Origin of the sequence: Vibrio sp. V38_P2S17PM301 (assembly GCF_009904845.1) — a bacterium.
Classification (GTDB): Bacteria; Pseudomonadota; Gammaproteobacteria; order Enterobacterales; family Vibrionaceae; genus Vibrio; species Vibrio proteolyticus.
In genome coordinates this window covers 1-50,936 of record NZ_WXWO01000023.1, presented here as the reverse complement: position 1 = coordinate 50,936, position 50,936 = coordinate 1, and the positions used below count along the sequence as shown (strand labels likewise).

The 50,936-nt window shown below is 52.6% G+C and carries 53 protein-coding genes, 1 tRNA gene and 1 riboswitch; of the genes, 36 read left to right on the top strand and 18 right to left on the bottom strand.

Annotated features, from left to right (window positions below):
- The first annotated feature begins 14 nt into the window (after positions 1–14).
- Positions 15–91 (top strand) — tRNA-Asp (locus CAG64_RS04870).
- Between the two features lie 683 nt (positions 92–774).
- Here the strand turns inward: CAG64_RS04870 and CAG64_RS04865 are convergent.
- From CAG64_RS04865 to hemC, 4 genes are read right to left on the bottom strand one after another with little or no spacing between them, the layout of a single operon-like run.
- On the bottom strand, positions 775–1,956 hold the full coding sequence (locus CAG64_RS04865; protein WP_161457824.1) for a heme biosynthesis protein HemY: 1,182 nt from the start codon (positions 1,954–1,956) through the stop codon (positions 775–777).
- Positions 1,956–3,182 (bottom strand): uroporphyrinogen-III C-methyltransferase, encoded by a 1,227-nt coding sequence (locus tag CAG64_RS04860; RefSeq protein ID WP_161457823.1) that lies wholly within the window; start codon positions 3,180–3,182, stop codon positions 1,956–1,958. The genes CAG64_RS04865 and CAG64_RS04860 overlap by 1 nt, the downstream gene beginning before the upstream one ends.
- Positions 3,183–3,195: 13 nt before the next feature.
- Entirely contained in the window at positions 3,196–3,927 is a 732-nt protein-coding gene (locus CAG64_RS04855) for a uroporphyrinogen-III synthase (protein ID WP_161454401.1), read from the bottom strand.
- A gap of 3 nt (positions 3,928–3,930) precedes the next feature.
- On the bottom strand, positions 3,931–4,869 hold the full coding sequence (hemC, locus tag CAG64_RS04850; protein WP_161457822.1) for a hydroxymethylbilane synthase: 939 nt from the start codon (positions 4,867–4,869) through the stop codon (positions 3,931–3,933).
- 348 nt (positions 4,870–5,217) lie between these two features.
- Between hemC and CAG64_RS04845 the strand changes: the two genes are divergently transcribed.
- Positions 5,218–7,746, top strand: coding sequence for a class I adenylate cyclase (locus CAG64_RS04845; RefSeq protein ID WP_161457821.1), 2,529 nt, complete (start codon positions 5,218–5,220; stop codon positions 7,744–7,746).
- A 45-nt stretch (positions 7,747–7,791) separates the two neighbouring features.
- On the opposite strand, the gene cyaY is transcribed toward CAG64_RS04845, so the two are convergent.
- Positions 7,792–8,103, bottom strand: a complete 312-nt coding sequence (gene cyaY, locus CAG64_RS04840) for an iron donor protein CyaY (protein WP_021707131.1) — start codon at positions 8,101–8,103, stop codon at positions 7,792–7,794.
- Positions 8,104–8,178: 75 nt separating this feature from the next.
- Here cyaY and lptM point away from each other — a divergent pair, with 75 nt between their 5' ends.
- Genes lptM through yigB form a run of 6 tightly spaced genes read left to right on the top strand, consistent with a single transcriptional unit; the run spans position 8,179 to position 12,761 of the window.
- The gene (gene lptM, locus CAG64_RS24060) at positions 8,179–8,307 is read left to right on the top strand and encodes an LPS translocon maturation chaperone LptM (RefSeq protein WP_040903185.1); all 129 of its coding nucleotides are present in this window, start codon (positions 8,179–8,181) and stop codon (positions 8,305–8,307) included.
- A 34-nt stretch (positions 8,308–8,341) separates the two neighbouring features.
- On the top strand, positions 8,342–9,595 hold the full coding sequence (gene lysA, locus CAG64_RS04830) for a diaminopimelate decarboxylase (RefSeq protein WP_161457820.1): 1,254 nt from the start codon (positions 8,342–8,344) through the stop codon (positions 9,593–9,595).
- 10 nt (positions 9,596–9,605) lie between these two features.
- Positions 9,606–10,436, top strand: coding sequence for a diaminopimelate epimerase (dapF, locus tag CAG64_RS04825; protein WP_021707134.1), 831 nt, complete (start codon positions 9,606–9,608; stop codon positions 10,434–10,436).
- Positions 10,437–10,445: 9 nt separating this feature from the next.
- The gene (locus tag CAG64_RS04820; protein ID WP_161454397.1) at positions 10,446–11,147 is read left to right on the top strand and encodes a DUF484 family protein; all 702 of its coding nucleotides are present in this window, start codon (positions 10,446–10,448) and stop codon (positions 11,145–11,147) included.
- Positions 11,119–12,048: a tyrosine recombinase XerC gene (xerC, locus tag CAG64_RS04815; RefSeq protein WP_161454396.1), complete on the top strand. Its 930-nt coding sequence runs from the start codon at positions 11,119–11,121 to the stop codon at positions 12,046–12,048. The genes CAG64_RS04820 and xerC overlap by 29 nt, the downstream gene beginning before the upstream one ends.
- Positions 12,048–12,761, top strand: a complete 714-nt coding sequence (gene yigB / locus CAG64_RS04810) for a 5-amino-6-(5-phospho-D-ribitylamino)uracil phosphatase YigB (RefSeq protein WP_161454395.1) — start codon at positions 12,048–12,050, stop codon at positions 12,759–12,761. The genes xerC and yigB overlap by 1 nt, the downstream gene beginning before the upstream one ends.
- On the opposite strand, the gene CAG64_RS04805 is transcribed toward yigB, so the two are convergent.
- Both CAG64_RS04805 and CAG64_RS04800 read right to left on the bottom strand, forming a co-directional pair.
- A complete protein-coding gene (locus tag CAG64_RS04805) occupies positions 12,747–13,343 on the bottom strand; it encodes a tRNA-uridine aminocarboxypropyltransferase (protein ID WP_161454394.1) in 597 nt (198 codons plus the stop codon). The two genes, yigB and CAG64_RS04805, sit on opposite strands and share 15 nt — an antisense overlap.
- The gene (locus tag CAG64_RS04800; protein WP_161457819.1) at positions 13,343–14,845 is read right to left on the bottom strand and encodes a COG3650 family protein; all 1,503 of its coding nucleotides are present in this window, start codon (positions 14,843–14,845) and stop codon (positions 13,343–13,345) included. Before CAG64_RS04800 ends, CAG64_RS04805 begins: the two co-directional genes overlap by 1 nt.
- A gap of 40 nt (positions 14,846–14,885) precedes the next feature.
- Between CAG64_RS04800 and CAG64_RS04795 the strand changes: the two genes are divergently transcribed.
- A complete protein-coding gene (locus CAG64_RS04795; RefSeq protein WP_161454392.1) occupies positions 14,886–15,350 on the top strand; it encodes an EVE domain-containing protein in 465 nt (154 codons plus the stop codon).
- 44 nt (positions 15,351–15,394) lie between these two features.
- On the opposite strand, the gene CAG64_RS04790 is transcribed toward CAG64_RS04795, so the two are convergent.
- Together CAG64_RS04790 and CAG64_RS04785 are read right to left on the bottom strand one after the other, a co-directional pair.
- Entirely contained in the window at positions 15,395–16,225 is an 831-nt protein-coding gene (locus tag CAG64_RS04790; RefSeq protein WP_161454391.1) for a Cof-type HAD-IIB family hydrolase, read from the bottom strand.
- 113 nt (positions 16,226–16,338) lie between these two features.
- Positions 16,339–17,346 (bottom strand): alpha/beta fold hydrolase, encoded by a 1,008-nt coding sequence (locus CAG64_RS04785; protein ID WP_021707142.1) that lies wholly within the window; start codon positions 17,344–17,346, stop codon positions 16,339–16,341.
- A gap of 75 nt (positions 17,347–17,421) precedes the next feature.
- On the opposite strand from CAG64_RS04785, the gene rhtB reads away from it, so the two are divergent.
- From rhtB to arsJ, 6 genes are all read left to right on the top strand, one after another.
- Positions 17,422–18,039, top strand: a complete 618-nt coding sequence (gene rhtB / locus CAG64_RS04780; RefSeq protein ID WP_021707143.1) for a homoserine/homoserine lactone efflux protein — start codon at positions 17,422–17,424, stop codon at positions 18,037–18,039.
- Positions 18,040–18,054: 15 nt separating this feature from the next.
- Positions 18,055–19,281 (top strand): EAL and HDOD domain-containing protein, encoded by a 1,227-nt coding sequence (locus CAG64_RS04775; protein WP_161454390.1) that lies wholly within the window; start codon positions 18,055–18,057, stop codon positions 19,279–19,281.
- 98 nt (positions 19,282–19,379) lie between these two features.
- Positions 19,380–19,721, top strand: coding sequence for a metalloregulator ArsR/SmtB family transcription factor (locus CAG64_RS04770; protein WP_161454389.1), 342 nt, complete (start codon positions 19,380–19,382; stop codon positions 19,719–19,721).
- A gap of 24 nt (positions 19,722–19,745) precedes the next feature.
- Positions 19,746–20,762 (top strand): ArsJ-associated glyceraldehyde-3-phosphate dehydrogenase, encoded by a 1,017-nt coding sequence (locus tag CAG64_RS04765; protein ID WP_161457818.1) that lies wholly within the window; start codon positions 19,746–19,748, stop codon positions 20,760–20,762.
- On the top strand, positions 20,759–21,250 hold the full coding sequence (locus CAG64_RS04760) for a cyclin-dependent kinase inhibitor 3 family protein (RefSeq protein ID WP_161457817.1): 492 nt from the start codon (positions 20,759–20,761) through the stop codon (positions 21,248–21,250). The genes CAG64_RS04765 and CAG64_RS04760 overlap by 4 nt, the downstream gene beginning before the upstream one ends.
- A 78-nt stretch (positions 21,251–21,328) precedes the next feature.
- Positions 21,329–22,549 carry an organoarsenical effux MFS transporter ArsJ gene (gene arsJ, locus CAG64_RS04755; RefSeq protein ID WP_161454386.1) on the top strand — a complete coding sequence of 407 codons (1,221 nt, stop codon included), beginning with the start codon at positions 21,329–21,331 and terminating at the stop codon, positions 22,547–22,549.
- 93 nt (positions 22,550–22,642) lie between these two features.
- Here the strand turns inward: arsJ and CAG64_RS04750 are convergent, their stop codons facing one another.
- A complete protein-coding gene (locus tag CAG64_RS04750; RefSeq protein ID WP_021707149.1) occupies positions 22,643–23,020 on the bottom strand; it encodes a cystatin domain-containing protein in 378 nt (125 codons plus the stop codon).
- A 231-nt stretch (positions 23,021–23,251) separates the two neighbouring features.
- On the opposite strand from CAG64_RS04750, the gene CAG64_RS04745 reads away from it, so the two are divergent.
- On the top strand, positions 23,252–24,265 hold the full coding sequence (locus tag CAG64_RS04745) for an acyltransferase (RefSeq protein ID WP_161454385.1): 1,014 nt from the start codon (positions 23,252–23,254) through the stop codon (positions 24,263–24,265).
- Here the strand turns inward: CAG64_RS04745 and CAG64_RS04740 are convergent.
- Entirely contained in the window at positions 24,262–24,591 is a 330-nt protein-coding gene (locus CAG64_RS04740; RefSeq protein ID WP_161457816.1) for a DUF2500 domain-containing protein, read from the bottom strand. The genes CAG64_RS04745 and CAG64_RS04740 overlap by 4 nt on opposite strands.
- 282 nt (positions 24,592–24,873) lie before the next feature.
- Here CAG64_RS04740 and CAG64_RS04735 point away from each other — a divergent pair, with 282 nt between their 5' ends.
- From CAG64_RS04735 to CAG64_RS04725, 3 genes are all read left to right on the top strand, one after another.
- Positions 24,874–25,242, top strand: a complete 369-nt coding sequence (locus CAG64_RS04735; protein WP_021707152.1) for a hypothetical protein — start codon at positions 24,874–24,876, stop codon at positions 25,240–25,242.
- An 895-nt stretch (positions 25,243–26,137) separates the two neighbouring features.
- Positions 26,138–26,761, top strand: coding sequence for a lysoplasmalogenase (locus tag CAG64_RS04730; RefSeq protein ID WP_161457815.1), 624 nt, complete (start codon positions 26,138–26,140; stop codon positions 26,759–26,761).
- A 162-nt stretch (positions 26,762–26,923) separates the two neighbouring features.
- Positions 26,924–27,508, top strand: a complete 585-nt coding sequence (locus CAG64_RS04725) for a YhgN family NAAT transporter (RefSeq protein ID WP_161457825.1) — start codon at positions 26,924–26,926, stop codon at positions 27,506–27,508.
- 65 nt (positions 27,509–27,573) lie between these two features.
- Here the strand turns inward: CAG64_RS04725 and CAG64_RS04720 are convergent, their stop codons facing one another.
- Together CAG64_RS04720 and rsmD are read right to left on the bottom strand one after the other, a co-directional pair.
- Complete coding sequence (locus CAG64_RS04720) at positions 27,574–27,840, bottom strand: DUF1145 domain-containing protein (RefSeq protein ID WP_021707155.1); 267 nt, start codon at positions 27,838–27,840, stop codon at positions 27,574–27,576.
- Positions 27,837–28,436, bottom strand: a complete 600-nt coding sequence (rsmD, locus tag CAG64_RS04715; protein WP_161457814.1) for a 16S rRNA (guanine(966)-N(2))-methyltransferase RsmD — start codon at positions 28,434–28,436, stop codon at positions 27,837–27,839. The genes CAG64_RS04720 and rsmD overlap by 4 nt, the downstream gene beginning before the upstream one ends.
- Positions 28,437–28,652: 216 nt before the next feature.
- On the opposite strand from rsmD, the gene ftsY reads away from it, so the two are divergent.
- From ftsY to glpG, 6 genes are all read left to right on the top strand, one after another.
- The gene (gene ftsY / locus CAG64_RS04710) at positions 28,653–29,855 is read left to right on the top strand and encodes a signal recognition particle-docking protein FtsY (RefSeq protein WP_161457813.1); all 1,203 of its coding nucleotides are present in this window, start codon (positions 28,653–28,655) and stop codon (positions 29,853–29,855) included.
- 64 nt (positions 29,856–29,919) lie between these two features.
- Positions 29,920–30,594, top strand: a complete 675-nt coding sequence (gene ftsE / locus CAG64_RS04705; RefSeq protein ID WP_021707158.1) for a cell division ATP-binding protein FtsE — start codon at positions 29,920–29,922, stop codon at positions 30,592–30,594.
- Positions 30,584–31,549 (top strand): permease-like cell division protein FtsX, encoded by a 966-nt coding sequence (ftsX, locus tag CAG64_RS04700; protein WP_161457812.1) that lies wholly within the window; start codon positions 30,584–30,586, stop codon positions 31,547–31,549. The genes ftsE and ftsX overlap by 11 nt, the downstream gene beginning before the upstream one ends.
- Positions 31,550–31,718: 169 nt before the next feature.
- Positions 31,719–32,576 (top strand): RNA polymerase sigma factor RpoH, encoded by an 858-nt coding sequence (rpoH, locus tag CAG64_RS04695; protein WP_021707160.1) that lies wholly within the window; start codon positions 31,719–31,721, stop codon positions 32,574–32,576.
- Positions 32,577–32,979: 403 nt separating this feature from the next.
- A complete protein-coding gene (gene glpE / locus CAG64_RS04690) occupies positions 32,980–33,300 on the top strand; it encodes a thiosulfate sulfurtransferase GlpE (protein WP_021707161.1) in 321 nt (106 codons plus the stop codon).
- Positions 33,301–33,308: 8 nt separating this feature from the next.
- Entirely contained in the window at positions 33,309–34,142 is an 834-nt protein-coding gene (glpG, locus tag CAG64_RS04685) for a rhomboid family intramembrane serine protease GlpG (protein ID WP_161457811.1), read from the top strand.
- A gap of 36 nt (positions 34,143–34,178) precedes the next feature.
- On the opposite strand, the gene CAG64_RS04680 is transcribed toward glpG, so the two are convergent.
- A complete protein-coding gene (locus tag CAG64_RS04680) occupies positions 34,179–34,586 on the bottom strand; it encodes a flagellar basal body-associated protein FliL (protein WP_021707163.1) in 408 nt (135 codons plus the stop codon).
- Positions 34,587–34,743: 157 nt separating this feature from the next.
- On the opposite strand from CAG64_RS04680, the gene CAG64_RS04675 reads away from it, so the two are divergent.
- Entirely contained in the window at positions 34,744–35,283 is a 540-nt protein-coding gene (locus tag CAG64_RS04675; protein WP_021707164.1) for a chorismate lyase, read from the top strand.
- Entirely contained in the window at positions 35,284–36,138 is an 855-nt protein-coding gene (gene ubiA / locus CAG64_RS04670; protein WP_021707165.1) for a 4-hydroxybenzoate octaprenyltransferase, read from the top strand.
- Between the two features lie 45 nt (positions 36,139–36,183).
- On the opposite strand, the gene plsB is transcribed toward ubiA, so the two are convergent.
- On the bottom strand, positions 36,184–38,607 hold the full coding sequence (gene plsB / locus CAG64_RS04665; protein ID WP_161457810.1) for a glycerol-3-phosphate 1-O-acyltransferase PlsB: 2,424 nt from the start codon (positions 38,605–38,607) through the stop codon (positions 36,184–36,186).
- 208 nt (positions 38,608–38,815) lie between these two features.
- Here plsB and CAG64_RS04660 point away from each other — a divergent pair, with 208 nt between their 5' ends.
- From CAG64_RS04660 to dinF, 4 genes are all read left to right on the top strand, one after another.
- Positions 38,816–39,178: a diacylglycerol kinase gene (locus CAG64_RS04660; RefSeq protein ID WP_161454378.1), complete on the top strand. Its 363-nt coding sequence runs from the start codon at positions 38,816–38,818 to the stop codon at positions 39,176–39,178.
- A 153-nt stretch (positions 39,179–39,331) separates the two neighbouring features.
- The gene (lexA, locus tag CAG64_RS04655; RefSeq protein WP_161454377.1) at positions 39,332–39,949 is read left to right on the top strand and encodes a transcriptional repressor LexA; all 618 of its coding nucleotides are present in this window, start codon (positions 39,332–39,334) and stop codon (positions 39,947–39,949) included.
- 89 nt (positions 39,950–40,038) lie between these two features.
- Positions 40,039–40,851 (top strand): class I SAM-dependent methyltransferase, encoded by an 813-nt coding sequence (locus tag CAG64_RS04650; RefSeq protein ID WP_021707169.1) that lies wholly within the window; start codon positions 40,039–40,041, stop codon positions 40,849–40,851.
- 57 nt (positions 40,852–40,908) lie between these two features.
- The gene (gene dinF, locus CAG64_RS04645) at positions 40,909–42,228 is read left to right on the top strand and encodes an MATE family efflux transporter DinF (protein WP_202599439.1); all 1,320 of its coding nucleotides are present in this window, start codon (positions 40,909–40,911) and stop codon (positions 42,226–42,228) included.
- Positions 42,229–42,264: 36 nt separating this feature from the next.
- Here the strand turns inward: dinF and sthA are convergent, their stop codons facing one another.
- On the bottom strand, positions 42,265–43,665 hold the full coding sequence (gene sthA / locus CAG64_RS04640; protein ID WP_161454375.1) for a Si-specific NAD(P)(+) transhydrogenase: 1,401 nt from the start codon (positions 43,663–43,665) through the stop codon (positions 42,265–42,267).
- 283 nt (positions 43,666–43,948) lie between these two features.
- Between sthA and fabR the strand changes: the two genes are divergently transcribed.
- Both fabR and CAG64_RS04630 read left to right on the top strand, forming a co-directional pair.
- The gene (gene fabR, locus CAG64_RS04635) at positions 43,949–44,590 is read left to right on the top strand and encodes an HTH-type transcriptional repressor FabR (protein ID WP_161457809.1); all 642 of its coding nucleotides are present in this window, start codon (positions 43,949–43,951) and stop codon (positions 44,588–44,590) included.
- Entirely contained in the window at positions 44,590–44,961 is a 372-nt protein-coding gene (locus tag CAG64_RS04630; protein ID WP_161454374.1) for a YijD family membrane protein, read from the top strand. The genes fabR and CAG64_RS04630 overlap by 1 nt, the downstream gene beginning before the upstream one ends.
- A gap of 57 nt (positions 44,962–45,018) precedes the next feature.
- On the opposite strand, the gene trmA is transcribed toward CAG64_RS04630, so the two are convergent.
- Positions 45,019–46,125 (bottom strand): tRNA (uridine(54)-C5)-methyltransferase TrmA, encoded by a 1,107-nt coding sequence (trmA, locus tag CAG64_RS04625; RefSeq protein WP_161457808.1) that lies wholly within the window; start codon positions 46,123–46,125, stop codon positions 45,019–45,021.
- A gap of 152 nt (positions 46,126–46,277) precedes the next feature.
- Positions 46,278–46,481: riboswitch (cobalamin riboswitch) on the top strand.
- A 45-nt stretch (positions 46,482–46,526) separates the two neighbouring features.
- Between trmA and btuB the strand changes: the two genes are divergently transcribed.
- Genes btuB through murI form a run of 3 tightly spaced genes read left to right on the top strand, consistent with a single transcriptional unit; the run spans position 46,527 to position 49,925 of the window.
- The gene (btuB, locus tag CAG64_RS04620) at positions 46,527–48,365 is read left to right on the top strand and encodes a TonB-dependent vitamin B12 receptor (protein ID WP_161457807.1); all 1,839 of its coding nucleotides are present in this window, start codon (positions 46,527–46,529) and stop codon (positions 48,363–48,365) included.
- A gap of 42 nt (positions 48,366–48,407) precedes the next feature.
- Positions 48,408–49,094, top strand: a complete 687-nt coding sequence (locus CAG64_RS04615; protein WP_161457806.1) for an adenine nucleotide alpha hydrolase — start codon at positions 48,408–48,410, stop codon at positions 49,092–49,094.
- A gap of 30 nt (positions 49,095–49,124) precedes the next feature.
- On the top strand, positions 49,125–49,925 hold the full coding sequence (gene murI, locus CAG64_RS04610; RefSeq protein ID WP_443084069.1) for a glutamate racemase: 801 nt from the start codon (positions 49,125–49,127) through the stop codon (positions 49,923–49,925).
- Here the strand turns inward: murI and CAG64_RS04605 are convergent.
- A complete protein-coding gene (locus tag CAG64_RS04605; protein WP_021707205.1) occupies positions 49,888–50,343 on the bottom strand; it encodes an RNA recognition motif domain-containing protein in 456 nt (151 codons plus the stop codon). The genes murI and CAG64_RS04605 overlap by 38 nt on opposite strands.
- Positions 50,344–50,936: the final 593 nt, after the last annotated feature.

Here is a 50,936-nt window from a genome sequence, read left to right as displayed (position 1 = left end):
AGTCTAACCAGTGCGGAGCGGTAGTTCAGTTGGTTAGAATACCGGCCTGTCACGCCGGGGGTCGCGGGTTCGAGTCCCGTCCGCTCCGCCATTTATTTCGAAAGCCTCGCTATCAGCGAGGCTTTTTTCGTTTTTCCCCGTTATTCTGGTCTTCGAGCAAACGAGTCCCGGTTGCTTGAAATCCCTACGGCTTTGGTTGCTTGAAATCCCTACGGCTTTGCCACCTCTTTCAGACCCTAGCAGAAATGCTGGGGTCTTTTTGTTGGTGGGTAAGCCCGCTCCCTGTGATGAATGTGACGCCCGAGTCGCTCTCACGCGTTTCGAGCTGGAATCCTTCGAAAACCCCAGTGGTGAAGGTTGAGCTTGATTGTGTATCGATGATTATTTTTTCTTTGTTAGCCCCCATTCTTGAAAGAGCTCTATTAGCCTAATCTCTGTGTTGTTCCTGTCGGCTCCGAAACCTTAGCCACTGTCATACTGGAGGGCTTGACTCGAGTGTCCGTGACTCTTTGACGTATGAGTCTGGGGTTACTCCAAGACGAGTCAGACATACCCAGAATTTACATACGGAAGGCGTTCGGGATCGATAAGACTTATGTTTGGCGGACCAAGTGTGTGGAGACTGGTGAGCTAGCAAAGCACCTTCTCTAATAGGAAAGAACGCTCGCTGTATACTAGGCCGTGTGAGGAGGAAAGAGAACAAGCAGCTGTACAGGAGAATGAGTAAAGAAAAAGCCGCGACAGGGTCAGCGGCTTTTTGCGTCAGAGTACCGGTTAAGTGTCTTTCGCTAGCGTCAGTGCTTTGCGGGTGACTTCATGAGCGGCTTTGTTCAGGCTTTGCTTTTCAAGAGCATCAGCCAGATACGCATAATCCGAGACATTAGAGCGATGTGATAACGCGGCTTCCAAATGAGTCTGGGCCTCTTTCCATTTTTGATCTCGCAGATACAACTGTCCGAGCGCACTGTGCGCTTCCGCGTTGGTGGCCTCCCTACGTAAAGCATCTTGCAAGAATACTTCGACTGGGTGGCGATCGGTCAGGTTCATTTCTGGGATCAGGGCATACAGTTCAGGTATCGATTGTTTCTTCAATGCTTCTTTGACCACAGTGAATGCTTCGTAATCGGCTTTGCGTGCGATTAACTGACGGGCAAAACAATGCACTAAGTGGGTATCGTTTTTCAGTTTTCGGGACAAACTGTTCCAGTGCTGAATGAGTCCCTCACTGCCTTTTTGCTCGGCGATATCACGCAACAGGCCGCATTGGGCTTTCTGACTCAATTCATCATGCTCTGATTGTGTGATCAGTTTGGCTTTGACCAGGCTAGGCAGAAGCTCAATCAACGGCTGCCATAACTTGAGTTCTAAATAGACTCCCTTTAACAGGTCGATAATCACGCTGTTGGTTGGGTACTGACCTTTGAGCGTCGACAGCGTGTCGAATGCTTCTGCATATTGCTTGGTGCGGATTTGCTGTTTCGCTTTAGTCAGTTCAACCGCCAGTTTTGCGTCTTCTTGTTGCCCGGCCAGTGCCAGATACTCATCCCGCTTTTGGGTATCGCCTTGGCCCAGAGCGGCTTCCGAGGCGACCAGGTAGCACAGCAGCGGCATGTCGTGATGATTGGCCCAGCGCGTCACTTTTTTCTCGGCGGCTTTAAAGTCCCCTTCCAGAAGTTTGATGATGCCCTCATTGGTGTAACGGCGGGAGCGACGCTGCTTACGTACATTAAACCAGTTCCAGGTGACGGAGCTGGCGTACAAGGCTTTCTTGATCGTGTACTCAAGTGCAAAAAGTGCGGCCAGTGCCGCGATGATAAAGATCACCAGTGTGGTCACGCTCATTTCTATGGTTTTGTCGGCGATGGAGATGAGGACGTATCCCTGCTGACCGGAGTATTGAGTGCCGACGAACAGGCCCGCTCCCAAAACAACAAAGAGAAATATTATCCGGAACATTATTTCTCCTCCGTGATCAATGTGGTTACTTCACGACGCAGTCGCTCTGTGATTACACGGTTCAGAATATCTTGAGTTTCCAGCTCGACTGGATACTCGACCTGGATCTCTTGTTTACCCAGCTGTTCCAGCACAGCGTTAAAATCCCGGACGCCTTTATCTTTTTGGTTCAGGTAGTTGCCGGACCACTCCAGGGCAGTGGACAAAGCGGAGGTGTACACTGGCTGTTGTTCCTGATACACCGCGCGGATCGCGGTTTCCAGTTTGGCTTTGATGTTTTCTTTGAGGTAAAAATCTTGCTCAGGCGTCAGCAACGGAACGACATTACCATCGCGGGTACGGAAAGTGATGAAGTTTTCACTGAAGTCTTTCAGCGAGGTCATCAGATTGGTCTGCCAATCATTGATGTCATCCGAAACTGGCTGTTCGTCTGCGTGGGCTTCTTTCGGCAAAAGCGCGTTCGCCAGGGGCAGGCGGTCAACTTTTTGTTGCAGTGCCGTGATGCGCAACACCAGTCCGTCACGATCGACCAGCGGAATCGATTTAAGATCCGTGATGTCGTTGGCCATGGCTTTGCGTAGCGGTACCAGGCTTGGATCGTTGAGCGCCGCAATACGTTGATCGGCACTTTCCATCAAGCGAGTTGCGGTCTCCGCATCGTGCTCAAGAAACAGTTTACGACCGGCCAGTTTGACCAAGTAATTGGCTTCCGCCAGCAGCCAGTCATTCGGGCGGCGACCTTTCACATCGGCAATCGCCAGTTGCAGGCTTTCAATGCTTTTTTGTTGCTGGGTCAATACGGTTTCCGCACGATGGGTGATTTCGGTTGCCTTTTTAACCGTTTGTTGCTCCATGCTGTCCAGATCGGATTGCATTGCTGTTTGGGCTTGAGCTAACTGGGTCTTCAGGGCTGAAATCTGTGCCTGATATGCTGCGTCTTTCTGGCTGGCGTGGTACGCCAGACCACCGCTGAGGGCAATGGAAATCACAATCGCAACAATGCCAAGTTTCACGCCGCGTTTGGCTTGTTTTTCCGCATTAGACGTTGATTTGCCCGGTTCTGACGCGGCGTCAGAGCGGGAGGATTGTGATGCTTGAGCGGGTTTGGCTGGCTGAGCATTGTCCTTATTCTCGGCCTTGCTTTCAGGCGATGTGGTGTCAGCGCCTGAAGTCGGGGATGTTTTCTCTTCAGGGTCAATGTGCTCATTGTTATTTTTGCTTGTCATTGCGTATGTCCTGTTATGTGAGCTGGAGAGCTTTCATTATTTCATTGTTTGATGCGCCACCGACATTGACGACGTGGCGAAAGCCAAGCTGATGTGCTTGTGTGCAGATCCTTGCACTCGGCACCAGCAAGCGTTGTTTCTGCACCCACGGCTGTATCGCCGCGGGAAGTTGCGCAAATAGAAAACGGAGTTGTTCGGCACTGGTCACGACCAGCGTATCTACCTGTTGCGCTTGCCAGTCGGCGACGCTGCGTTTGGCGTCGAAGACCAGGTTGTGTCGCTGGTATGCTTCCAGGTAGTGCACATGGGCCCCTCTGGCGGTGAGGGTATCGTAAATTAACTCACGTCCCCCGTTGCCGCGCAAAATCAGTATTTTCTTATCCTGCACTTGTTGCAACTGCGGCAGTTGCAATAAGTGCTCACTGTCACTGATGTCCGGGTAGTGTACTTTTTGTTGCGTGGCTTTGCTTAAAACGTGCGCAGTTTTTTGACCAACGGCAAGGTATAGGGTGTTGGTCGGCCAGGGGTGTTGGTTTTGAGACAGTGTCAGGTCGGCAAAATGCGCGGCGTGTTGGCTCACCGCAATGAGGATGTCGCTGTGAGGAAGACGCGTCAGCAATTCACTCAGTTCACGTCCGGGGTCAATGCTGATTAAAGGATGATAAATCGCTGGCTGGCCGACCTGAGCCAGTTGTTGGCAGAGCTGTTGCCCCGCTGGCGCGGGGCGGGTGACCAACACCGTCATGGTTTACTCGTGATCCTCATACAAGCGGGTCAGAATGGCTTTCGCTCCCTGATCAAGCAACTGCTGCGCCAGTGTGACGCCGAGTTGTTCCGCCTGCTGGCGATGCCCGCGTATTTCACCGCGTACAATTTGGGAGCCGTCTGGCTCACCCACCAGAGCGCGGAGCCAGAGCTCATCGCCATCGAGCAGCGCATAGCTGCCGATCGGTACCTGACATCCGCCTTCCAGCGTCAGGTTCATGGCCCGTTCGCACTTGACCCGGTCAGCGGTGTCTGGGTGGTTGAGCGGTGCCAGAAGGGTCAGCAGACGCTCGTCATCCAGACGGCATTCGATACCAACGGCGCCCTGGCCGACGGCTGGCAAAGATTGTTCTGGTTCAATAAAGCTCCGAATGCGTGATTCCAGTTCGAGACGCTTTAAACCGGCCGCGGCCAAGATGATGGCGTCGTATTCGCCTGCATCGAGTTTACCCAGCCGTGTGCCCACGTTACCACGCAGCTCTTTGATCACCAGATCGGGGCGATACTCTTTTAACTGACATTGACGGCGCAGACTGCAGGTGCCGACAACGGCGCCTTGCGGCAGATCATCGACATTGTGGTAAGTATTGGAGACAAAGGCATCACGTGGGTCTTCACGCTCACAGATGGTGACCAGTCCCAAGCTGGGTGGAAAGTCGACCGGAACGTCTTTCATCGAATGCACGGCCAGATCGGCACGCCCTTCCAGCATCGCGACCTCAAGCTCTTTAACGAACAGGCCTTTACCACCGACTTTGGCCAGTGGTGTATCCAGAATCACGTCACCTTTGGTCACCATGGTGACCAACTCCACCTCCAGGCCCGGGTGAGCGGCTTGAAGGGCGTCTTTAACAAAGTGAGCCTGCCATAAAGCGAGGGGACTTTTTCGCGTGGCGATTCGGATAGGAGTGGACTGTGTCATGGGTATCCTGTTGTTCGGTGTATAATGCTCTAATCCTACCATTCCCTGTGGGAAAGTCTCATCTCTAGATCGCGAGGCGGACAAATTGGCATGTAAGCCATGCTGCATCGGCAAAAGAATGTGATTAAAGTCTCAACTCGGCGATGTGTGATTATCAGATCGATCAGTTGCGTACCACACTATGTCGAAATCCAATATGACAGAGACGTTTCAACGTCAGACGAGCGCAAGAGTTCGTTCATTTCTTTACCAATCGAAATAAAAGTGTTAGATTGATCACGTTTTGTCGGTGCGATAGAATAAAAGTTAAACAGAGCACCTTAAAGAATTGAAACCAAGGACTTGACCTTGAAGGCGTACACCCAGACCCTGATCCAGCGTTTAGACAAACTGAACCAGCAACGCAGTGAGCGTGCGCTGGCTCTTATGGACGTGCAAAGTCAGCGTGTCTTCCACCTGATCCCGGTCCTGTTTCATTTCAATCATCCCATTCTTCCCGGTTACCATCACGATGACGTCCCACGCGGGGTGTTCGGCATGGTGTTCAATGACGTGCAGCAGCAATTTATTGAAGAAACCGAACTGACGATCGGTCAGTCTCTCAACTCCCCAGCGCAACATGACATTCTCGGTCTTTATACCATGGGCAGTACGTCTTCGATCGGACAGAGCACATCGAGTGATCTGGACATCTGGGTGTGCATTTCACCGACGATGGGCAAAGACGCGCGTGAGGTGCTGATCCGTAAATGCCTTCTGATCACGGAGTGGGCTAAAAGTCAGGGGGTGGAAGCCAACTTTTTCCTGATGGATGAGACGCGTTTTCGCACCAATCAGTCGGAAGAGATGACGGGGGATAACTGCGGCTCGTCACAACATTTGCTGTTGCTGGACGAATTCTACCGCAGCGCGGTACGTCTGGCGGGCCAGCGTCTGCTGTGGCAAATTGTGCCGCCGGAAATGGAAGAGTGCTACGACGAATACGTTGCCAACCTGTGTTGCGAAGATCACATCGACTGCAGTGAATGGATCGACTTCGGTAAACTCAACTGCATTCCGGCTGAAGAGTATTTCGGCGCGAACTTGTGGCAGTTGTATAAAAGTATCGACTCGCCCTACAAGTCGGTGTTGAAAGCGATTCTGCTTGAAGCGTATTCGTGGGAGTACCCGCACACTCAGTTATTGTGTATTGATACCAAGCGCCGTTTCTTTGCGCATGAGCCGGATCTCTATGGTATGGATGCATACTATCTGATGCTGGAAAAAGTGACCCGCTATCTGGAACGTATTCAGGATGAAACCCGGCTGGATCTGGTGCGGCGCTGTTTTTATCTCAAAACCCACGAAAAATTGTCGCGTGAGCCGGGTGCCGGTTCTGTGCCCTGGCGCCGTGCGGCACTGAGTGACATGATCAGTCGTTGGAATTGGAATGCCAACACACTGGTGGAGCTGGATAATCGCCGCAACTGGAAAGTAGAACAGGTCAAAATAATGCATCATCAGTTGCTGGATGCACTGATGCTCAGCTATCGTAACCTGATCCAGTTTGCCCGTCGCAATGACATTACCTCGGCTATCAGTCCTCAGGACATCAGTATTCTGGCGCGTAAGCTGTACGCGGCGTTTGAGGTGCTGCCGGGCAAAGTGACGCTGCTCAATCCCCAGATCTCTCCGGATTTACATGAACCGGATCTGACGTTCATTCAGGTACCGGAAGGACGCACCAATAAATCTGGCTGGTATCTGTACAAGCAACCCCTGGTGCCGCATCGCATTCTTGGTCAGCCGAGTCTGGAGCACAATGTATACCTGAGCAAACTGGTCGCCTGGGCGTTTTTTAACGGAATGATTACCGAATCAACCCGGCTGCATTCTGTGGTGCGTGACTCGCACCTGGACATCGATAAGTTTTATCAGATGGTCAGCGATTTGCGGAATACGTTTTCACTGCGCAAACGTCGCCCGAGTATGCAGGCACTGGCCAGTCCGTGTGAAATCAGTCAGTTGACCATGTTCATCAACTTTGAGAACGATCCGACGCAATCCCTGCAGGGTAAAGCGCTTAAGGTGGACATGAAAAACATCGATATCTTCAGCTTTGGCCCACAGCAGAAAAATCTGGTTGGCAGTGTTGACCTGGTGTATCGAAATTCCTGGCATGAAGTGCGCACATTGCATTTTAAAGGTGAGACGGCCATTCTGGACGCGTTGAAAACGGTATTGGGTAAGATGCATCAGGATGCGCTACCGCCGGAGTCGGTCGATGTGTTCTGCTACAGCAAGAACTTGCGTGGCGTGATGCGCAACATGGTCTACCAGTTGCTGGCTGAATGCATCGACTTGCGCCTCAAGCCCGTGGAACCGGAGAAACGTCGCCGTTTTAAAGCCTTGCGTCTTGGTGACAAGATGTACGGGTTGTTCTTCGAACGACGCGGTGTGTCGGTACAGAAGCTGGAGAACTCGGTCGATTTCTACCGCTGTATCTCCACCAATAAGCTCAATGGTTCTCCCTTGCTGGTGCTCGACCGTGAACAGGATTACCAGTTGCCGGAAGTGGTGGATGGTTTTGCCAGTGAAGGTCTGATCCAGTTCTTCTTTGAAGACACCGAGCAGGGGTTCAATATCTTTGTGTTGGACGAAGCCAACCGGATAGAGGTCTACCACCAGTACAGTGGTGAGAAAGATGAGATGATCGCCAGCGTGAACAGCTTTTATACTTCGGTGCGTGATGACGATTGTTTGTCGTCGCAGTTTATTAACTTCAACCTGCCGCAGTATTATCAGATTGTGCACCCTGAGGACGGAGAGAGCTATATCGTGCCATATCGCAACGATGGTTGTGCCTACACCAAGCCATCGCGCGCAGTGAACGCCTGATAAAAAAGAGCCTTTTGGGCTCTTTTTTCGTTGTGGTGGGCGAGCTTACCAGTCGATGGATTCGCCGGCGTGTTTCTCGCACTCTTGTTTCACCATGGTGATGAATTCCACGCCGGTCTTGGAGCAGATCCACTCTGCGTCTTTGAGTTGAAAGTGAAAACCGCCCGATTTGGACGCCAGCCAAATCTCGTGCATCGGCTCCTGACGGTTGATGATGATCTGGCTGCGATCGTCAAATTCCAGAGTCATGACATTGCCGCTGGTCTCGTAATCGATGTCCGCGCCTGACTCATCAATTGCTTCTTCAATGATTTGCAGCTGGGAATCGACCAGTTGATGAAATTCAGTATCGTTCATCCTTTCTATCCTATTGCTTTTCCTGAGTGTGGTGCGATTATAGGGGGCATTGAATCAATAATCACGATATGCAAAATGAAAAAATCTATTATGGCGTTGTTTCTGTTATCGGTAATGGGACTGGCAGGCTGTGGTCAGACTGGCCCGTTGTACTTCCCGGAAGACGCTCAGCAGAATCAACCAGAGCAAGACCAGGCTCAATAACGTCATTTCAGTCGAATTTATAAGGGATAACACTTTGGATTATTTCAACTATCAGGAAGATGGCCAGCTTTGGGCCGAAGAAGTTGCGCTCGCCACTCTGGCTGAGCAGTACGGCACGCCACTTTATGTCTACTCACGCGCGACGCTGGAGCGTCACTGGAACGCGTTTGATAAATCCGTTGGTGAACATCCACATCTGGTCTGTTATGCCGTTAAGGCCAACTCCAATCTCGGGGTACTCAATGCCCTGGCGCGCCTTGGCTCTGGGTTTGATATTGTTTCCGGTGGAGAGCTGGAACGCGTGGTTGCCGCGGGCGGTGATCCGGCCAAAGTGGTTTTCTCCGGTGTGGGCAAAACCGAAGCGGAGATGAAGCGGGCACTCGAGCTCAACATCAAGTGCTTTAATGTGGAGTCGGAACCGGAGCTGGAGCGTCTGAATAAGGTCGCGGGAGAGCTGGGTGTCAAAGCGCCGATCTCACTGCGTATCAATCCGGACGTGGACGCCAATACTCACCCTTATATTTCGACTGGTCTGCGCGACAACAAATTCGGCATCGCTTTTGATCGAGCGGCGGATGTGTACCGGTTTGCTCAAAGCCTGAATAACCTTAATATCCAGGGCATCGACTGCCATATCGGCTCTCAACTGACCAATATTGCGCCGTTTATTGATGCGACGGATCGTCTGCTGGCGCTGATCGATCAACTCAAAGCTCAGGGTGTGAATATCAAGCATCTTGATGTGGGCGGTGGTCTGGGGGTGGTGTATCGTGATGAACTGCCGCCACAACCGTCGGAATACGCCAAAGCGTTGCTGGCCCGTTTGAGTCACCATCAGGATTTGGAGCTGATTTTTGAGCCTGGCCGGGCGATCGCTGCCAATGCCGGCGTGTTGCTGACCCGAGTCGAGTTTCTCAAACACACCGAACACAAGAATTTTGCCATTATTGATGCGGCGATGAACGATTTAATGCGTCCTGCCCTGTATCAGGCGTGGCAGGATATTGTGCCGGTCTCCCCGCGCCAGGGGGAAGCGGTGACCTACGACTTGGTTGGCCCGATCTGCGAAACCGGTGATTTCCTCGGCAAAGACCGCTCGCTGGTGCTGGAAGCCGGCGATCTGCTGGCGGTGCGATCTGCCGGGGCTTACGGCTTTGTGATGTCATCCAACTACAATACCCGCACCCGTGCGGCGGAAGTGATGGTCGATGGCGATCAGAGTCATCTGGTTCGTCAGCGTGAGACACTGTCCAGCTTGTGGGAACTTGAACACTTGCTTCCGGAGTAATAACACCAATATGCACTTCCATTTTTCCAAAATGCATGGTCTGGGCAACGATTTTATGGTTGTTGACTGCATTACCCAGAACATCTTTTTTTCTCCTGACTTGATCCGTCGTCTGGCGGATCGTCATACCGGTGTCGGCTTTGACCAATTGCTGGTGGTTGAAGCGCCGTACGATCCGGAAACCGACTTTCACTACCGGATTTTTAATGCCGATGGCAGTGAAGTTGAACAGTGCGGCAACGGGGCACGCTGCTTTGCCCGCTTCGTCCGGATGAAAGGTTTAACCAATAAGTTCAGTATCAGTGTCAGCACCAAGAAAGGTAAGATGATCCTCAGTGTGGAAGACGATGACCAGATCACCGTCAACATGGGGGTTCCTGAATTTGAACCGGGCAAGATTCCGTTTCGAGCCAAGCAGACAGAGAAAACCTATATCCTGCGTGTTGAGGACAAAACCTTGTTCTGTGGCACGGTCAGTATGGGGAATCCACATGTGGTGACCGTGGTCGATGACGTAGACCATGCCGATGTGGAAACACTCGGACCGTTACTGGAATCGCATGATCGCTTCCCTGAGCGGGTCAATGCTGGTTTTATGCAAGTGGTCAACCGCAATGCAGTGCGCCTGCGCGTGTATGAGCGTGGCGCTGGTGAAACGCAAGCGTGCGGCAGTGGTGCCTGCGGCGCGGTGGCCGTGGGTATCGTTCAGGGGTTACTGGATGACAATGTCACGGTGAGTTTACCGGGTGGTGAGCTGCGTATTCGCTGGCAGGGACCAGGTCAACCCTTGTTCATGACCGGTCCGGCGACCCATGTGTTCGATGGCCAACTGACGTGTTAAGGAGAGATTTTGGCTCACATTGAAGCAGATGCTCTGACCGCTGAGGTCGTAGCGGAGTATCTTCGTGATAACCCCGATTTTTTTCTTCATCGCCAGACCTTAGTTGAGAGTCTGGCACTGCCCAGCCAGGAGCAGGGCGCCGTGTCTCTGGTTCATGTTCAGCTGAGCCGTCAACGTCAGCGAATTGAAGAGCTGGAAGAGGAGATCACCACCCTGATGTCGCTTGCCGCCAGCAATGACCGCACGTTTCATGAATTTATGCAGTTGCAGGAGCAGATTTTGCGTTGCGCTACGCTCAGTGAGGCACTCAAGGCGATCGAGAACAAAGCGCGTGAGCTGAATCTGCGAGCGTACGTGCGCCTGCTCCGTCGTGAAGACGGGAAATACGCACTGAGTAAAGAGCAATACCAGCGTTTCGCCACCAATCACCTGAACGGCAAGCCGGCGTATCTGGGCCGGATGCGCAAAGCGGATCGTCTGGCGCTGTTTGGTGAGCATGCCGCGGCTCCGGAGATGGGATCCTACGTGGTGTTACCACTGCAAAAAGGCCAGCCTCAGGGAGTGTTGGCATTCTCCAGCGAAGAGGGCGGGCATTTTCAGCCGCACATGGATACGCTGTTTTTGCGTCATTTAGCGCTGGTGCTGGCGCACCTGATCGAGACCTTACCCTGGACAGAGACTCATGAACGAGCAACCGGCTCTTCTGCCTGAGCGGCTGCAGGCACCGCTGACGAGGTTTTACGAATACCTGCGCAGCGAAAAAGGCCTCAGCCTGCATACCCAGCGTAATTACAAGCAGCAACTGGAAACCATGGCGCACCACCTGGTTCAGATGGGGCTGTGCGACTGGCAACAGGTGGACGCGGCCTGGGTACGGCAACTGGCGAGCAAAGGCATGCGCGAAGGAATGAAAGCCAGCAGTCTGGCGACGCGGCTTTCTTCTTTACGCAGTTTTTTTGATTTTCTTATCCGACGTGGTGAGATCAGCGCCAATCCAGCCAAAGGGGTGTCTGCCCCGCGCAAGCAGCGTCCGTTGCCCAAGAACCTCGATGTGGATGAAGTGGGTCAGCTACTGGAAGTGAACGACGATGATCCGTTATCGATTCGCGATCGGGCGATGATGGAGCTGATGTACGGGGCGGGGCTGCGATTGGCCGAAATGGTCAGTGTTAATGTGCGCGACGTCAGTCTCAATTCCGGTGAGCTGCGTGTGGTTGGTAAAGGCGACAAGGAGCGCAAAGTCCCGTTTTCCGGTATGGCGCAGGAATGGGTGGCTAAGTGGCTCAAAGTACGTGCCACGCTGGCGAAAGCGGAAGAGCCGGCGCTGTTTGTTTCTAAACTTGGGGTACGCATTTCGCATCGAAATGTGCAAAAACGCATGGCGGAATGGGGACAGAAACAGTCAGTCAACAGTCACATCAGCCCGCATAAACTGCGCCATTCGTTCGCCACGCACATGCTGGAATCGAGCAATAACCTGCGAGCGGTGCAAGAGTTGCTCGGACACGAAAACATTTCCACCACGCAGATCTATACCCATCTCGATTTTCAACACCTGGCTCAGGCTTACGATCAGGCGCACCCACGCGCCAAAAAGAAAGGGAGCGACTAATGCAGTGTTACCGCCAACTGAATCCGGTCAAAGCGATGACGTTTGATCTTGATGACACTCTGTATGACAACCGGCCGGTGATCCGTCGGGTCGAAGAGCAGATGGTGGTCTGGCTGCACACGCATCATCCGCTCACCGCTAGTGAGTCACATAACTGGTGGACGGCACTCAAAATTCGTCTGGCTCAGCTTGAACCGGCATTGCGGCATGATGTTACGTTATGGCGTTTCCGGCAAATTGAGCAGGGGCTGATCGAACTCGGCTACACTCCGGCGCAGGCTGAACTTGCGGCACAGGCAGCCATTGAGGAAGTCTTGCGTTTGCGCAGTGATTTCACCGTGCCGCAGGAAACGCACCGGGTATTGGGGCAACTGGCCCAGCGTATGCCGCTGGTGGCGATCACCAACGGCAATGTGGATGCCGAGCGAATTGGGTTAGCGGGCTATTTTCAGCGGGTACTGAAAGCCGGTCCGGATGGTCGTGCTAAACCGTACCCGGATATGTTTGACCAGGCTCGTGAACAGCTCGGTCTGGACGCCGCTGAGATCCTGCATGTCGGCGATCATCCGGTGACCGATGTGGCTGGGGCACTGGATAATGGTTTTATGGCTTGCTGGTTCAATGACCAGCCGGCGAATCTGCGCGAGAACCGCAAAGCGCGTTTGTTGCCACACTTGACGATCAGCCGCCTGGAGCAGTTACTCGCGCTGTAGAGCATGGCCGCTTTTGTCGGCCTGATAAGCGTCCATTGAGACCCGCAAAAAAGCCCGCAGAGCGGTGGCACTGGCGTACTCTTCTGCGGCGGTCAATAGTTCACACCCCACTTCCAGCGTACACAGATGGCCCGTCTCCTGATTGCGCCGCAGACGATAAGCGGAATCTTCCGCCGGGCTGAGGTGCACTTGTGGCAAAGCTTGTAGCCACGGGCTTTTACGCAACATTTTGCGCGCTTCTTGCCAGGTTCCATCAAGCACGATGAACAGCGCTGCTTTTCCTAGACGCTGGCCGTTATGCCAGGCCTGTCCGGCGCTGACACTGTGCGTAGCCGGGAACACCAAATAAGGCGTTACGTCACCACAGCTCATGAGCCGCAGCAGATCGGCTGGCGGGGTAACCCGGCTCCAGCGATAACGGTGGCAATGGGGTAAGCTTTTGGCCAGCCAGTGACCGGTATTGGTGGCCCGTTCAAACTCATTGTCGTGGGTCAATAAGGCCAGTCTGACCGCACTGTCAATATGGGGCAGGGCTGGACAAATGCACTGATGGTGCAGGCCGCAGTCAGGACAGGGGGCCATTACAGCGCCAGCCCGTGCAGAGCAGGCGACAAGCCATCGGAGAACAGGGTTGTCTCGCTGATGTTGGCGGCATCGGCTTGCGGCGCGGTGCTGGGGTTGAGCGGGTAGCGCTTACCATTGTAGCGCAGCACATGATCGGCCGCTTGTGCACCGCCACCACCGACGTTCAGGATCAGATCCTGCCAGCCCTGATGTTGCTGTGTGCCGAGTGTGAGCGGCGTGCGCACCAGAGTGACCCGGCTGTTGATGTGCCACTGCTGGGCGCGTTTTTCAAAGATCAGTAAGGTACAGCCCCCCGAACCGCACCAGTCGAGCTGAGTTAACAGCTCCGACTGACCGTCGCCATTGAGGTCATAGGTCAGCCAGCGGTAGTGCGTGCCTGCGGCAGGGTTGTTGGTTTGTTTGAGGTATTGACGCACGGCCTGATCGACCTGAGGGTCAAACGTATTGCTCGACGGTATGGACTTTGGGTCAGTGCCGGCCTGACTGCCGGCACGATACAGTTGCAGCCCGCCGTTGGCGATCGGATACACCAGGGTACCGACTTTTTCTTTGTCGGCACTGAGGGTGTCACCGGTGCGGGTGAAAATTCGCTCTGACAGCAGATACTGGCGCTGGTGTCGGGTCATCATTACCTGAACCTGTTCCGGATTGAGCGGCTGCCAGTAACCGGTTTCCACGATACTCGGATCGCCGTTGTTGTAATCGTAACGGGTCGTGGCGGAGTGATCGGTGTTGAGTTCCAGTGTGATGCTGAAGTTACTGGTCTGCGTGGATTGAGCTTGATACTGACCAATCCAGTGCTGGCTGCCATCGGCATTGGCGAGTGTCGCACAGCCTTGATAGGTTTTGTCATTCAGTTCCAGTGTCGAGCGCCAGGCGTAGATACTGTCGCTCATGCCATCGCTGCATGCTGCTCGCTCGAGAGTCAGTTCCCCGCCTTGCAGGCGGTACTGGCGGGTATCGCTCTCAATACGGCGCGATTCAATCGCGACTGGTTGAGCCGCGCCACCAGGCGTGCGCACTACCAGTTGTTGCCCCTCAAAACTGGCGCTCCAAAACGGCTCGGTGCCAAACGCACGGGTCGGGCGCGGTGACTGATCGCAGCGTTGTGGATTTTCTGCGCTGACTAGGTTGAGGTGATCGACTTGAAACCGGGCAGTGAAATCGGCGTCGGGGCCGGTGCGGGTTGGAAGCAGCAATTGGCCGACCACTTCGACGTACAGGGGCTGATAAGGGGAGTGGGACAGCGCCTTGGCCTGCTTGAGTTGCTCCGGAGATAATTCCAACCAGTATTGTTGGTTGCTGCCGCACGGCATCAGTGTGCGTGCTTCACTCCCGATCACAGCCTGACCGCGCAATATGAACGTCTGAGGAACGATGGTGTCTGGTTGATCCAGACTGGCTTTGGTCATCGGTTCACCGACCTGCGTGCTGGTGGTGGAACAGGCCTGCAACGCTAACAGGGCGGCAATCGTGGCTGGGTTTCTCAACGCCTTCATGGTATATCTTCCTCGTGACACAAACTGACTGGACTTGATTATGGCATACTGGCTGTTTAAAACCGAACCAGACACCTTTTCTATCGATACTCTGCGGATACAACATACCTCATGCTGGGAAGGCGTGCGTAATTATCAGGCAAGAAATATGTTGCGCGATCAGGTCAAGGTTGGCGATCTGGTGCTGATCTACCACTCTTCTTGCAAACAGGTGGGGGTGGCGGGCATTGCCCGGGTGACCAAAGCGGCGTATCCGGACCACTTTGCCTTCGATCCTGAAAGTGATTATTACGATCCGAAATCCACACCGGACAATCCCCGTTGGGTGATGGTGGATGTGGAATTCGTGCGAAAAACGCAGCGCATAATCCCGCTGTCGGTGTTAAAAGCGATGCCGGAGCTGAGCAACATGCCGCTGGTAAAACGCGGCAATCGCTTATCGGTGATGCCGGTCAGTGAGGAGGAGTGGCCGGCGATTCTGCGCAAGGAAACGGTGAATGGATAGATAAAGCAGCCAGAGTGGCTGCTTTTTTGATGCGTAGGAATGGTTCAGTCGAGTAAGTGATCCGCCAGATAGTGGGCGACCGCATCATCGGTATTGGCGCCAATCACCTGGTTGTCCGGCAGCGCCTGCTTGACCTTAATATGAGAAGTGCCCATCACCAGCCCTTTGCCCGCCATCGACAGCATTTCCACGTCGTTCATACCGTCGCCAAACGCAATGCAATTGTCCAGTGTGTGGCCGAGAGATTTCGCCACTACCTGCAGCGCATGGCCTTTGGACACGTTGGCAGCCATCACTTCCAGACACCAGGGGGTGGAAAACGCGACGTTGAGGCGCTCGCCGAACTCGACGTTTAGCTGATCTTCGTATTGCACCAGATGCTCATGATCCTGTGCCGGGTGGGTAAAGAAGACTTTTGCCACGCCCTCGGTTGGTGCGTGGTCGATATCGAACAGAGAGTAGCTAAAACCGGAATCTTTATGGAAGTTGCGCAGCAGTTCATCTTCCTGGCTCATCAGCCACTCTTCATTGCGGTAGATGTGCACCTGAATGTCCGGATCCTGTTTCACCATGTTAATGATGGCCTGCACCAGTTCAGGCGGCACGTTGTCGCTGAACATCAACTGGTCATTCTGATCGTGCACCCGGGCACCGTTGGAGGTGATCATGTAGGCCGGGATACCCGCTTGTTCTCGGATCCCGGCGACGTCGACATGGTGACGGCCAGTCGCGAAGACAAAGGTGTAGCCCTGCTGATGCAGCTGTTTGAGTGTGTGTTTGGTGTAGTCACTCAATTGATGGTTTGGCGCCAGTAAGGTTCCGTCCAGGTCCGAGGCCACAATGTGGAATGGAGTCTTTGTGCTAGCCGTGGTCATATCACCCTCATCAAAACGCTAAGCCGCAGTGGCCGCATGCCACTGCGATAGAGAAACCAGTCTACGTCAAATTGAGGAAGAAAAAGAGGGTAAAATCCTCACAGAAGATTTCCTTATTTTGCTCGCGTGGATCCGTGGCGGTCGAAAAACGCGAGCAGACTGTCGAGTGCCTGATTGCGGCAGCGATCGATTTCAAACAACAGTTCATGGCGGCTGCCCTGGATCACCTGCAGCTCGCAGTCCGGATTGGTTTTACGCAGTTTACGGATAAATACATCCTGAGCTTTGTTACTGACGATCGTATCCCGCTCAGCCTGAAGCAGCAGAAACGGTAAAGTTAACTGGCGGGTCAGCAGAATGCACTGTTTCGCGGCCAGTAGTCCCTGCCAGACCCAACGCGTGGACGGTCCGCCAATTTGCAGCTGTGGCATGCGGTCATACAGCTCGCGGAACCAGCGATAACGCACTTCACTTTGCGTCAGAGGGTTGATCTCAAACGGTTTCGGATAATAAGCCTGATGACCGGGCGCGTAAGTCGGTTGGGCGTAGATGGTGGTCATTGCCATGCTGAGTGGAACCGCTATCGGAGACAAATACCATGGAACACTGACGCCGTACATTGGTGCGCTGACGGCGATCGCATCAAACGAATGTTGCGGATGGGTCTGCAGGTAGCGGGTAGCAATGGCGCCGCCCATCGAATGTGCCAACAGAAACCGTTGTTCGTAATGGGTCAGGTCGAAGTGGGTGAGCAGGCGCTCCATATCGAGAATGTAATCTTCAAAGTCGTTGACGTGTCCCATTTGCGGGTCGCCAAGCATCCGGTCTGACAGCCCTTGACCACGGTGGTCAAAGGAGTAGATGTCGTAGCCTTGCTGAAACAGGTCGTAAAACAGCTCCTGATATTTCCACGCGGCTTCGATGCGACCGTTGACCACCACAATCGCTTTGTTGTGCGAGTCACAGGTCAGACGACACCAGTAGAGTTTTGTTTTATCGAAAGATTTTATAAATCCTTCTTCTCTCCGCTGCCAGAGGTCAGCAATATTGCCATTCATGGCTTGCTCAAAGGTGCACTCTTGAGTATAAGAATGACTATCAATTGGACTCGAAGAATTCATTGTATCCTGTTGGAACCGCGATGAACTGAGTCCCAATTATGTGTGCCTGTAGTCGTTTAGTCGAGGGAAAATACCATGGATCTGCATGTTTGGTTAGCGTATGTCGCAACAGCAATCGTCTTCAGTCTGGCGCCGGGATCCGGTACGGTGAATTCGATCAGTAACGGATTGAGTTATGGGACACGCAAATCCCTGGCGGCGATTGCCGGCCTGCAGGTTGGCCTGGCATGCCACATAGTGTTGGTAGGGGCGGGGATTGGGGCTCTGGTGGCCAAGTCAGCACTGGCGTTCACGGTGATCAAATGGGTGGGAGCGGTGTATCTTATCTGGCTTGGTATCCAGAAGTGGCGCGATCACAGCAGTCTGGCGACAGTCACGGATGGCGCAGCGCTGCCGGCGCGCACCTTGTTGAGAAAAGCAGTGCTGATTAATCTGACCAACCCGAAATCGATAGTGTTTCTGGTGGCGCTGTTCCCGCAGTTCATTGATCCGGCTGGCAACCAGTTGACGCAGTTGATGATCCTCGGTGTCACTACCGTTGTGATCGATTCGTTTGTGATGCTCGGTTACACCAGCCTGGCGTCACAGATGGGGCGTTTTATCCGCTCTGAGCGGGTGATGAGCAAAATTAACAAAGTTTTCGGTTCAATGTTCATGGGATGTGGGGCATTATTGGCGGCCGCTAAAGCGTGATAAGAGCCCGGTGTAATGCGCGAAACGTTTGTTGCCCGACAACCGATTTTTAATGCCAAGCGGCACACCTTAGGGTATGAGCTGCTGTTCCGTGACGGGGAAAACAATGCCTTCCCCGCTCACGTGGAATCGAATCGCGCGACGTACCGACTGATCGTCGAAAATTTCCTGTCACTCGGCACCAATCCGGGGATTACCCGCTCACGTTGCTTTATCAATTTTCCCTATCAGGCGTTGATCCGCCGCCTGCCTCTGGTGCTGCCTAAAGAACAGGTGGTGATCGAAATTCTGGAAACCTGTCCGCCGGACGACGCGCTGTTTGATGCTGTACGCGAGCTGTACCATAAAGGCTATCTGCTGGCGCTGGACGACTTTGTCTACAGCCCGGACTGGGAGCGCTTCCTGCCGTATGTTCAGATCATTAAGCTCGATATCATGGCCATGGGGCTGGAGCTTGCGTGTGAGTTTGTTCGCCAGCGTCTGGCGCGCGGTTCAAAACGCCGTTTTCTTGCTGAGCGCATCGAAACGGAGGCCGAGTTTGTGGCCGCGCGTGCCGCCGGGTTCTGTTTTTTCCAGGGCTATTTCTTTGCCAAACCGGAAATGATTCGCCAGCGCTATGTCAGCCCTGAGCATCTGCTGGCAATGGAGCTGTTTCGCGAGGTGTGCCGCCCGGACGTGGACTTCGAAGCGGTGGAACGGATTGTCTCTCAGGATGTGGCACTGTCGTACAAGTTGCTGCGTTTCGTCAATACATTATCGGATCGCCTGGAAGTGGCGATCACCTCATTTCGTCAGGCGCTGGTGTATCTGGGACAGGACCGACTGAAAATTTTCGTGTCGCTGGCGGTAGCGTCGTTCGTTGCCACCCACAAACCCAAAGAAGTGTATAACCTGTCGCTGCAACGTGCGCAGTTCTGTCTGCTGATGTCTTCTCAGCCACAATTCGTTGGGCACCGTGATCAGGCCTTTTTAATTGGTCTGTTCTCGGTACTGGACGCGCTGCTGGATACGTCTTTGGAGGCGCTGGTGGAACAACTGCCTTTGTCTGACGAGATCAAAGCTGCCCTGCTGCAACGCAGCGGTCCTTACGGTACTTTGCTGTCAGTGGAAGAGTGTTTCGAACGTGCAGACTGGTCCGGATTGCGTGAGGCGTGCGTGCGTGAAGGGCTGAATGTCGAAGCTGTGGTGAGCAAATTGTCTGAAGCGCAGCGCTGGAGCCAGGACCTCAACAAGCTGATCTGAGCCTCTCAATGAACCTTTTGTGACAATCGACGTGGCCGGATTGACCTGATGGTTTGGTAAGTTAATATATACGCATATCCATATATGAGTATGTGTTAATGCTGCCACATCAATTTTTTAAGTTGCTGTCTGACGAAACCCGGGTGCGCTGCCTGCTGTTGATCATGCGTGCACAATGTCTGTCGGTTGGTGAGCTGACCGAAGCATTGCAGGAAAGTCAGCCCAAGATTTCCCGCCATCTTGCTCAGCTGCGTGCCAGTGGGCTACTGGTGGATATCCGCCAGGGGCAATGGGTGTTTTACCGGCTGGCTAATGATCTGCCGGGTTGGATGCGCAAACTGATTGATGATCTGGTGGCGTCTAACTGTCTGCGCAGTGAATATCAACAGGATCTGGATCGGTTACTGGCCGCAGAAAACCGCCCGGTTTGCTGCGTCTGAATTTAGGTGAAAGAGAGAATCAACATGACAATTAAAGTCGGAATTAACGGATTTGGCCGCATTGGCCGCCTGGCTTTGCGTGCCGCGTTTGACTGGCCGGAACTGGAATTTGTCCACATCAATGACGTCGCCGGCGATACGGCTACCCTGGCGCATCTGCTGGAGTTTGACTCTGTGCAGGGACGCTGGCATCACACGGTTGAAGCACAAGGTGGCCAGTTGTTGATCGATGATCAGCGCATCACGACCTCTCAGGAGCGCGAGATCGCTGCGGTAGACTGGTCTGAGTGTGATGTGGTGATTGAAGCCACGGGCGTGCATCGCAAAACGGCATTCCTCACTCAGTATCTTGAGCAGGGCGTGAAACGTGTTGTGGTGTCGGCACCGGTGAAAGAGCCAGGGGTTGCCAACATTGTCGTCGGCGTCAACGAGCACATCTTCGATCCGCAGAAACACCGTATCGTGACCGCAGCGTCTTGCACCACCAACTGCATAGCGCCAGTAGTGAAAGTCATTCACGAAGCGCTGGGTATTGAGCAGTCCTCGTTTACCACTATCCATGATCTGACCAACACCCAGACCATTCTGGATGCGCCGCATAAAGACTTGCGGCGTGCCCGCGCATGTGGGATGAGCCTGATCCCAACCACCACTGGCAGCGCCACGGCGATTGTGGAAGTTTTCCCGGAACTGGCGGGCAAAATCAACGGCCATGCGGTCCGCGTGCCACTGGCGAATGCGTCACTGACCGACATCATCTTTGACGTCAAACGCGACACCACGGTCGATGAGGTGAACACCTTGCTGAAACAGGCCAGTGAAGGGGCGCTGAGCGGTATTCTGGGCTTTGAGGAACGTCCGCTGGTGTCGATCGATTACAAAGGCGACCCACGTTCCACGATTGTGGATGCGTTGTCGACCATGGTGGTGGGGACGCGCATGGTGAAAATCTACGCCTGGTATGACAATGAAATGGGCTATGCGACCCGCACCGCTGAATTGGTGCGTAAAGTGGGCCAGGCTCCGGAGGTAACGGCATGACGCATCCAAGTTGGGCGCTGCCGCTGGCCGGCAGTGCATTGGTGCTGACGCCGTGTCCGGGGACCAAAGGTGTTGCGTTGGCGGACTCACTGCAACAGCTGTATGCCCAAGGTGTACAGGCGGTGGTGACGGCCATCAGTGACGATGAGATGGCTCAGCACGGCGTCACGGCGCTGGGTACCCTGACCCGCTCACTGGGCATGGAGTGGTATCATCTGGTGATTGAAGACGATTGCGCGCCGGATGAGGCGTTTGCTCTTGGCTGGTCAGAAGTCAGTCCGGCACTGCACCAGCGTATTGAGCAGGGCGAGAAAATTGCGTTGCACTGTATGGGTGGTTCAGGTCGCACTGGTCTGCTAGCGGCGCATCTTCTGCTGGAAAAGGACTGGTCGCTGGAAGAGATCATCGCCCGCGTTCAGGCACTGCGCCCTAGCGCCTTCACCAAGTCGGTACAACTAGACTATGTCCGTTCTTTGGTGCATGTCTAGGGGCGTCGGGAGTATTTGGGTTGCCATGATCCAAATGCTGCTGGTGCAACCGGATGCCCTCAATCAAAAGAGACTGCGATGATTTCAAGCCTGAGTAAAAGCGTCCGTCAATACATGCTGGTGACGTTCAACTACTGGAACTTCACACTGACCGATGGCGCGCTGCGTATGTTGGTGGTGCTGTATTTTCACGAGCTGGGTTACGGCACACTGGCGATCGCCTCCTTGTTCTTGTTCTACGAATTTTTTGGTGTTGTGACCAACCTGATTGGCGGCTGGTTGGGCGCGCGGTTGGGATTGAATAAAACCATGAACGTTGGTCTGGCGATGCAAATTGTCGCTTTGTTGATGCTGGCCGTACCGGCCGTCTGGCTCACGATCCCTTGGGTGATGGCCGCGCAGGCACTGTCTGGTATCGCCAAAGACCTGAATAAGATGAGTGCCAAAAGCGCGATCAAAACTCTGGTGCCGGATGCGCAGCAAGGAGCTTTGTATCAATGGGTTGCACTGCTAACCGGCTCGAAAAATGCGCTCAAAGGCGCGGGCTTTTTTATTGGCGGTCTGCTGCTGTCGCTGTTCGGTTTTAAAGTGGCGGTGCTGAGCATGGCCTCAGTTCTGCTGGTGGTGCTGTGTGGCAGCCTGATTTGGTTGGAAGGCGATATGGGGAAAGCCAACAGTAAGCCGAAGTTTCGCCATATTTTTTCTAAATCGGAGAGTGTGAATATCCTCTCGGCGGCGCGGATGTTTCTGTTCGGTGCCCGTGATGTCTGGTTTGTGGTTGCGTTACCTGTTTATCTCGGCAGTGTGTTCGGCTGGGATCACCTTGCCGTAGGTGGGTTTCTCGCCTGTTGGGTAATGGCGTATGGGGTCGTGCAAGGGCTGGCGCCGCGCTTGACGGGCAAATCATCTGGCCGGGTGCCGGATGGCAGTGCAGCGCTGGGCTGGGCTGGGCTGCTGGCGGGCGTGACTGCACTGATTGCTTACGCTGTACAGATTGGCTGGCAGCCAGAGCTGGTGATTGTGGTTGGTCTGATGTTGTTCGGTGCGATATTTGCGATCAATTCGTCACTGCACTCTTATCTTATCGTCAGCTACGCCAAGGGCGATGGAGTGTCACTCGACGTCGGCTTTTATTATATGGCCAATGCGATGGGCCGCTTGATCGGCACGGTGCTGTCCGGTTGGGTGTTTCAGGTGGCGGGTCTGGCCGCGTGCTTATGGGTATCGTGCGCGTTTTTAATCATGACGACCTTGATCTCCATCCGCCTACCCAAAGCACCTCAGGTGTCTTCGGCGTAGAGAGCGCGAACAAGAAAAAGGCTGGCCCCAAGGGGTCAGCCTTTTTTGTTGCTCCAAAAGTAAGGAAAAGAGCAACAATTCGTCGATATAGGGTTACGGGCAGAGCGGACCTGGCTGCGCAGCCTGAGTCATGGAGTATTCGCCTTTCAGTGAACGAAAAACGATGGTGTGCCAGATCTGGCCATCATCCATACGGAAATCAATCGCATAGTTGGTGCCGGCTACCACCTGAGTGCGCACCGTGAGAATCGTGTCGAGTTTCGCTGACGTGTTCATCTGTGTCAGGACCGTCTCAAGCGCCTGACGGGTATCGTCGTCCACTTGGGCCGCAGACCAGCCTCCGGCCAGTTGCTCAGAGCTGCACATCGGGTTGGCATCCGGCAGGGTATCCGCGCTCTCTGTCTGTTGTTGGTTATCGCAGCCGGCCAATGCGGCCAGACAAATCAATGACGTTGTTAGTGCTTTGTTCATAGCAGCCTCTGTAGGTTCTGCGGGCATTGTAGTGCAATCCGGCCTGATCCGCTGTGTCACTATTAAGACTGCCGGCAGGGAATGATGAGTTTGTCTCCACATGTTATAGCACAGCATGGGCTAGGGGAGTGAGCGCAATCAAAGCGCTGTGAAAACAATTTGTTAATTATCTGACAGTGCAAATTTTGTACTGTGCTATAGTCATCGCGTTATGCATAGTCAGGATGCGGGATGAGAGAAAGAGTACAGTTTTTTGATTTGGCCCGCTGTGTGGCGGCGGTGGCGGTGATTGCTATTCATGTTCTGGCGCCGTACCGCAATGAATTGGGCAGCATTCCTTTTTCTGAATGGGCGACGGCGGTCAGTGTCAACAGCGTCAGTCGCTGGGCTGTGCCCGTCTTTATCCTTATCACCGGCGCTTTGATGCTCAGTGATCAGCGTCCGTTTGAACTCAAATATTATGTCCGGCGTCGGCTCGGTAAAGTGCTGCTCCCGTTTGTGGTGTGGTCGCTGTTTTACGCCTATCTGTCCGGCTGGAGCGCGTCCGGGTTCGATGCCGAGACAGCTCAATCCGTGCTGGCCGGCAGCCTCAGCCATGAAACCTACTACCATCTTGGTTTCTTCTATTATTTTATTCCGCTCTACTTTGTCATTCCGTTGCTGCAGGTGGTGGTGCGAAAAAGTGGTGACAGTGGTATCTATGCCTTAACTGGGGTGTGGCTGTTGACCACGCTGCTGTTTTTGTTGCGAATTGATGGCCCTTGGAGCTGGCAGATGTGGCTGTTCAGTGGTTATCTGCCACTTGGTTATCTGTTGTATAAAAAACTGCCGCTTACCCCCGTGATGGTCAGCGTGGTGACGGTACTTGGCGTTGGCGCACTGTGGCTGACCGCTGAAGCGGTGATCACGATCAGTGTTGCCAATGGGGAATACACAGTGGGACGTTGGCTGTCTTACAAGACTCTGAATGTGGTGTTGGCCGCCAGCATGGTGTTTATGCTGTGTCGTTATTTTGGTGAACGGCTATCGGGCAATGGCCGTACGATCGTGAGTTTTGTCAGTAAACACAGCTTGGGTATTTATCTGTTGCACCCTATTTTTTTGTGGCCGATGAAAGCGTATGGCTGGTATCAAGGGCACCCCGCTTGGGTTATTCCGTTGTGGATTGTGATCAGTGGAGCGGGCGCTTTGGGATTGAGCTGGCTGTTCTCTCGTTCGGCGAAAACAGCCTGGTTACTGCCTTAGCGTTTCAGGGCAAAGTGCAAAAACGTATCGCCCTGATAAGTGAGAATGCCTTTGTCCCCCGGGTTGAGGGCATGAAAGTAATGCCCCCCGACCTGAAACTCCCGCTTTGGCCCTAAGCGGCCTTTTTGAACGTATATCCAGAACTCCTGAGCATCCTCGCCGGGCTGGGCATCGGCGACATCGACGGCTTGCTTATCGAGGATGGTCACCTCGACGGTGTGCTCGGAAGCTCCCTGACCTTGGATGTGCTTGCGGTAAAAACTCAGAAAAACCCAGGCGGCCAGAACCACCAACAGGCCGATAAGAGCGAAAAGAGAGACGGGCATACATGACCTCCAAATATCAGGTGCCCGGCTATTGTAATCGTGTCGGCGCAAAAGTGTGATGTTCTGTCGGAGCAATTCGTGATGCTGACGGAATGTCGGCAGAAAATTTCGAGTGACTTCACAGCCGGGTGTGTGGTGTGGATCCCAGTGTGCATCCGGAGGTTGAGTGTGGTTGGGTTTCAATGGGTTAAACTATGCAACAACGAGCGAGAATGGTTTTTCTTCGCCGGCAAAACTCATCAATATGGAAGAATAAGACTAAACTAACAGTGGAGGGATGCCATGTCTGATATTGAAAAAGTGGTCATGCGAACCCGAAAGCTAGAAACGCTACTGCGAACCCGTTATCACGCGGAGGGGAAAGGGTTGCATCAATTGATCACCAGCTGTGAAGAGCGCTTACCGCATGATGTGGTGGGTAAGCTGCGTTACATTGCCACCATACGCAACAAAGCGGCTCATGAACACGACTACCATCTGGAAGACCCACGTGGTTTCTTGGCAGCGTGTGATGACTGTGAAAAAGAGCTGACCCCGCGCAGCGGCCGGTTTATCTGGCGTGTGGCGATCATGCTGATGACGCTAATCACGCTAGCGGCTCTGGGCTTCTATTATATGCATTGGGACATCCTGTCTCAGCATCTCAAATAAATCGAATCTATCAACCAAAAAGGGACGCATGATGCGTCCCTTTTTGTCTTTTTTATTCGGTGCTTAGTACATCATCGGCAGTGTCATTAGACCCACGACAACTGCGATCATTACCAGTCCCTGCTTCTGTGAAGACGTTAACATAACACTGCTCCTTTGATTGATGTTCAAACTATGTATTTAGAATAGATCATGTTTTGCGGCTTTTCAACAAATGATTTTTTCAAGTCGATAAAAATCATTGTTTCATTGCCGTCTAATGGCAGTTTTTACGCATTTAAAGTTGTTCTTTTGAGGTGTTTTCTTAATGTTCGATTTGTATTTAAAAACAACGAAAGTTTTTTAAGTACTTGTTTTTAATTGGTGATTTAGCGTCATTTATCACTCTGTGATTATTGTTTTTGTGTTTTCATGGCTTAGCTTGGTTAAGTGTCGATTGGCTAACTAAAGTCTGACAATGTCATTGTCTTGTCATGGCTTTTGAGAGTTATTGTCATTTATGGGAGGGGGTTGAAAGTGAAATGATCGTCTAAATCCGATTTTTATCCAGATTTTAAACTGAGACTGTCTTATCGGTTTTTATTGTTGTTTTTTGTTTTATCTATATGAATTCTAATAGTTAAAATGATGTTTCTTCTTTTTTATTCATGGCGTGGAAGACGGTTTTCGAGTGAGTAAAGTGATCAGGTTTTGGTCTGGGGAGTGTAAAAGTGGTGCTTTTGCACTAAAAGACCGCTTGCTGGATGATTTGGCGTCAGTGCGCAAGAGAGGCTGATTTTAAACGCGGCGATGCGCAGCGTTGGAAGCTCTACTCAGATCCAACTTTTTACCTGCGCTTCTGGACATCTTGCCCAACGTGCCTACACTGGCCGGCGAAACAGAGCGAGGTAGTGACATGTGGAGTTGGCTATCCGTAGCACTGTCTGGTTTTATCAGTGTTTCGGCCAATGAAAGTAATAACAAGGCTCAGGCCGTTGTGTTTAAAACGCTGAGCATGGTGTTCCTGCTGGCGATGATTTGGAACGTCCCCGGGGAAATGAGCGCAGCCATGAGCTGGATTGCCTTCGGGCTGATTGTGTCCGTACTGGCGGATACCTTCTACATACTCAAAAACCATTCTCGGCTGAGTTTTATCGCATTTTTGCTGGCGCAATTGTGTTACAGCAAAGCATTCTGGCTGCAGATTTCGGGTGACATCGTCTGGTGGTTGCCCGCCTTGCTGGTGGCCAGCGGCATCGTGTTGTTTTTCCTTCTCTTACCTCAGTTGGACCGGCTGATTTTTCCTGTCACCATGATGGGCGTGGTGCTGGTTCAACTGGCGTGGGCGGCGGGTGAAAACTGGTTGATCCAGCAATCGCTTGCCAGCAGCCTGGGCTTTATCGGGGCGATTGTATTGATCGCATCGGCCGGGATGCTGGCGATCCACGACTACCGTAAACCGTTTCGTTGTGGCCGTTATCTGATCTCTGGCAGTTACCTGCTGGCGCATTCGCTGATCACCGCATCGGTGGTTCTCTGAGCGCCAACGAGCCTTCGCTTCGATGAGTCTGGTGGTGTGATAATAACGTGCCACAGGATTATGGCGGGCGGGGAAGCGTTCAAGTGTTCAACGGACTGACATCGAAATCAACAAGGAGTGCTGATATACTGCGCAACCTGTTGTTTTGTGAGATTTGTTGATATGGATATTCTTTCCGCCGCGACCATGTTGTTTCTCATTATGGATCCGCTCGGCAATCTGCCCGTTGTGCTGTCGATACTCAAGCACCTGGACCCGAAACGGCGACGTAAGGTCCTGATCCGTGAGTTATGCTTTGCCCTTATCATTCTGCTGTTGTTCCTTTTCGCCGGCAAAAGTATTCTCAGTTTCCTGCACGTGCAACCCGAAACGCTGAGCATCTCCGGCGGGATTATTCTGTTCATTATTGCCATTAAAATGATTTTCCCCAGTGTCGGCAGTATTACCGGCCTCGCGGCGGGAGAAGAACCCTTCATCGTGCCGATGGCCATCCCGATGATTGCCGGGCCGTCAGTGATTGCCGCGCTGTTGCTGCTGTCGACGCAGCATCCGGATAAGCTGTTGCAGTTGTCTGGTGCGGTGCTCCTGGCCTGGGGGGCGACCTTCTTTATTCTGATGTTCTACAGCTTCTTCCACCGGGTGCTCGGTGAACGAGGGCTGAAGGCGGTTGAGCGTTTGATGGGACTGTTGTTGGTCATGATTTCAACCCAGATGTTCCTCGATGGCGTCAAAGGGTATCTTGCGTAGCGCCTATCGTGACAGAGAAAACCAAAACGCCGCTCAGGGAGCGGCGTTTTTTGATTGTTGGCGACTCATGACATGTGCTTGCGGCGAATGTCCAGCAGAGCAAAAATGCCAAACACCAGAATCGACCATTTTTCCCAGCGCGACATGGAGATCTTGTCACCGAAAGCGCCGACAAAGATAAGCATTTGCAGGCCGTGCATCAGGAACAGAAAGGCGGTCATGATGTACAAAGCAATCGCCGCTTTGCCCGGAAACGGGGTGACAATGTTCAACAGCAGAACCAGCCACACAAACAGAATCGCCCCTTTGGCGAGATAAATCAGCGCTTTCATTGAGATGTCCTTTCGAATAATCGGTAACTGACCTGACCGGCGGTTTTTTCCCGGTGCAGGTGCCAGTGAGCCGGAATGCCTTCCAGCTGCAACTCTTTTTCGGTTTCAATATAAATCACCGCGTCGTCTGCAAGCCAGCCATTTTTTTCCAGCAGCTCAATCGCTTGCGTCAGCAGCCCCTGACGAAAAGGCGGATCAAGAAACACCACGTGGTATGGGGTGCCCGGCTGGCTCAGGTAGGCTAGTGCATCGCTGTTGATGGCTTCCAGATTGGCGGCCTTGAGCGCGGCGATATTGGTCTGCAACTGACGAAATGCGGTCGGGTTGAGCTCAATCAGCGTCACCTGTTCGGCTTGTCGGGACGCGGCTTCAAAGCCCAGTCCGCCAGAGCCGGCAAACAGATCCAGACAACGCGCTCGCGGCACTTCCTGAGCCAGCCAGTTAAACACTGTTTCCTTGACCCGGTCTGTGGTCGGGCGCAGCCCTTCGGCATCGTGCACCGGCAATTTACGTCCGCGCCATACGCCGCTGATGATGCGCACAACGCCCGCAGAAGGCTGTTTTTGTGATGGGTTTTGCTGGCGACGTCTTACCATAGATTTTTTGACCGCTAATTAAGTGATACTATATCCAGACGCCCAAGTAAAAACTGGCTTGGATACAGTTTTGAATGTTGAAGATGACAAAGTTTACCAATCAAATCGAATGAATTGGATCGTTTTCATGACTTTGTCGGTTTTCTTTTTTCTGTCGCGGAGATCCTCGGCAGAAAAAGAGTCACAGTGAATTAGAAGAATCTAGGATAGCCCCTGATGACGGAAAAAAAGAAGCGCGGATTACTCTCCTGGCTGGGTTTTGGTGATGAGGACCAGGCCAAGCCCAACGACGAAGCTGCAAAAGAAACTCAACCTGTGGCTGAGGAGTCGGACGCGGAGCAGGAGTCGTCAACGCTTGCAGACGCGCCAGCGTCACAAGAGCATGCTGCAGAACCAGAACCAGAACCAGAACCAGAACCAGAACCAGAACCAGAACCAGAACCAGAACCAGAACCAGAACCAGAACCGGCCCGGGTTGCGGAGCAGGAAAAGCCGACCGAAAGCTTTTTTGCCCGCCTGAAACGCAGTCTGGCTCGCACCAAAGCCAATATCGGTGCCGGTTTCTTTGGCCTGTTTAAAGGCAAACAAATCGATGACGATCTGTTCGAAGAGCTGGAAGAACAGCTGCTGATGGCGGATGTTGGCATGGATACCACGCTGAAAATTATCGAGAATCTGACTGAGAAAGCGTCGCGTCAGGAACTCAAAAGTGGCGAAGCCTTGTATGGCCTGCTGAAAGAAGAGATGGCCGCCATCCTCAGCCAGGTTGAGCAGCCACTAGAGGTAGACAGCAGTAAGACGCCGTACGTGATTTTGATGGTTGGTGTTAACGGGGTGGGGAAAACCACCACCATAGGTAAGCTGGCGAAGCAATTTCAGGCGCAGGACAAAAAAGTCATGCTGGCAGCTGGTGATACCTTCCGTGCGGCGGCGGTGGAGCAGTTGCAGGTCTGGGGTGAGCGCAACAATGTGCCTGTGATAGCCCAGCACACCGGAGCCGACAGTGCGTCGGTGATCTATGACGCGATCGAAGCGGCCAAAGCACGCGGCGTCGATGTGGTGATCGCGGATACGGCCGGCCGCCTGCAGAACAAAGCCAACTTGATGGAAGAGCTGCGTAAAATCGTGCGGGTGATGAAGAAGATTGATGACTCGGCGCCGCATGAAATTATGCTGACGCTGGATGCGGGAACCGGCCAGAACGCGATCAGTCAGGCGAAATTGTTCAGTGACGTGGCTCCGCTGACCGGGATCACGTTAACCAAGCTGGACGGCACGGCCAAAGGCGGGGTGATCTTTGCGATTGCCGACCAGTTCAGCATACCAATTCGTTACATTGGTGTCGGTGAAGGCATCGATGATTTGCGTCCGTTTGAGACACAAGAGTTTATTGACGCCCTGTTCAGCCGGGAAGAATAACGAAACCCTTTGCAGGCGCTCATTTCGATGGGCGCCTGACGTTTGTAAGTATGAGGATTGACGGGTGATTAAATTTCAACAAGTCAGTAAGGCTTATCGCGGTGGACGCCAGGCGCTTCAGAAAGTCGACTTTCATCTGCGCCGCGGCGAAATGGCGTTTCTAGGTGGTCATTCTGGCGCGGGGAAAAGTACGCTGCTGAAACTAATCTGCGCCATTGAGCGTCCTACCGATGGCAAAATCAGTTTTAACGACCATGACATTACACGGATTCCAAGCAAAGACATTCCGTTTCTACGGCGGAATATCGGCATCGTGTTTCAGGATCACCGTCTGTTGATGGACCGCTCGGTCTTTGACAATGTCGCGTTGCCGATGCGGATTGAGTCGATTTCAGAAAATGAGATCAAACGCCGCGTCTCCGCTGCGCTGGACAAAACCGGTTTGCTCGATAAAGCCCGCTGTCTGCCAAGCCAGTTGTCGGGCGGGGAACAGCAACGGGTCGGGATCGCCCGGGCGGTGGTCAACCGACCGACCTTACTGTTGGCGGATGAGCCGACCGGCAACCTGGATCCGGAACTGTCGACCCGGGTATTGCACCTGTTTGAAGAGTTTAACCGCGCGGGAGTGAGCATTTTGTTGGCCACCCACGATGTCGGGTTGGTCAATCAGCGTCCTCAGTACCGTCATTTTGAGTTAAATCAGGGTTTCTTAAGTGAGGTAGAAGGCTATGGCCAGTAAAGCGCGGCAACAGACCAAGTCGACCCGGGTACAGGTCAAGCCAAAAACGGATGGCTTTTTTGCGATTCACGTCAAACAGGCGCGCGCAGCGTTTAGCGCTTTGTGGCAGCGGCCGCTGGGGAACATTCTGACTCTGGCTGTGATCTCGATGGCATTGGCACTGCCCGCTTGTCTGTATCTGCTGGGGAAAAACGTCGCTGAGGTGGCCAGTACCGTCGCGAGTCCGGCGCAGGTGAGTGCCTACTTACAGGAAGGCACGCCGGAAGCACGTATCATGGTGCTCAAAGACGAGCTGGAAAGCGACGCGGATATCGATCATGTCGAATACATTTCCTCTCAGCAAGGTTTGGCGGATCTCAGTCAGTACTCCGGGTTTGAGAAAGCCATCAGCCTACTGGATGACTACGCCTTACCGGGGATATTGATTGTCACGCCGAGCGTGGAAGACAAGGCTGCGATTCAAGCCATTGCGCGTAATTTGAGTGCAGAGCAGGATATCTCCGACGTGCGACTGGACGAAGACTGGCTGACTCGCCTGGACGCCATGCGCAATCTGGTGGGTGTGATAGTGATCGTGCTTTCTACACTGATGCTGATATCGGTGTTTCTGATCGTTGGAAATACACTACGCTTTAACGTGCTGGCGAATAAAGATGAGATCCAGACCATGAAACTCATCGGCGCCACCGATCGCTACATCTTGCGTCCATACCTTTACTCCGGCATGTGGTTTGGTCTGCTTGGGGCGCTCTCAGCGTGGATTCTGACGGCGTTGCTGACCATTATCCTCAACAGTCATGTCGAAGCGCTGGCCAAGTTGTATGACAGCCAGTTTCGTCTGATCGGACTGAGTTGGGACGAATCGCTGCTGCTATTGATGTTAGGCACCTTCCTTGGCTGTCTGGCGGCGCGTGTGTCGGCGAAACGTCATTTGAAAGAAATTGAACCTGTGTAAATTGCGCTGGTCATAATATTGAAAAAAGTATACGGTGGCGTATACTTTTGGTCTTGTATCCATGAGAGCTTTGTGCATAATTACTGTGCCCTGCTTGAATCCTGTTCACTTTTGGTTCAGGATTGATGGGTTATAACTTACTCCAGATCAGAGATTGATGAGGAATTGAATGGCAGAACAAGCGTATCCAATGGCTTTAGTGACACAAGACAGCCTCGACAGCTATATTCGCTCGGTGAACAGTTACCCGATGCTGACAGCCGACGAGGAGCGTGAACTGGCTGAGAGATTGCATTACAAAGGTGAGATTGAGGCGGCAAAAAGCCTGATCTTGTCACACCTGAGATTTGTTGTTCATGTTGCTCGTGGCTATTCTGGCTACGGTCTGCCAATGGCGGATCTGGTGCAGGAAGGCAATATCGGCCTGATGAAAGCCGTCAAACGCTTTAACCCGGAAGTCGGGGTGCGTCTGGTGTCCTTTGCCGTACACTGGATTAAAGCGGAGATCCACGAATATGTACTGCGCAACTGGCGTATTGTGAAAATCGCCACAACCAAGGCGCAGCGCAAACTGTTTTTCAACCTGCGTAAATCCAAGAAACGTCTCGGTTGGTTCAACAACGGTGAAATCGAAACGGTCGCTCGCGAACTGGGTGTCGAGCCGTCCGAAGTGCGTGAGATGGAATCACGACTTGCGGCACAGGATGCGACCTTCGAAATGTCGAACGATGATGACGACGGTCATTCCTCTTACACGGCGCCAATGTTGTATCTGGAAGACAAGTCGTCCGACGTGGCGGAAAATCTGGAAGCGGCGAACTGGGAAGCACACACCAATAATCGTCTTAGCCTGGCGCTGGCCAGCCTGGACGACCGCAGTCAGCACATTGTGCGCTCTCGCTGGCTGGATGATCAGAAATCCACTTTGCAGGAACTGGCCGAAGAGTACGGCGTATCGGCGGAGCGCATCCGCCAGTTGGAAAAGAACGCAATGAAAAAGCTCAAACTGGCGGTGGGTGAGTTTTAACCCCGCACGATGTGAGCACTACCAGTTAGCAAAAACCGGGATCGAAAGATCCCGGTTTTTTTGTATCTGAATACATAACAGGATCCAAAAGTGACATCGATGCCTGTGCATAACTCTGTGAGGAATTTATTTGCCAGTTGTCAGCAAGCAGGGTGAATAAAGGCCTGATAGGGTAAATTATGATGGGGATAGTTTCTGTTTTACCCACATCTAAATCAGGATCATCACTATATGTTGTGGATCAATTTCTTTCCAGATACTTTATCAACGTAATTCACAGTGTTATCCACATCTGGTGGTAAAGTGCTCAGAGGTGGATAACCTTATTCCGACTCGGTACTTGTGCTCCACTGAATAGGTTACAATGGCGCCAGTTCAATCTACGAGAAGAAAAGAGAAAGTCATGGACCAGTTTCAACACATTGATGTCACCGCCGCCCAGGCTCTGCTCGAGCAAGGCGAAGCGCATATGGTCGATATCCGCGATCCGCAATCTTTTGCGCTGGCGCACGCCACATCCGCCTTTCACCTGACCAACGATACCATTGTTGACTTCATGAACTCGGTGGAGTTTGATCAGCCGGTGATGGTGATGTGCTATCACGGCATCAGCAGTCAGGGAGCGGCGCAATATTTAGTGAATCAGGGCTTTGAACAGGTATATAGTGTAGACGGTGGCTTTGAAGCCTGGCAGCGCGCTAACCTTCCCATAGACAGTAAGTAGGACACCTCATGATTAAACTGATCACCTTGAATAATCCCCGAATGGCACAAGCTTTTATCGATTACATGGCCTCGCGTCAGATCGATATTCGGATGATGCCGGAAGGGCGTGATCAGTTTGCGTTGTGGCTGAGTGATGTCAGCCATCAGATTGAGGCGGAAGCGGAGCTAAAACAGTTTCTGACCAATCCGGCCGCTCGCAAATACCAGGAAGCGTCTTGGACCATGGCTGAAAGCCGCCAGTCTCAGTTTCATTATCAGTCGCCTGGGATGATGGCGATGCTTAAAGCCAAAGCGGGGCCGCTGACGCTGAGCGTGATGGCCTTGTGTGGGGTTATCTTTGTACTCAGTGTACTCGGAATGGGCAACGCGGTGTTTGCGGCACTGCACTTTCCGGCAACGGCGGATCAGCAGTGGCAGTTATGGCGCTGGATCACTCACGCGGTGTTGCACTTTTCTGCGCTGCACATCATTTTCAACTTATTGTGGTGGTGGCAGTTCGGTGGCGATATTGAGCAGCGCCTCGGCTCGGCTCGGTTGTTGAAAGTGTTCCTGGTGTCGGCAGCGCTGTCGGGGGCCGGACAGTTCTGGGTCGAAGGCGCCAACTTCGGCGGTCTGTCTGGGGTGGTGTATGCGCTGGCTGGCTATATCTGGGTGCTGAGTGAGCGAGCGCCAGCCGCCGGATTACAGATGCCTCGTCCTCTGATCGGTTTCTTGCTGGTGTGGCTGGTGCTGGGGTTTGTTCAGCCGTTTATGGCGATCGCCAACACCGCGCATCTGGTCGGCTTACTGTCAGGAATCGGTCTGGGCCTGATGGATGCGGGACGCTACCGACAGCAATAAAATAGCGGCGTAGAGCCGCTTTTTATGTGTGGAGGCTTACTGGTAAAGGTATTTGGTGAACAGCAAATCGGCAATGATGGTCCGGCCGGTTTCCGGCAGCAGAATGCTATTGAGTTCTTGAACCAGCGTTTTACGCAAGTCTTCTCGCCCGGCCAGTGACTTGATGGTGTCTTCGCTCTGCTTGCCGAGCAGCTCAATCACCGCGTCGCGGATCAGCGGTTGATGCAGTTCGACGATCGGCAGATCCTTCGCACTGGCGACCATGATGTCGATACGCACCTGAATGTAACCAAGCTGTTTACCCTGCGTATAAAAATTGGTGGTCAGATCCGGCTCCAGAGTAAAGTAGGCCAGCTTGGGTTCGGCCTCTTCCTGCGCCACGACCGGTGCGGTCAGCAGGATGCTTAGTGCGATGATAATTTGGCCCAGATAACGTTTGAACATATTTCTCACTTGTGTTTCTTCTAATCACGATACTCGAATCGTCTGAGTCTTGTTACAATAGAGCATCTTTTTGTAATGAAAAATCGAACCTGGTGGGAATATGACCAGGCATCGGAGCTTTATTGTACGACGATAAAGCGACTTATTGAATAGCGGTATGAATCAATTAATTTCGTCCTATCTGACGGCCTTACGTCAGGTACAGTGGCAATCACCTGATGAATTTGTTTTCCCCTCTGAGCTGGCCCGGCGCTGGTTGTCGGAGCAGGGCTCGCTGTCTCGCCTGTTGGAAACATACTGTCAGCAGCTCAGCGTTGAGCTGCTGCACAACCGGGTGGTGAAAGCACAGCGCCTCGATTCGCAGGAGATCGATCTGCTCGCGGATGAAGATTGTCTGCTGCGCAAAGTGATCTTAAACGGCGATCAGACGCCTTGGGTGTTGGGGCGAACCTTGATCCCACAATCTTCGCTCCTCGACCAGCAACATGATCTGAGTCGTCAGGGGGAGATCCCACTTGGTCTGACGGTGTTCAGTACCGGGAGCGCGCAACGCGATGCGCTGCAAATGGGCTGGGCCCGTACCGCGCACGGCGAGTTTCTGGCTCGTCGTTCACGACTGTGGATGAACCACAAACCAATGTTGGTGGCAGAGCTGTTTCTGCCCACTTGCCCGATTTACTCTAAGGAGAGCGTCTGAATGACCTTAGCGAAAGCCCACGCGTACTGGCGACTGATGCGTATGGACCGGCCAATAGGTTCGCTGCTGTTGATGTGGCCAACCATGTGGGCGCTGATCCTGGCGGCGCAGGGGATGCCCGATGCGCGCATCTTAGTGGTGTTTGTACTGGGGGTTTTTTTGATGCGTTCGGCCGGTTGTGTGATCAATGATTTTGCTGACCGGAAGGTTGATGGTCATGTGAAGCGTACTCGTCAACGGCCGTTGCCGGCTGGCCTGGTCAGCTCGAAAGAAGCGATTGGTCTATTTGTGTTGCTGGCCGTGGCGTCGTTTGCGCTGGTACTGAGCATGAATACGCTGACCATTCAGCTGTCGTTTGTCGGTCTTTTTCTGGCGTTCATTTACCCGTTCATGAAACGCTACACCCACCTGCCGCAGCTGTTTCTTGGTCTGGCGTTCAGTTGGTCGATTCCGATGGCCTGGGCGGCGCAGGCTAATGACCTGCCGTGGATGGTGTGGTTTGTTTTTGCGATCAACGCATTATGGACAGTCGCGTACGACACCCAGTACGCCATGGTGGATCGTGATGATGACCTGAAAATTGGCATTAAATCGACCGCGATTCTGTTTGGCCGTCTGGACAAAATGATCATTGGTCTGTTGCAACTGGCCACACTGGCGATGTTGATCGTACTGGGGGGCTGGTATCAGCTGGGCGCCAGCTATTACTGGAGCCTATTGGTGGCCGGTGCTCTGTTTGTATTTCAGCAACACTTGATTCGCCGCCGCGAGCGTGACCCGTGTTTTCAGGCGTTTCTCAACAACAACTACGTCGGCATGGCGGTGACGGTGGGCCTGTTGGTGGCCTTCTGGTAAATCTCTAGCAAGAATAAAAAAGGCACCTGACGGTGCCTTTTCTGTTTATCCGAGCTGATAAATGCTCTCTTTGATGGTCAGCTTCACTTCCGGATAGAGCATTGAGTAAAGCAGTTGCGACAGGGCTTTGGTTTTCTGGGTGTCGCATTCACAGTCATTGTTCAGGTAAGCCTGCTGTTTGAGGGTACTGAACAGAGTCGAGAAGACCCCTTTATCGAAAAACTCCGGCGCATTGATGCCATGCAGACGACCCAGCCGCTGGGCGATGTCCTGACTTTTCTGCTCCAGATCGGCTTTGCCCAGTTCTGGATTGGCAACCAGCAGATTGAGGGTGATCGCATAACGTTGCAGCGTTTCCAGGATCGTACGTCCCAGCATCATCAGGATCTGAATGTTGGCCTGATCTATCGACACCAGATCTTCTTCGACACTCAGCAGGTTCTGGCGGGACAGTTCGTTGATGTAGGCATCCACCATGTCGGCCAGTCGGTCTTGTCCAATGCTCAGGAACAGCTCCTGTTTCAGGAAGGGGTACAGCGCGGCCACGTTAGCGTGGATCTGGCGACGGCTCAGTTTCTGGTGGCGGATCATCATCTGAGCGATCAACGACGGCAGCGCCAGCAGATGGATAATGTTGTTGCGGTAGTAAGTCATCAGAATTGACTGACTGCGGTCGAGTGAGATGATGTCACCCATCGCATCGGACTCGGTCACAAATTTATCCAGTGATTCGGCGTGTGCAACCAGGGCCTTGGCATCCTGTTCTGGCACGGTGTACGTCTCGGAGTAAGGCACGTTGCGCAGCAGCGCCAGATAACTTTCGATCTGGGTTTCCAGGCTGTCGCGCGACAGCGCCCGCTGACGTGAAGCGAGCAGCGCGGTGGCACACAGAGTCAGCGCATTGGTGGCCGCTGCATCGTTAATGTGCGTCATCATCTTGCTGGCCAATTGATTCACCACCGGGGTCAACCATTGTGGCTTGCTGCCTCCCATCGGATCGATGTCCTGTGTCCATTCCGGCGCGTGCTCATTCAGGTACTGATTGAGCGGGATCGGTTCACCGAAGTTGACATATCCCTGGCCGAAATTGCGCAGTTTACGCAAGGTTTTCAGCACCAGGCCGGCGTTCTCTTTCTCTTTGCGTTTCCCGCGCAGCTCTTTGGCGTAGGTGCTGACTTCCATTACGTGCTCGTAACCAATGTACACCGGGACCAGAGTCACCGGACGGTTGAGCCCACGCAGCATGGCCTGAATGGTCATCGCCAGCATACCGGTTTTGGCCGGCAGCAGACGACCTGTTCGCGAGCGGCCGCCTTCACTGAAGTACTCAACCGAATACCCTTTGGCAAATAGTTCGGCCAGGTATTCACGGAAAATGGTGGAGTAAAGCTTGTTGCCTTTGAAGCTACGGCGGATAAAAAACGCCCCGCCACGGCGGAAAATCGGTCCGGCTGGGAAGAAATTAAGGTTAATGCCTGCGGCGATATGGGGAGGAACCATGCCTTCGTGATACAACACGTACGACAGCAACAGATAGTCCATATGGCTGCGGTGGCAAGGCACATAAACGATCTCATGTCCGTCCTGAGCCAGACGGCGCACCGTCGACGCGTTGTTGATGTTCAGCCCTTGATAGATGCGATTCCACAACCAGCTCAGGATGCGATCGCCATTTTTGATCAGCGAATAGGAGAAATCGGCGGCGATCTCGTCCATGATGTCCTGCGCTTCTTTACGGGCTTTGTCTATCGAGATGTTTTTCGCTTTGGCTTCGTCTGCGATGGCTTTTTCTATCGCCGCGGATTTCATCAGGCGGCGGAACAGCGCCTGACGGTTGGGCAGATCCGGTCCGGATGCCGCCAGCTTTTGACGGGAGAAATGGATGCGTGCCACGCGAGCCAGTTTGTGGGCGATGGAAGCATCGGTGCCGTGCGCGTCGGCCATGTAGCGAATCGACACCACCGGGCTGAAACGCACCATACAGTCGCGGCCAGATAGCAACACCGCTTTGGCTTTCTGTGGGCCGTTCAGGGCCTGCAGATAAGGGCGACTGCTCTCTTCTTTACCCGGTTTGCGTCCCCACAACACGGTAGCGGGAATGATTTGCACATCCAGTTCAGAGTCCTGCTGATGCTGTTCAAGCAGATCGGAAAATAGCGCGATCGACTCACTGGGGGCATCGTAGTCGTTTTTCATCAGCGTCGGACGGGATGAGGTGAATACGTAGCGGGTGAAGCTCTTACCGTTGATGGTCAGCGGTTGCAGTGGATCCGGCAGGCCGAGATCAATCGCGTGTTTTTGCAGTGTCAGCAGGTCAACCGCCGAGCGAAAAGGTAGTGCATAAACAATAGGCTTGGTAATATCAATGCCGTGATCTTCGATAGGATTCGAAGGGATCGCCGTTCCCTTGACTAAAACTGACATCGGCAGTTTCAGCAGAGAACGAGAAATAGCGTGTCCGGAAGACATAAAGGTCCTTAGCCTCAATAGATCAACTGTGCATAAGCGCATATCCAGTACATCATGAGTATGAATCACGATTGGAAAGACGCCCAAGCATTCATTTTTTGAGCCGCAAGGATACCAGAACTGGTCGAACCTTTTAATGGATATTGACTACGAAAACGTCAAAATTGCGCCAAATCATTCAGCCGAATTATTTTTGAGAGAACAAACAGTGACCCAGAAAGCCCCGCAAGGTTTCAAACGTCTGGTTAATGCAACCAAGTATTCCTATCAAGGTATTAAAGCCGCGTTTAAAAATGAAGCGGCATTTCGAGAAGAAGTGCTGCTCAGTGTGATCATGATACCTACGGCGCTGCTGCTGGATGTGACCGGGGTGGAGCGCGTTCTGCTGATCGGAACCGTATTGCTGGTGATGGTGGTGGAACTGTTGAACAGCGCGGTGGAGGCGGTGGTGGATCGCATTGGGTCGGAGCACCATGAACTGGCCGGTCGCGCCAAAGACATGGGTTCCGCAGCTGTGCTGATAACGATGTTGATCACCGGTTACACCTGGTTGCAGATAATCTTTTTTTAAGCCTTGATGCAGCGAGAGCTACAGGTAGGATCATTCGACGGCAGCATAATACGCTGCCGTTATTGAAAAGAGCGAAAAAACAACCAATTGGCTTTTCATTTCACCAATTACTGGATATACTCACAGTTAACTGTATAAACAGACAGGTGACTTATGAAGCCGTTAACGCCCCGCCAACAACAAGTATTCGATCTGATTAAGAGCAAGATCGATGAAACCGGAATGCCGCCGACCCGTGCTGAAATTGCACGTGAACTGGGGTTCCGTTCCGCGAACGCTGCTGAAGAGCACCTTAAAGCGTTGGCGCGTAAAAATGCGATAGAAATTATTCCTGGAGCCTCGCGTGGTATCCGCATCCTGCTTGAAACGGCGAACGACGACCAAGGTCTGCCGTTAATTGGCCAGGTGGCCGCGGGCTCTCCGATCCTGGCGCAGGAGCACGTGGAAGCTCACTACCAGGTTGACCCGGCCATGTTTAAGCCTCAGGCAGACTTTCTGCTGCGCGTTCACGGCGAAAGTATGAAAGACATCGGGATTATGGACGGCGACCTGCTCGCGGTACACAAAACGCAGGACGTGCGAGATGGTCAGGTGGTCGTGGCGCGTGTGGATGATGACGTGACGGTTAAGCGCCTTGAACGTAAAGGGTCGACCGTACTGCTGCATGCCGAGAACCAGGAATTTGAGCCGATTAAAGTTGATCTGACCGCCCAACACCTGTCGATCGAAGGCCTCGCGGTCGGTATCATCCGCAATACTGACTGGATGTGATCTACATTGTTGAGATTCGTTCTCAATAACTTGTCAGATTAAATGATATTCATTATCATCTTCCTTAGTGCATGATGAGGAAGATGATAATGCCCCCTTCAAGTAAAGCATCGCAACATCGTTATCAGATCCCCGTTAATCTGGTCCAGCCGTTGTGGCTTCGTAGCCGCGAGAGTCTGGTCGATAACGGTTTGGTCTACGATCCGATCGCTGCCACGGCGTGTCAGCGGTGTCAGCTCGCCCCGGAATGTCTGTCGGGTGATATCAATCAGAAACAACTCTTGCACGTAACCCTGACGCACTTGTGTGATCTGCAGGTTCAGCGTTTTTTGGAACGTCATCCTGATGGCTGGATCGTGAATGTGGGTGCCGGTTTGGATACCCGGTTTTATCGCGTCGACAATGGTCGTTGTCACTGGATAGAACTTGATGTGACCGAACACCTGTTGTGGCGGCAGAAGCTGTTTCACGCCAGTGAACGTTATCTGCATCGCAATGGCAGCGTGCTGGATCTTAGCTGGTTGGAAACTTTGCCAGTCCCAGAGCAGGCGCCGGTACTGATCGTGTGCGAACATGCGCTGTTGGATGGCAATGAACCTGTAGTGGCAAAATTCATCCAGGCGCTCGGTTGCCATTTTGACACCGCCACCGCCTGCCTGGTTCTGGCTGGTGATCTGGCATCGAAATCACTGGGGCAGAAAATGGGATCGGGTCAGTACGCACACGGTTATCAGGACGCGGCGGCGGCGGTGATGAATTGTCTGCCGTGGGCGAAATGGGTCAAAACTTTCTCACCGCTGGATGGGCAGTGTGGTCGCTGGAAGCTGTGGCAGCGCTGGTTGCGTCGTTTTCCGTCATTGAAACAACGATTAACGCCTGTGGTGGTTCAGCTTCGTTGGTGATCCGGTTACACTTTGTGCTCCTCTTGTGAGACGAGTGTAAGCGTGCAGATTTTTCAGATGTTATCCAACCGGGCAATGCACAAACAAGTGCTGTTGCTCGCCATTCCGATGGTGTTGTCCAATATTACCGTCCCGCTGCTGGGTCTGGTCGATGCGGCGGTGATTGGCCACCTCGAACACGCCTGGTATTTAGGCGGTGTGGCGCTTGGCAGTACCATGATCAGTGTCACCTTCTGGCTGCTGGGCTTTTTGCGCATGTCCACCACCGGCCTCACAGCCCAGTCCTATGGGGCTGATGATAAACACAAACTGGCCCTGGTGCTGATCCAGGGACTCCTGATGGCGCTGGCGTTCGCGCTGCTGTTTTTGCTGCTGCACACTCAGCTGTCTGAGTGGGTGTTTGCCTTTAGTGACGCCAGTCGAGAGGTCAAACATTACGGTCAGCAGTATTTCGCTATTCGGGCCTGGAGTGCGCCGGCGGCACTGGCCAACTTTGTGCTGCTGGGTTGGTTGCTCGGCACGCAAAATGCTCGCGCGCCGATGTGGATGGTGATCATCACCAACGCCACCAACATTGCATTGGACGTGCTATTTGTGATTGGTCTGGGCTGGAAAGTGGAAGGCGCGGCGCTGGCGTCGGTGCTGGCAGATTACTCAGGCATGCTGTTTGGCCTATGGTGTGTTTGGCGTACCTGGCACACGCGTCAGCTACCTTCCCCACGAGGGCTAGTGGGGCAGTCTATGCAGGGGATCGGCCGGTTTGTGCGCTTGAACCGCGACATCTTTTTACGTTCTTTGTGTTTGCAGGCGACTTTCAGTTTTATGACCTTTCAGGGCGCCAGCTTTGGTGATGAAGTGGTGGCCGCCAATGCCGTACTCATGAGTTTCCTGATGATGATCTCGTATGGCATGGATGGCTTTGCTTATGCGATGGAAGCTCTGGTGGGGAAAGCGGTCGGCGCACGCGATCGCGGTGAGCTGAATGAATCGCTGGTCGGCACCAGCTTCTGGAGCCTGATCATTTGCTTGCTTCTGACGCTGTTGTTTGGTTTGGCGGGATCACAAATGATCGGTTTGATCACCGACATCGCTTCGGTTCATCAGCAGGCGCTGATCTATTTGCCCTGGCTGGTCGCCATGCCACTGGTGGCCATGTGGTGCTTTTTGCTGGATGGGGTCTTTATCGGTGCGACCAAAGGGCGTGAGATGCGCAACAGTATGTTTGTCGCGACTTGTGTCTTTTTCGTGGTGTTCTACGCCTGGTCGGGGTGGGGCAACCACGCGTTGTGGTTCGCCATGTTGAGTTTCATGGCGGTGCGGGGCATTACGTTGGCGCTGCTGCTGGGGCAGCAATGGCGCCGAGACGTGTTTCTGTAAAGCCAAAAACCGCAGCCAGGGCTGCGGTTTTTTTGATTAGAACAATCGGTTCAGGCCGTTGAGAGCTGCCACTCGGTAGGCTTCAGCCATGGTTGGGTAGTTGAACGTCGTGTTGACGAAATATTCGATGGTATTCGCTTCGCCTTTCTGCTCCATAATCGCCTGACCGATGTGGATGATTTCCGCTGCACGTTCACCAAAGCAGTGAATGCCGAGGATCTCTTTGGTCTCGCGGTGGAAGAGGATTTTCAGGCTGCCCACATCCTTGCCGGAAATTTGCGCCCGCGCCAGGTGTTTGAAGGAGGACCGGCCAACTTCGTAGGGGATTTTTGCTGCCGTCAGCTCTTGCTCGGTTTTACCCACGGAGCTGATTTCCGGGATGGTGTAGATCCCGGTCGGAATGTCCTCAATCAGGTGCCCTTGAGCCTGACCCTGTGTGATTGCCTGAGCCACGAAGCGGCCCTGATCGTAAGCGGCACTGGCCAGGCTTGGGTAACCAATCACATCACCGACCGCGTAAACATGCTCAACTGGCGTCTGATAGTTGCTGTTGACCTTGAGCTGGCCGCGTGAGTCAGCTTCCAGACCGACTGCGTCCAGATTCAGTTTGTCGGTGTTACCCGTGCGCCCGTTGGCGTACAGCAGGCAGTCGGCTTTCATCTTTTTGCCCGACTGAAGATGGACGATGACGCCGTCTTCGGTGCCTTCGATGCGTGAGTACGTTTCATCGTTGCGGATCACTACGCCGTTATTCCAGAAGTGGTACGACAGAGCGTCGGACACTTCATTGTCCAGAAACGACAGCAAACGGTCACGGGTGTTGATCAGGTCGGTTTTGACCCCCAGGCCACGGAAGATCGAAGCGTATTCACAGCCGATCACCCCGGCACCGTAAATGATGATATGGCGCGGATCGTGTTTGAGGCTCAGGATAGAGTCACTGTCGTAAACCCGTTCATGATTGAAGTCGACATTGTCTGGCTGGTACGGGCGTGAGCCAGTGGCAATCACAAATTTATCTGCCGTGTAGTGTTCAATCGTAGCGTCGGACTTGGTTACGGCCACAGTGTGGGCATCGATGAACTGCGCGGTACCGAACAACAGTGTGCACTGGTTACGATCGTAAAAGCCCTGGCGCAAACGCGTTTGTTTGTCGATGACGGTTTTCGCATGGCCTAAGATACTGGAGAAGGTCGAATGAAGGCTGGTGTTGTTATTGCAAAACAGAGGGTTGTTGTTGAACTCGATGATGCGGCTGACCGCGTGGCGAAGCGCTTTGGACGGGATGGTCCCCCAGTGGGTACAACCGCCACCAACACTGCTCTCTTTTTCAATAATGGCAACGTTGAGCCCCGCTTTGGTTAATCCCATTGCTGCCCCTTCACCGCCGGGGCCACTGCCAATTACGATTACATCAAAGTGGTTGGTCTGTGCCATAGTTTAATCCTTGTTATAGTGTCGTAACATTGCTGTAGCGAGATTTTAACTGATTCCGTGGTCTGGTAAATGAGAGCCACATCATAGAGTCGAAGGGATCACGCCGTGGCAATGAAAATACATGTATCGCATGCGACAGCTCTCCAAATCGCCGTCAGTCAATTGAAACAGAGCGTTAACAGAGTGTACCTTGCTCGCGCGATGGCGGCTATCATGGGGTTATGCATCTCGGTGTTTCGCGTTATATTAACCCTCTCACCGAGAAACCGAGAAGTACGAAAATATGAAGTCCATGGGAATCCGAGCTCAGCAGAAAGAAAAAACGCGTCGTTCACTGATCGATGCGGCATTCAGCCAGCTCAGTACCGAGCGCAGCTTTTCCAATCTGAGTCTGCGGGAAGTGGCCCGGGAGGCGGGTATCGCCCCAACCTCTTTTTATCGCCATTTCAAGGATATGGATGAGCTTGGTCTGACTATGGTCGACGAAGGCGGGTTGCTTTTGCGTCAGTTGATGCGACAAGCACGTCAACGGATTGTCAAAGAAGGCAGTGTGATACGGACTTCGGTGGAAACCTTTATGGAGTTTATCGAGAGCAGCCCGAACGTGTTTCGCTTATTGTTGCGTGAGCGGTCCGGCACCTCGTTTGAATTCCGCGCGGCGGTGGCCCGAGAGATTCAGCATTTCGTTGCTGAGCTCACGGAGTACCTTATCAGCACCGGTATGAGCAGGGACGAAGCGTTCACACAAGCTGAAGCGTCCGTCACTATGGTGTTCAGTTCCGGAGCTGAAGCATTGGATTTGGACAGACGTTCACGCGAAGAACTGGCTGAACGTCTGATCATGCAATTGCGAATGATTGCCAAAGGGGCATTCTGGTATCGCAAAGAACGTGAACGTAACCGATTAAAAGGCGGGATAGATTAATGTCGAATGAAAATAACCCAGTAAATCGTGGTTCAGAGCGCAAGACGCTGGTTCTGGCTCTGGTCGCGGGTATGTGTGGCGATGCGTTGTTGTCCTGGCTGACAATGAGCGATGTTGCTTTTTCTATTTTTCCGGTGATTGCCTTGGTGCTGTCGGTTCAGGCTCTGTATCAGGAGTACCTGCGTAACCCGGTATCTGAAGATATTCCGTTGGTCGGGCTGGCGTGTTTCTTTGTTGGCGCCTTTGGTCACTCGGCGTTTGTCAAAGCACAGTATCCAGATGCCGGTTCCAACTTCTTCTCGATTGTCGTGGTGCTGTTGTTGATGTTGTGGATCGGCAACAAAATGGGCTTTATTGGCCGCAAAGATTAAGCGCCTCCTCATCCAAACCAAAAAACGAGCCGAAATGGCTCGTTTTTTTATGTGCGACTATTTCCGCTCTAGCAGTACACCCGCTTCCATGTGGTGGGTGTAAGGGAATTGGTCAAACAGCGCAAAACGCGTCACCTTGTGGGTTTCGCTCAGAATTTCCAGATTCTCTTTCAGGGTTTCTGGGTTACATGAAATGTACATGATGCGCTCGTAACCTTGCACCATTTTACAGGTGTCTACATCCATACCTGCGCGCGGTGGGTCGACAAAAATCGTATTGCAGTTGTAGCTCTTGAGATCGACGCCATTGTCTTTGAGACGACGGAATTCACGTTTACCCTCCATGGCTTCCGTAAATTCTTCTGCCGACATACGGATGATTTGTACGTTGTCTATCTCATTCGCTGCAATGTTGTACTGTGCTGACTCGACCGAAGGTTTTGCCAACTCGGTTGCCAGTACACGGTCAAAGTTCTGTGCCAGGGCTAAAGAGAAGTTGCCGTTACCGCAGTATAGCTCCAGCAGATCACCAGTGCTGTCTTGAGTGCAGTCCAGCGCCCATTCCAGCATTTTTTCGGCAACTTTGCCGTTGGGCTGCGTAAAGCTGTTTTCCACCTGCTGGTAGACGTAGGACTGTCCGTGCACGTCGAGCTTTTCGATCACATAGTCCCGGTCAAGGACGATCTTCATTTTACGGGCGCGGCCAATCAGGTTGAGGTTGAAGCCTTCATCGTTCAGACGCTGTTTCAATGCTTTGGCATGTTGGGTCCACTCGTCATCCAGTTGGCGGTGATACAGCAGCGATACCAGAATTTCACCACTTAGTGTGGAGAGAAAATCCACCTGAAACAGTTTACGGCGCAGTGAATCGTTGTCTTTGAGTGCGTCAACCAACAGCGGCATTAGATCGTTGATCAGGCGACTGGCCGCCGGAAACTGATCAACACGGTATTTCTCGCGTGTCTCCTGATTGAACATGATGTAGTAGAGATCATCCCCTTCATGCCACACGCGAAATTCGGCGCGCATGCGGTAGTGCTGCTCTGGAGATTCAAACACTTCCAGCTCTGGCACATTGAACTGGGCGAACATGTGTGTCAGACGCTCGGTTTTTTCGGCCAACTGCTGCTGGTAGCGTTGTGGATTTACATCGAGAGAAGCCATGAAGTTACCTTTTCGGGTGCATTAAAATAAAGAGCGCAGATTTTATTCAATCCACATCTGATGTCCAGTGCCGTTGATGAATTGCTGTCTATACTGGCTGTAAAACTATAGGTTATGCCAATCTTTAACTAGACAAACTATCAATAGCTTAATAGTATCATCGCCAGGCTGGTGCCATTTAGCGGTATAGATGGCTGAAAAGGGAATCTGGTGCGAATCCAGAACTGACGCGCAGCGGTAAAAGAGAACGAACCTCCATAGGACACTGTTTTTGTGGCGAAAACGGGAAGTCGGAGTAGTAGGTGGTGAAAGCCTAGCTCTTGAGTCCGAAGACCTGCCAGCGGCCTGGTCGGCATAGGAATGCCGGCCGGGTAGGATTTACGCGACTTAGGATGACAATAATGAACAAATCTTTTCTGGCGGTGACAGTGGCATCGCTGCTTACGCACGCCTCTATTTCCGTTGCTCAGGAAACCGCTTCTCACACTGACACGCTGGTCGTGACAGCCAACCGTTTTGAGCAAAATTCCCAGTCTTTGACCGCTCAGGTTGAAGTCGTCACCCGACAAGACATTGAGCGCATTCAGGCCAAATCCCTGACCGATGTGTTTCGTCGTCTGACAGGTATCCAGATTTCGCAAAATGGCGGACGAGGCCAGAACGCGTCGATTTTCGTCCGTGGCGCCAATTCCGATCAGGTGTTGGTGCTGATCGATGGTATTCGTTTTGCCCGTGCGGCGAAAGGCAGCATTGATTTCAGCCAGTTGCCGATCAACTTTGTCGAGCGGATCGAATATGTGCGCGGTGCGCGCGCGTCGGTTTACGGCTCGGAAGCCATTGGTGGGGTGATCAACATCATCACGCTGGCGAATTCGAAAGCCAACCAGAGCACCAAAGTTGCAGCGGGCTTGGGCAGCCTGGATTATCAGGAGCTGTCCGCGACCACGGGTGTGCAGGTCGGAGAAAATGGCCACCTGAATGCTGCGCTCGGTTACGACAGTGACAAGGGCTACAATGTCCATCCGATAGCCGGACTTAATGATGGCGATCGCCATGGCTTTAAGTCGCGTAATGGTCTGGTGGGGTACTCTCATCAACTGACACCTGAATGGAAAGCGTTCGCCAATCTGCGTGCGTTTGACAATGTTTCTCAGTATGACGGGTCATACATTTATCAGTCATTTTCATCTTACGATCGCAAAGAGGCTGAGGTTGACAATATCGCTGCCGCGGCGGGGGTAGAGTTTCAGCGTGCGGCCTTGGCCTCGCAGCTGTCATTTAACTGGCAGAATCAGGAAGAATGGAATTACAGCAAAGCAAGCGGTAAAAATGGTGTCGGTAGTACCCGTGATGAAATGGAGCAGTTTAATCTGCAATGGAACGCTCAGTATCAGTTAACCGAAGCATTGACGCTGGCGGGAGGGATCGACTGGCGTGATGAATCACTGGATGAAAAGTCGAACCATAGACAACATCAGCGTGATAACTGGGCGTATTACGGCGTGCTGGCGGCTGATTTCGATCGACTGTTTGGTGAAGTGTCTGCCCGTCTCGACGATAACGAACAGTTTGGTAGTGAATCTACTTATAACCTGGGCGCTGGTTATCATTTTGCCGACTTTCTCACGGTCAAAGCGTCTTACGGTACTTCATTCAAAGCCCCGAACCTGTACCAATTGTACAGTTTCTACGGTGATGACAATCTGGACCCGGAGTCAGCCAAGTCGGCTGAACTGACGTTCAGTGGTCTGGTGTCTGGCGTGTTTTGGTCGGTGACTGGATACGATACGCGTATTGACGATCTGATCGAATATAATTTTGTGACCTCAAAATACTACAACATCGATGGGAAAAGTAAGCTACGCGGGGTCGAACTGGTGACTGAGTTTGATACCGGCATCGTTTCGCATCAGTTGAGCGCAGACTTTAAAGACCCGGAAAACAGTCAGGGAGAACAACTGCTGCGTCGTGCTAAAAAAGTCTTCAAATATAACGCGACTGCGAGCTTTGAGGATGTTGATGTGTCACTGGGCTATCAGTATGTGGGTACACGCCCAGATTACGATAACGTAGAATTGGATGCCTACAATCTGTTTGATCTGTCGGCCAACTATTTTGTTACCGAACATCTGACTTTAAATGCGCGAGTCGACAACCTGTTTGACGAAGACTACGAGACAGCGGCAGGCTACCCATCGCCTGAGCGCGCGTATTATCTGAACGCCAGTTACGAGTTCTGATTGAAAGCCGCCCAAGGGCGGCTTTTTCTATGAGGAAACAACATGACAAAAAACGTGATCGTCAGTTGGTCGAGTGGCAAGGATTCGGCGCTGACACTGGAAAGGTTGCTTGAAGACCCGGCCTATCAGGTCGTCGGACTGTATACCACTTACGTTGCTGAAGAAGTGCCGTTTCAGGCCACCCCGCTGGATGTGCTGGTTCAGCAGGCTGCGTTAACCGGACTGCCTTTGCTTAAAATCGCTTTGCCGACCGTTTTTCCATCTAATGACGTGTATCAGTCGACGATCGTCACCGCACTCAAACAAAGTGGGTGGGCGATTGATGCTGTGGCCTTTGGTGATATGTTCTGTAACGGAATAGAGCAGTACCGGCGCAGTTACATTGAACCGGCTGGCTGGGAGTGTGTGTTTCCGTTGTTGGGGCAGGACAGTCGAGATCTGGCGCAAGAAATCCTCCAACGTGGTATTCGTACCATATTGGTGACCATCGACGGAGAGGCCTTACCCACCGAATTGTGCGGGCGCTGGTATAACCATGAGTTGTTAGCGCAGTTGCCTGCGGGGGTTGATCCGTGTGGCGAAAACGGCGAGTTTCATACTTTGGTCACCGAAGCACCGTGTTTCTCTGGCCAATTGCAACTGACTAAGTTGCAGGTAGAGCGGGGGCCACGCTTTTCTTACCAAAGATACACAGTACGCCAATTGCCAAAATCCAAAGAGCGAGTATGATCTCCCCATCTTTATTTGTGGAATCGCCGTGTGGTGCAGCAAGAAAAACAAACCGTATTGATTTTTGACTCCGGCGTGGGTGGATTGTCTGTGTATCAGGAGATCCGCGATCTGCTGCCGCAGCTCAACTACATCTACATCTTCGATAACGAAGCGTACCCCTATGGCGAACTGTCGCAAGATGTACTGATCCGACGGGTACACAATGGCATTACTCGGTTTGTGGCGCAGCATCCGGTCGATATTGTGGTGATCGCCTGTAATACTGCCAGTACTATCGTATTGCCTTCCTTGCGCGCGCAATTGACCGTGCCAGTGGTTGGCGTGGTGCCGGCAATTAAGCCAGCGTCGTCACTGGCCAATAAGGCCGTCGGTCTGATCGCGACTCCAGCAACAGTGACACGTGAGTACACTCGCGATTTGATCCGTAACTTTTCTAACAACAAAACCGTCGAGTTGCTTGGCTCGACCCGCTTGGTTGATATGGCGGAAGAAAAGCTGCGTGGTCAGCCTGTTGATCTTCAGGAGTTGGCGGAGATTCTTGCACCGTTAAAAAGCCATGTGGATGTTGCGGTGCTGGGATGCACGCATTTTCCACTGCTGCGCCAGGAAATTGAGCAAGTACTGGGGCAGGAGGTGATGCTGGTGGATTCCGGGAAAGCCATCGCTCGCCGGGTCAAAGAATTGTTGCGCCTGGAAAGTGGTCAGGCAGACCACCGGACACATCAGATATTCAGCAGTGCACTTCCTTGGCAAGAAAGTGCACTGAATATAACGTTACACGAACTGGGCTTTACTCCTGTTCAGCGTTTTCCGATTCTGGATGTTTAGGGTCATTGGCAATCCGCACCTTTAACGTGCGCTGCATATAGTCCTGCTCATTCAGAGCCTGGATGGCGCCTTCAGCATCCGCTGCCGCCATCACGACAAAACCAAATCCTCTCCTTTTTCCGGTACGTTTGTCTTTCATCAGGCGTACCGCGAACACTTCGCCATGTTTGGCAAACAGCTCGCGGACATGTGACTCGTTCGCTTTATAAGGCAGGTTGCCAACATACAGCGTTTTAGTCAGTGGGTTGGTGTTATCGGTTACAGATTCAGTATTGGTGTTCAAAAGTTTAAGAACAAAAGCGCAGGAGAGAACACCAATAACGAAGGTGAGTGCAGGAGAGAGAGATACCTGCGAGAAGACGATGCCACCCAGTACGGCCAGAGCGACAATCAATAAGGTCGATTTATTAGAGTTCATACTGAATTACTACATATATAAGTAAGAAAATAGGGATAACTATCGTTTACAAAATAGTCACACAGATCTTACGTATATGCTTGAGGTTTTTCCAACCGATTGATGTGATGCGCCTCAAATGTTGAAATTTTATTCGATATTCAGTGATTTGACCGTATTTTGAGCGAACAAAAAGAAATTTCAAAAAAACGCTTGTGATCCTTTGGTGTCTCCCTATAATGCCGCCTCACCGACACGGAGTGAGACGAAAGTCACACAGCGAGTCGGAAACGAGAGAAAAAGAAATTTGAAAAAATGCTTGACTCTCTCACGGTGCGGAGTAAGATACGCACCCCTAACGACGAGCAACTAAGTTGCTGAGTAAGTTAGAAAAGCTCTTTAAAAATAAGAACCTATCAATCTGTGTGGGCACTCGTTGATGATAATCCAATTAGAAACTTCGGTTTCAAATTCGATTTCAATGAACTGAGTGACCAATCGAGATTAAGTTTACTTAGTCTTGGCACAGTCAATTCATTATCGTTCTGTTGGAACGATAATAGCTTTAAAATTACGTTTGTAGTTTTGAAGTCAGTATTCATTGAGTCAAAAAA

What these genes read in the sequence shown, in the direction of transcription:
- CAG64_RS04865 (WP_161457824.1), bottom strand. Translation starts at nt 1,956, where the DNA reads ATGTTCCGGATAATATTTCTCTTTGTTGTTTTGGGAGCGGGCCTGTTC.
- CAG64_RS04860 (WP_161457823.1), bottom strand. Translation starts at nt 3,182, where the DNA reads ATGACAAGCAAAAATAACAATGAGCACATTGACCCTGAAGAGAAAACA.
- CAG64_RS04855 (WP_161454401.1), bottom strand. Translation starts at nt 3,927, where the DNA reads ATGACGGTGTTGGTCACCCGCCCCGCGCCAGCGGGGCAACAGCTCTGC.
- hemC (WP_161457822.1), bottom strand. Translation starts at nt 4,869, where the DNA reads ATGACACAGTCCACTCCTATCCGAATCGCCACGCGAAAAAGTCCCCTC.
- cyaY (WP_021707131.1), bottom strand. Translation starts at nt 8,103, where the DNA reads ATGAACGATACTGAATTTCATCAACTGGTCGATTCCCAGCTGCAAATC.
- lptM (WP_040903185.1), top strand. Translation starts at nt 8,179, where the DNA reads ATGAAAAAATCTATTATGGCGTTGTTTCTGTTATCGGTAATGGGACTG.
- dapF (WP_021707134.1), top strand. Translation starts at nt 9,606, where the DNA reads ATGCACTTCCATTTTTCCAAAATGCATGGTCTGGGCAACGATTTTATG.
- xerC (WP_161454396.1), top strand. Translation starts at nt 11,119, where the DNA reads ATGAACGAGCAACCGGCTCTTCTGCCTGAGCGGCTGCAGGCACCGCTG.
- yigB (WP_161454395.1), top strand. Translation starts at nt 12,048, where the DNA reads ATGCAGTGTTACCGCCAACTGAATCCGGTCAAAGCGATGACGTTTGAT.
- CAG64_RS04805 (WP_161454394.1), bottom strand. Translation starts at nt 13,343, where the DNA reads ATGGCCCCCTGTCCTGACTGCGGCCTGCACCATCAGTGCATTTGTCCA.
- CAG64_RS04800 (WP_161457819.1), bottom strand. Translation starts at nt 14,845, where the DNA reads ATGAAGGCGTTGAGAAACCCAGCCACGATTGCCGCCCTGTTAGCGTTG.
- CAG64_RS04795 (WP_161454392.1), top strand. Translation starts at nt 14,886, where the DNA reads ATGGCATACTGGCTGTTTAAAACCGAACCAGACACCTTTTCTATCGAT.
- CAG64_RS04790 (WP_161454391.1), bottom strand. Translation starts at nt 16,225, where the DNA reads ATGACCACGGCTAGCACAAAGACTCCATTCCACATTGTGGCCTCGGAC.
- CAG64_RS04785 (WP_021707142.1), bottom strand. Translation starts at nt 17,346, where the DNA reads ATGAATTCTTCGAGTCCAATTGATAGTCATTCTTATACTCAAGAGTGC.
- rhtB (WP_021707143.1), top strand. Translation starts at nt 17,422, where the DNA reads ATGGATCTGCATGTTTGGTTAGCGTATGTCGCAACAGCAATCGTCTTC.
- CAG64_RS04775 (WP_161454390.1), top strand. Translation starts at nt 18,055, where the DNA reads ATGCGCGAAACGTTTGTTGCCCGACAACCGATTTTTAATGCCAAGCGG.
- CAG64_RS04770 (WP_161454389.1), top strand. Translation starts at nt 19,380, where the DNA reads ATGCTGCCACATCAATTTTTTAAGTTGCTGTCTGACGAAACCCGGGTG.
- CAG64_RS04765 (WP_161457818.1), top strand. Translation starts at nt 19,746, where the DNA reads ATGACAATTAAAGTCGGAATTAACGGATTTGGCCGCATTGGCCGCCTG.
- CAG64_RS04760 (WP_161457817.1), top strand. Translation starts at nt 20,759, where the DNA reads ATGACGCATCCAAGTTGGGCGCTGCCGCTGGCCGGCAGTGCATTGGTG.
- arsJ (WP_161454386.1), top strand. Translation starts at nt 21,329, where the DNA reads ATGATTTCAAGCCTGAGTAAAAGCGTCCGTCAATACATGCTGGTGACG.
- CAG64_RS04750 (WP_021707149.1), bottom strand. Translation starts at nt 23,020, where the DNA reads ATGAACAAAGCACTAACAACGTCATTGATTTGTCTGGCCGCATTGGCC.
- CAG64_RS04745 (WP_161454385.1), top strand. Translation starts at nt 23,252, where the DNA reads ATGAGAGAAAGAGTACAGTTTTTTGATTTGGCCCGCTGTGTGGCGGCG.
- CAG64_RS04740 (WP_161457816.1), bottom strand. Translation starts at nt 24,591, where the DNA reads ATGCCCGTCTCTCTTTTCGCTCTTATCGGCCTGTTGGTGGTTCTGGCC.
- CAG64_RS04735 (WP_021707152.1), top strand. Translation starts at nt 24,874, where the DNA reads ATGTCTGATATTGAAAAAGTGGTCATGCGAACCCGAAAGCTAGAAACG.
- CAG64_RS04730 (WP_161457815.1), top strand. Translation starts at nt 26,138, where the DNA reads ATGTGGAGTTGGCTATCCGTAGCACTGTCTGGTTTTATCAGTGTTTCG.
- CAG64_RS04725 (WP_161457825.1), top strand. Translation starts at nt 26,924, where the DNA reads ATGGATATTCTTTCCGCCGCGACCATGTTGTTTCTCATTATGGATCCG.
- CAG64_RS04720 (WP_021707155.1), bottom strand. Translation starts at nt 27,840, where the DNA reads ATGAAAGCGCTGATTTATCTCGCCAAAGGGGCGATTCTGTTTGTGTGG.
- rsmD (WP_161457814.1), bottom strand. Translation starts at nt 28,436, where the DNA reads ATGGTAAGACGTCGCCAGCAAAACCCATCACAAAAACAGCCTTCTGCG.
- ftsY (WP_161457813.1), top strand. Translation starts at nt 28,653, where the DNA reads ATGACGGAAAAAAAGAAGCGCGGATTACTCTCCTGGCTGGGTTTTGGT.
- ftsX (WP_161457812.1), top strand. Translation starts at nt 30,584, where the DNA reads ATGGCCAGTAAAGCGCGGCAACAGACCAAGTCGACCCGGGTACAGGTC.
- rpoH (WP_021707160.1), top strand. Translation starts at nt 31,719, where the DNA reads ATGGCAGAACAAGCGTATCCAATGGCTTTAGTGACACAAGACAGCCTC.
- glpE (WP_021707161.1), top strand. Translation starts at nt 32,980, where the DNA reads ATGGACCAGTTTCAACACATTGATGTCACCGCCGCCCAGGCTCTGCTC.
- glpG (WP_161457811.1), top strand. Translation starts at nt 33,309, where the DNA reads ATGATTAAACTGATCACCTTGAATAATCCCCGAATGGCACAAGCTTTT.
- CAG64_RS04680 (WP_021707163.1), bottom strand. Translation starts at nt 34,586, where the DNA reads ATGTTCAAACGTTATCTGGGCCAAATTATCATCGCACTAAGCATCCTG.
- CAG64_RS04675 (WP_021707164.1), top strand. Translation starts at nt 34,744, where the DNA reads ATGAATCAATTAATTTCGTCCTATCTGACGGCCTTACGTCAGGTACAG.
- ubiA (WP_021707165.1), top strand. Translation starts at nt 35,284, where the DNA reads ATGACCTTAGCGAAAGCCCACGCGTACTGGCGACTGATGCGTATGGAC.
- plsB (WP_161457810.1), bottom strand. Translation starts at nt 38,607, where the DNA reads ATGTCTTCCGGACACGCTATTTCTCGTTCTCTGCTGAAACTGCCGATG.
- lexA (WP_161454377.1), top strand. Translation starts at nt 39,332, where the DNA reads ATGAAGCCGTTAACGCCCCGCCAACAACAAGTATTCGATCTGATTAAG.
- CAG64_RS04650 (WP_021707169.1), top strand. Translation starts at nt 40,039, where the DNA reads ATGCCCCCTTCAAGTAAAGCATCGCAACATCGTTATCAGATCCCCGTT.
- dinF (WP_202599439.1), top strand. Translation starts at nt 40,909, where the DNA reads ATGTTATCCAACCGGGCAATGCACAAACAAGTGCTGTTGCTCGCCATT.
- sthA (WP_161454375.1), bottom strand. Translation starts at nt 43,665, where the DNA reads ATGGCACAGACCAACCACTTTGATGTAATCGTAATTGGCAGTGGCCCC.
- fabR (WP_161457809.1), top strand. Translation starts at nt 43,949, where the DNA reads ATGAAGTCCATGGGAATCCGAGCTCAGCAGAAAGAAAAAACGCGTCGT.
- CAG64_RS04630 (WP_161454374.1), top strand. Translation starts at nt 44,590, where the DNA reads ATGTCGAATGAAAATAACCCAGTAAATCGTGGTTCAGAGCGCAAGACG.
- trmA (WP_161457808.1), bottom strand. Translation starts at nt 46,125, where the DNA reads ATGGCTTCTCTCGATGTAAATCCACAACGCTACCAGCAGCAGTTGGCC.
- btuB (WP_161457807.1), top strand. Translation starts at nt 46,527, where the DNA reads ATGAACAAATCTTTTCTGGCGGTGACAGTGGCATCGCTGCTTACGCAC.
- CAG64_RS04615 (WP_161457806.1), top strand. Translation starts at nt 48,408, where the DNA reads ATGACAAAAAACGTGATCGTCAGTTGGTCGAGTGGCAAGGATTCGGCG.
- CAG64_RS04605 (WP_021707205.1), bottom strand. Translation starts at nt 50,343, where the DNA reads ATGAACTCTAATAAATCGACCTTATTGATTGTCGCTCTGGCCGTACTG.